This window comes from Streptomyces sp. WAC 04229 (genome assembly GCF_003947455.1).
GTDB lineage: Bacteria > Actinomycetota > Actinomycetes > Streptomycetales > Streptomycetaceae > Streptomyces.
In genome coordinates, this window is record NZ_QHJH01000048.1 from 1 (window position 1) to 44,451 (window position 44,451).

The following is a 44,451-nucleotide window of genomic DNA, read 5'->3' on the forward strand; positions in this document are numbered from 1 at the left end:
GTGCGATCCTGCGGGCGCCGCGGGTGCCCCCCCCGGTCCCTCCGGCCCGGGAGCCCGCGGCGACGCGTGAAGCGGCGTCCCTCGGCATCCCCGCGCCCGCCCCGGCAGGCGAGCCCGTGGGAGCGGCCGGCCACGCTCCCGAGCCGACGGCGGTGCAGGGGGCCGAGCCCCCGCTAGATCCCTGGGGCCGCTACGACCCCTGGGCCGCGTCGCCCGCCCCGGAGCCCCTCCAGCACAGCGGCAGGCCCCCGGGGGCGCCGGACGAGCGGCGCAGGGGGATCAGGAAGGCGCTGATCGGCGGAGCGCTGCTCATCGCGCTGATCTCCGGCACCGTGGGCGGCGCCATCGGCGTCTACCTGGAGCGCAACGGCGGCGTGGGCACCGTAGAGCTGCCGCAGGCCGGTGCGGAGTCCGCCGAGCGGGCGCCCGGCAGCGTCGCGGCGCTGGCCGGCCGCGCCCTGCCCAGCGTGGTGACCCTGCACGTCAGCGGCAGCGACGCCGCGGGCACCGGCACCGGCTTCGTGCTCGACGACCGCGGCCACATCCTGACCAACAACCACGTCGTGGACCCCGCCGGAGACGGCGGCGAGATAACGGTGACCTTCAACAGCGGCGACACCGCCGAGGCCACCGTCGTCGGCCGCGACAGCGGATACGACCTCGCCGTGGTGCGGGTGAAGGGCGTCAGCGGCCTCACCCCCATGCCCCTCGGCAACTCCGACAACGTCCGGGTCGGCGACCCCGTCGTGGCCATCGGCGCCCCCTTCGACCTCGCGGGCACGGTCACCTCCGGCATCATCAGCGCCAAGGAGCGCCCCATCACCGCCGGCGGCGAGGAGGGCGACGCCAGCGACGTGTCGTATGTCGACGCCCTCCAGACCGACGCACCCATCAACCCGGGCAACTCCGGCGGGCCCCTCCTGGACTCCCAGGGCCGGGCCATCGGCATCAACTCCGCCATCCGCTCCGCGGGCGGCGGCAGCGCCGAGTCGGACGGCGGCCAGTCCGGTTCCATAGGGCTCGGCTTCGCCATCCCCATCAACCAGGGCAAGCGCGTCGCCGAGGAACTGATCAACACCGGCAAGGCCAGCCACCCGGTCATCGGCATCACCCTCGACATGAACTACACGGGTGACGGCGCCCGGGTCGGCGCCGACGGATCGGCGGTCACCAAGGGCGGTGCGGGCGCCAAGGCCGGCCTCAAGCCGGGTGACGTGATCACCGCGGTGGACGGACAACGCGTCCACTCCGGCGAGGAACTGATCGTCAAGACCCGCGCCCACCGCCCCGGCGACCGCCTCGAACTCACCGTTGAACGCGGCGGCAAGGAAACAAAGGTCTCCCTGGTCCTCGGCTCCTCCGACGGCGACTGAGCGGAAGGCAAACAATTCGGAAAGCGCTCGCACACACGCACTCGGGACTCACGGGACGGTACCGGTCACGCGGGGTCGGCGGGTACCGTGGTGGCGGCCCGGACATCCCAAGGAGCTTCAGGTGTTCAATGACATAGGACCACTCGAGCTGGTCGCGCTCGTTGTTCTCGCCGTGCTCGTCTTCGGTCCGGACAAGCTCCCCAAGGTCATCCAGGACGTGACGCGCACCATCCGGAAGATCCGGGAGTTCTCGGACAGCGCCAAGCAGGACATCCGCCAGGAGCTGGGCCCCGAGTTCAAGGACTTCGAGTTCGAGGACCTCAACCCCAAGACGTTCATCCGCAAGCAGATGGAGAACGACGAGCTGGGGCTCAAGGAACTCCGCAACGGCTTCGACCTGAAGAAGGAGATGGCCGAGGTCACCGACGCGGTGCACAGCCGCGACACGGAGTCCTCGTCGTCCGGGTCCGCGTCCTCGTCCGGTCCGGGCGGCGGCCGCATCGACATGTCGAAGAAGCCCGAGAGGCCCGAGAAGCCCGCAGCCGAGGACCGCCCGCCCTTCGACGCCGACGCCACCTGAGCCCACCCGCCGCCGTACCGAGGGTGACGCGTCTCATACTCCGGACGGGGCGTACCGGGCCCGATGGCGGCCTCGGGGCGACCACGCGCCGGGCGCTTTCCCGGCTGCCGCCAGTGGTGTGGCTATGCTTCCCGAGTTGTTGTGCGGACCGGACGAGTGCGCCCGAAGGGGGGCGGGCCGTTCCGGCCCGACGAGCGCGAGGAGGCGTCCGGGCACATGGAGACGACGAGTCAGGCGGTCGCACAGGCGCCGGCCGCGGAGGGTGGACCACAGTCCCCGTCCGGCCGGCAGACGGTCGACGGCTACCTGAGTGCGCCCTTCCCGTGGTACGGCCTCGACGAGGCGTTCACGGGACCGCGCAGGCTGATGCAGCTCGGTACGGCGGCCGACGGCACCGTCGAGCACGGCTCGATCGGGCACGGCGACGAACCGTCGGTCCGCAACGAGCACGTCGCGGGCGACGAACAGGACGCCAAGGAGAAGTTCGCGGTCGTCGTGACCGTGGCGGCCAACCCGGACCGGCGCAGCGCCGACGGCACGGGCCTGCTGGAGGCGACCTCGGTCTCCTCGGCGGCCTGGCTCGCCGGCGTGGGCCTGCTGTCCTTCACCTGGCCCGGCCAGATGGACCACTCGCTGCGCGACGACTGGCTGGAGCAGCAGACGGAGACGGCCTGGGTCCTCGCGGACGACCTCGACGGCGAGGACTGGACGACCCTGTCGCTTCCCGTGGACGGCGTGCCGACGCCGTTCCACTACCGGGAGTCCGAGTTCGGCTGGGTCCTCGCGGGCTCCACCGAGCAGGGCGTGCACCTCGGCGCCTACGGCCGGGGCATGAGCGCGTACGGCCTGGCCTTCTCCGTGGTCAAGGACATCGCCGCCTACGTCTGACGCCCGGCGGCCGTCCGTACACGACGAGGGGCGCCGTCCCGCCGGACAGCGCCCCGGTCACCCCGCGGAGAGGGTCAGAACTTGTTCTTCGGCGTGATCCCCAGCGACAGGCCCGACAGGCCGCGCTGACGGCCGCCCAGCTTGCCCGCGATCGAGCGCAGGGCCGCGCCCGCCGGGGACTGCGGGTCGGACAGCACGACGGGCTTTCCCTCGTCGCCGCCCTCGCGGAGCCGGACGTCGATCGGGATGGCGCCGAGCACCGGCACGGAGGCTCCGGTGGTGCGGGTGAGGCCGTCGGCGACCGACTGGCCGCCGCCCGTGCCGAACACGTCGACCATCTCGCCGCAGTGCGGGCAGGGCAGGCCGGACATGTTCTCGACCACGCCGACGATCTTCTGGTGGGTCTGCACGGCGATGGCCCCGGCGCGCTCCGCCACCTCGGCTGCGGCCTGCTGAGGGGTCGTCACGACCAGGATCTCGGCGTTCGGCACCAGCTGGGCCACCGAGATCGCGATGTCACCGGTGCCGGGCGGCAGGTCGAGCAGCAGGACGTCCAGGTCGCCCCAGTACACGTCCGCCAGGAACTGCTGGAGCGCGCGGTGCAGCATCGGGCCGCGCCAGACGACCGGGGCGTTGCCCGGGGTGAACATGCCGATGGAGATGACCTTCACGCCGTTCGCCGACGGCGGCATGATCATGTTCTCGACCTGGGTGGGGCGTCCGTCGGCGCCCAGCATGCGCGGCACGGAGTGGCCGTAGATGTCGGCGTCGACGACCCCGACCTTGAGGCCGTCCGCAGCCATCGCCGCCGCCAGGTTCACCGTCACCGACGACTTGCCGACGCCGCCCTTGCCGGACGCGACCGCGTAGACCCGGGTCAGGCTGCCCGGCTTGGCGAAGGGGACCTCGCGCTCGGTCTGGCCGCCGCGCAGGGCGCTCGCCAGCTCCTTGCGCTGTTCGTCGCTCATCACGTCCAGCTCGACGTCGACGCGCGTGACGCCCTCGACCCGCGCGACCGCGTCGGTCACCCGCTGTGTGATGGTGTCCCGCATGGGGCAGCCGGAGACGGTCAGGTACACGGCGACCGCGACCGCTCCGTCCGCACCGATCTCCACCGACTTGACCATCCCGAGCTCGGTGATGGGCCGGTTGATCTCGGGGTCGTTCACCGTCGCCAGTGCTTCGCGCACCGCGTCTTCCGTAGCCATAGTGACGATGGTACGGCGCCGCACACCGGGCAGGGTAAGCCCCGTCAGCGGTCGTGTACGTCACGCCCCGGAGGGCGATCCGCCGGGAATACCCCGCGGTCGGGGTGGTGGCCGTTCTGCCGCTCCTCCAGGTCCCGGAGCACATCCTGCAGCTCGGAGCGGATCCAGTCCCTGGTGGCGACCTCGCCCAGGCCGATGCGGAGTGCCGCGATCTCCCGGGTCAGGTACTCGGTGTCCGCGATCGACCGCTCGTTCTGCTTGCGGTCCTGCTCGAGATTGACCCGGTCCCGGTCGTCCTGCCGGTTCTGCGCGAGCAGGATGAGAGGGGCCGCGTAGGAGGCCTGCAGCGAGAGCATCAGCGTCAGGAAGATGAACGGGTACTCGTCGAACCGCAGCCCGCTCGGCGCGGACACGTTCCACACCACCCACAGGATGATGACGACCGTCATCCAGACGATGAACCGCCCGGTGCCCAGGAACCGCGCGACCCGCTCCGAGAGCCGGCCGAAGGACTCCGGGTCCCACTCGGGCAGGATGCGGCGGCGCGGCGCGCGGGGCTGGTCCAGGCGGGCCCGGGAACGGGAGGCGGTGGCTCCCGACGCGGCCCGCTCCCGGGTCGCCGTCTCACGATCGGGCACCATCGGCGCTCCCCTCCTTCGCCGCCCCGGCCGGCTCGTCGAGGTGGTACTCCGTCTCCCGCCAGTCGTCGGGCAGCATGTGATCCAGTACGTCGTCCACGGTGACCGCGCCGAGCAGCGACCCGGAGTCGTCCACGACCGGTGCCGCGACCATGTCGTACGCGGCGAAGAACCCGGCGACGACGGGCAGCGCGGCGTCCGGGTCCAGGGGCCGCAGATCGTCGTCGAGGATCGACCCGACCAGGGTGTACGGGGGATCGCGCAGCAGGCGCTGGAAGTGGACGGTGCCCAGGTACTTGCCGGTCGGCGTCTCCTCCGGCGGCCGGCACACGTAGACCTGGGCGGCGTGCGCCGGGGACAGGTCGGGGTTGCGGATCCGGGCCAGCGCGTCGGCGACGGTCGCGTCGGGCCGCAGCACGATCGGCTCGGTGGTCATCAGACCGCCCGCCGTGTGCTCCTCGTAGGCCATCAGGCGCCGCATGTCGGCCGCGTCGTCCGGCTGCATCAGGCTCAGCAGCCGCTCCTTGTCCGCCTCGGGCAGCTCGCCGAGCAGGTCGGCCGCGTCGTCGGGGTCCATCGCCTCCAGCACGTCCGCGGCACGCTCCTCCTTCAGCTTGCCGAGGATCTCGATCTGGTCGTCCTCCGGCAGCTCCTCCAGTACGTCGGCCAGGCGGTCGTCGTCGAGGGCGGCGGCGACCTCCGCGCGGCGCTTGGCGGACAGGTGGTGCAGGACGTTGGCGAGGTCGGCGGGGCGCAGCTGCTCGAAGGTGGCGAGGAGGTTCTCGGCGCCCTGCCCGTGCTCCTCCACGGAGAAGCCGGTGACGCCGGACCACTCGACGGTGAGGGTCTCGCCCTTGGCCCGCCGGAAGGCGCCGCCCTTCCTGCCCTTGCGCACGAAGACCTTGTCGATCTCCCAGTCCCGGCGGGCCGGCAGCTGCTGCACCGACAGGTCGAGGACGGTCACCTCCTCGCCCGTCTCGGTGAGCGAGACCCGCCGGTCGAGCAGCTCGCCGAAGACGAGGCGCTCGGTGGGCCGCTGCTCGAAGCGCCGGACGTTGACCACTCCGGTGGTGATGACCTGGCCGGACTCGATGCCGGTGACGCGGGTCATGGGCAGGAAGATGCGGCGGCGGGTGGTGAGTTCGACGACCAGCCCGAGCACCCGCGGGGGTTTGCGGCCGACCCGGAGCATGACGACCAGGTCGCGCACCCGGCCCACCTGGTCGCCGGCCGGGTCGAACACGGCGATGCCGGAGAGATGGGAGACGAAGATCCGGGGGGCGCCCGCTGCCATGGCCGTGGCTCCTTTTCGTAAGCGTGCCTCAGAGTGCGTGGCTCAGAGTGCGTGACGGCTGATGCGTGACGGCTGATTCGTACGGTGTCTCTTTTCCGAATTGCCCGCTCGGACGGGCTTCAGGCTAGCCCGTCCCGATCGGCCGTGCCCTGGCGGCCGGTCCGGACGGACTGGCTCCGTTCGCCTTCCGGGGCCCCGGTACGCTGCGGTACGCCGCCCGGGCGGTCAGCCCGCCACCGGCGTCGTTCCACGTCGTGTCAGCCCCTGTCAGAAAGGCAGTTCCACCTGTGTCTGTGACTCCCCGGCGCCGTGTCCGCAGGGCCGCTCTCAAGGGCGTGGTGTGTGCCCTGGCCGCGGTGACGGGCGCGGGGCTGACGGGATGCGGGGGCGAGGACCCGGACGCGGGGACCAACGGCCTCGGGAAGCTCCCCGCCGACACGATCCAGACCAAGTCCCGCGCGGTGGCCCAGTCCGCCGAGGCGGTACGCCTGCACGGCACCGTGGCCGCCGGCGGGGGCACGTACCGCCTCGACATGCGGCTGAAGGCCGACGGAGGCACCGGCTCGGTCGCCGCCGAGGGGACGACGTTCGGACTGCTGCGCGTCGGGGAGCAGCTTTTCCTCAAGGCCGACGCCGGGTTCTGGAGCCACGACGGCGGCGACGCCAAGGCCGCCGAGAAGCTGGCCGGCAAGTACGTGAAGGTGCCGCAGGACGACCCCGTGTACAAGAAGTTCAGCGGCTTCACGGACAAGGACGTCCTCCTCGGAGGTCTGCTGACGCTGCACGGCGAGGTCAAGACCGACGGCCGGCACGAGCAGGCGGGCGTCCGCACCATCCGGATCACCGGCGACGACGGCGCCGGCGGCTCGCTCGACGTCTCCCTGGAGGGCGCGCCGTACCCGCTGCGGCTGGTGCGGGCGGGCAGCGCGGGCACGCTGAGCTTCTCGGACTGGAACAAGGACTTCGCACTCAAGGAGCCCCCGAAGGACGACACCCTGGACTACGGCAAGCAGCTCCCGTCGTCCTAGGGCCGGACAGGTCACGGGGCTGTGCGGCCCTACCGGCGGCGCCGCTTCAGCAGCAGGCGGGGGAGTCCGGCCGGTGCCGGGTTCCGGGTCGTCGCCGACGTGGGCAGGGGCGGCTCGGACAGCGCGTCGTCGGGCAGTGGTGCCGTGGTCCCGGTCGGTTCCAGCCGGAGCACCCGGCACTCGCGGGCCCAGCGGTCGGTCATCGCCTCGCCGTCGGGGGCGTTGAGGCGCTTGCCCTTGAGGTCGGCGACCGCGGCCTGCCACGCCTCGGAGCCGGAGGGCAGCTCCACGACCCGGGCGGTCCAGGTGACCAGCCGGCCGCCCTTGTCCTTGCTGCGCACCGTCACCTCGGCCGCGGCCCCGTCCGTCAGGCCCGGCAGCGGCTGCTCGCCGGGCCCGTCGCCGACGACGCAGGCCGCGCCCTCGTGCCAGACGTGCCAGAGCGCCCGGGCGGGCACCCCGGGGCCCTTGGCCCAGATGAGGCCGGACTTCTTCGTGGCCTCCTCGACGAGGGCCTGGTCGAGCAGCTCGCGTGTCATGCGGTCAGCCTATCCAGCGCCCGCCCGCCCCGGTCAGAGCCAGCCGTTGCGCTTGAGTGTGCGGTGGATGCCCAGGCAGAGGACGACGGTGACGGACAGGACCAGCGGATACCCGAACTTCCAGTGGGTCTCCGGCATGTAGTCGAAGTTCATCCCGTACACCCCGCACACCATCGTCGGTACGGCGATGATCGCCGCCCACGAGGTGATCTTGCGCATGTCCTCGTTCTGCGCGACGGACGCCTGGGCGAGGTTGGCCTGGAGGATGGAGTTCAGCAGCTCGTCGAAGCCCACGACCTGTTCCTGCACCCGGGCCACGTGGTCGGCGACGTCCCGGAAGTACTTCTGGATCTCGGGGTCGATCAGCCGCATCGGCCGCTCGCTCAGCAGCAGCATGGGGCGCAGCAGCGGCGCCACCGCCCGCTTGAACTCCAGCACCTCGCGCTTGAGTTGGTAGATCCGGCCGGCGTCCGTTCCGCGCGGGCTGCCCTTGCGGCCCGGCGAGAACACCTCCGTCTCGACCTCGTCGATGTCGTCCTGCACCGCGTCGGCGACCGCGATGTAGCCGTCCACGACGTGGTCGGCGATGGCGTGCAGCACCGCCGAGGGGCCCTTGAGCAGCAGCTCGGGGTCCTCCTGGAGCCGGTGCCGCAGCGCCCGCAGCGAGCCCTTGCCGCCGTGCCGGACGGTGATGAAGAAGTCCCGCCCGGTGAAGCACATGACCTCGCCGGTCTCGACGACCTCGCTGCTGGCGGTCAGCTCGTCGTGGTCGACGTAGTGGATGGTCTTGAAGACCGTGAACAGGGAGTCGTCGTACCGCTCCAGCTTGGGCCGCTGGTGGGCCTGGACGGCGTCCTCCACGGCCAGCGGGTGCAGCCCGAACTCCCGGGCGATACCGGCGAACTCGTCCTCCGTGGGCTCGTGCAGACCGATCCACACGAAGCCGCCGTCGCGGCGCACCTGGCGCATCGCCGTGTGCGGGGTCAGCGGCGTCTCCGTCTCGACGCGGGCACCGTCGCGGTAGACGGCGCAGTCGACGACGGCGGACGGGTTGCCCGGGTCGCGGGTGGTGTCGTAGGCGCCGTTGTCCTTGCGCAGAGAGACGCGGGACGGGCGGACCGCGGCGCGCAGGTCACGGATCATCGACATGGCAGGCTCCTTCGCGACGGGCAGCGAACGGGGCCGGAGACGGGTGGAACCGCCCGGAATGGGGACGTCCTGGCTACGCGTGCTCGGCGCGTCCACAAAGCGGGGGGCACCGCACCGTCGCGGTGGCCGGCTTCGCTGCTGATTCAGCTGCTGACACGGATCGACGCGAGGGGCGTCGAGGGATCGGATCAGGCACTACGAGACGAAGTGCTCTTCCGCGGGAAGGGCGCGCGGACGGAAAGCGGCAGCGGCGGGAACCGGAACAGCTGCGTCAGTGGCCGGAAGAGCGGGTGGTACTGCACGGTCGACTTCGGTCCATGCCGCCCACCTCCTCCGGCCGGTCCCTCGTGAGGGACGATCCATACCCCTTGTTTGGAGGGGTTCCCCGTAGGGGAGTCTTCATAGCGTCGGGTGCTTGATCGCGATGCGCTGAGCGCTGCCCCGAACCGCTGGCCCAGAGTACCAGTCACCCAAGGTGTCAAGGCGCCGCTTTGCCGGTTCACGACGAGTTCTATGCTCGCCGCATGGCTGATGTTCTTCCTCTGGTGGAAGCCCGGTTGCGCAGCGCGCTGGGCGAACCGGACGCACGCGCGGCGGTCACCTTCCTCGGCACCGACCGCATCGAGGTGCTGCGCTTTCCCGCCGCGGGCCAGGAGGGCGACATCGTCCGCTATGCCACCCTCGGCATGGCGGCGCAGCCCATGGCGGACCCCACGGCCCCGCTCGCCGACCCCGTCAAGGGGCCCCGCGCCGAGCTGGTGCTCTCCGTCCGGGCCGGCCTCGCCGACACCGGCAAGGTGCTGCGGCCGCTCGCGGTGCTGGCGGCCTCCCCGCAGGTCGAGGGCGTGATCGTGGCGCCGGGCGCCTCGCTGGACGTGGGGGAGGCGCTGTGGCCCGGGGCGCCGTTCACCTCGGTCCTGGTCGCCGAGCCGGGCGGCCTGGTCGAGGACCTGGAGCTGGACGCCCCGCTGGACCCCGTACGGTTCTTGCCGCTGCTGCCGATGACGCCGAACGAGGCGGCCTGGAAGCGCGTGCACGGCGCGCAGGCCCTCCAGGAGCGCTGGCTGACGCACGGGACGGACCTGCGCGATCCGTCCCGCAGGTCCGTCCCACTGGAGTGACGGAACTCACCAAGTGAGCCTCCCCGCTCCTCAGTTGGCGAAGACGGTGACGCTGTCCTCGGTGGCGTGCCCGGTCTCCAGCTCCGTCGCCTCGTGGGTGAGCGCCCGGCGCCGTACGAGGACCACGACCGCGCCCAGCACGGCGGTGACGGCCGCCACCACGAACGGCATGTGGATGTCGGTCCACTCCTCGATCTTCGGCGCGAAGTAGGGCGCGGCCGCCGCCGCGAACCAGCGCACGAAGTTGTACCCGGCGCTCGCCACCGGCCGCGGCGCGTCCGACACCCCGAGGGCCAGCTCGGTGTAGACGGTGTTGTTCACGCCGATGAACGCGCCGGACAGGATCGTGCAGACGATCGCGGTGGTGTGGTCGCCGTAGCCGAGGACCAGTACGTCGGCCGCGAGCAGCACCAGTGAGCCGCCGAGCACCTTCAGCGAGCCGAACCGCTTCTGCATGCGCGGTGCCACGAGGACCGAGAAGACGGCGAGCAGCACACCCCAGGCGAAGAAGACCGCGCCGGACTTGTACGGGGTCATGTTCAGCACGAACGGGGTGAAGGCCAGCACCGTGAAGAACGTGTAGTTGTAGAAGAAGGCCGAGACCGCGGCGGAGGCGAGGCCGCCGTGGCCGAGCGCCCTGATCGGGTCGAGCAGGGACGTCTTGCGGGCCGGCTTCGGCTGTTCCTTGAGGAACACGGTGATGCACAGGAAGCCGATCGCCATCAGGAAGGCCGTGCCGAAGAACGGGTAGCGCCAGCTGGCGTCGCCGAGCAGTGCGCCGAGCAGCGGGCCGCACGCCATGCCGAGGCCGAGCGCGGACTCGTAGAGCAGGATCGCCGCCGCGCTGCCCCCGGCCGCGGCGCCGACGATGACGGCGAGGGCGGTCGAGACGAACAGCGCGTTGCCCAGGCCCCAGCCGGCCCGGTAGCCGACGAGCTGGCCGACCGTGTCGGAGGTGCCCGCGAGGCCCGCGAAGACCACGACGAAGGCCAGCCCGAGCAGCAGGGTCTTGCGTCCGCCGATGCGGCTGGAGACGAAGCCGGTGACCAGCATCGCGAGCGCGGTGATGAGGAAGTACGAGGTGAACAGCAGGGAGACCTGGCCGGCGCTCGCGTCCAGGCCCTTCGCGATGGACGGCAGGATCGGGTCGACGAGCCCGATGCCCATGAAGGCCACGACGGACGCGCCGGCCGTCGCCCACACCGCCTTGGGCTGTCGCAGGATGCCGCCCGCACCCGCGTCGAAGGGGTCCATGCCAGTGCTCCAATGCCGACGAGATGGTTGGTGTTTACACATACTAAGTTAGGTCTGCTAAATAATGCAACGTACACTTAATTTTGCGAGTCCAGGCCCGGGGCGCGGGCTTCCCTCCGGATGGGTGATCGTCCTTGACGTGGGGGAGTGAGGGTAGGACCGTGGGGCCGTATGAGGGGCGAACCCAGTTGCCCGAAGTGTGGTGGCCGGGTCAGGGCTCCCGGTCTCTTCGCCGATTCCTGGCAGTGCGACCTGCACGGCACCGTGCATCCGCTCCAGCCCGTGCTCCCGCCCAGCGTCGAGGCGCTCGGTGTCGTGGTGCACCGCACCCAGGTGCCGGTCTGGATGCCCTGGCCGCTGCCGGTCGGCTGGCTGTTCACCGGGGTGGCCTGCGCGGGCGACGACCGCACCGGTGGCCGCGCGACCGCGGTGGCCTGTTCCGGACCGGGGCCGCTCGGCGGCATCGGTGAGCTGATCCTGATCGCCGAGGAACTCGGTGTCGGTCTGGGCGCGCGCTACGCCGGCCTCGACGCCCCCGACCCGGGGCCGTACATGAACGTGGAGAAGCCGCCCCAGGCCAAGGTCCTGGCCGCCGGCCGCCCGACCCCCCTCTGGCACGTCTCGGGCGGACCCGTCGACCGCGCGGTCTTCGCCGGGGAGGCCCTGGGCATGTGGCTGTGGGCCGTCGTGTGGCCCGAGCGGTCGGGGCTGCTGATGTACGAGGAACTGGTGCTGACCGACCTGCGGGACGCCGGCGCCGAGATCGACCTGGTGCCGTGCGGGGCCCTGTCGCCCCGCCTGATCCAGCCCTAGGTCCTGCCCTGGGCGCCTCGGCGCGGGCCCGGTGTAGGGGGTGCTGGGCCGCCGCGGCTGTGACAGGGCGGGGTGCGGCACCGGTTATCCTGGAGCGTCCCCTCCTTGTCCTCGAGCGTCCTTTTCCGTCCCGCCACCGTTTGGAGTCAGCGTCGTGCGCATCGATCTGCACACCCACTCCACCGCGTCCGACGGCACGGACACCCCGGCCCAGCTGGTGCGCAAGGCCGCCACGGCCGGTCTGGACGTCGTCGCGCTGACCGACCATGACACCACCCGCGGCCACGCCGAGGCCCTCGCCGCGCTGCCCGAGGGGCTGACCCTGGTCACCGGGGCCGAGCTCTCCTGCCGGCTCGACGGCGTCAGCATGCACATGCTGGCCTACCTCTTCGACCCCGAGGAGCCCGCCCTGCTCGCCGAGCGCGAGCTGGTCCGCGACGACCGCGTTCCGCGGGCCCGTGGCATGGTCGAGAAGCTCAACGGCCTGGGTGTGCCCGTCACCTGGGAGCAGGTCGCCCGCATCGCCGGCGACGGTTCGGTCGGGCGGCCGCACGTGGCCACCGCGCTGGTGGAACTCGGCGTGGTGCCGACGGTGGGCGACGCCTTCACGGCGGACTGGCTGGCCGACGGCGGCCGGGCCTTCGTCGAGAAGCACGAGACCGACCCCTTCGAGGCGCTCCGGCTGATCAAGGGGGCCGGCGGGGTCGCCGTCTTCGCGCATCCGGCCGCCGTCAAGCGGGGCCGCACCGTGCCGGAGGCCGCGATCGCCGACCTGGCCGCCGCCGGGCTCGACGGCATCGAGGTCGACCACATGGACCACGACGCGGACACCCGGGCACGGCTGCGCGGGGTCGCGAAGGAGCTGGGGCTCCTGACGACCGGCTCCAGCGACTACCACGGCAGCCGGAAGACCTGCGTGCTCGGCCAGTACACGACCGACCCCGAGGTGTACGGGGAGATCACACGACGGGCGTTCGGGGCGTTCCCCGTGCCGGGGGCCGGCGGGGCCTGAGCCTCACCTCTCGCGACCCGACCCCTCTCCCGTCCTCTCTCGCAAGGCCAGTAGCTCACCCATGTTCGACCTCGCCGTCTTCGGCTCCCTCTTCCTGACCCTCTTCGTCATCATGGACCCCCCGGGGATCACCCCGATCTTCCTCGCGCTGACCTCCGGGCGCCCCGCCAAGGTGCAACGGCGGATGGCCCTCCAGGCGGTCTGCGTCGCCGGTGGCGTGATCACCGTGTTCGGTCTGCTCGGGCACCAGATCCTGGACTACCTGCACGTGTCCGTCCCCGCCCTGATGATCGCGGGCGGGCTGCTGCTCCTGCTGATCGCCCTCGACCTGCTCACCGGCAAGACGGACGAGCCGAAGCAGACCAAGGACGTCAACGTGGCGCTGGTGCCGCTGGGCATGCCCCTGCTCGCCGGGCCCGGGGCGATCGTGTCGGTCATCCTCGCCGTGCAGAAGGCGGACGGGGTGACCGGCCAGGTCTCGGTGTGGGCGGCGATCCTCGCCATCCACGTGGTGCTGTGGCTGGTGATGCGGTACTCGCTGCTGATCATCCGCGTCATCAAGGACGGCGGCGTGGTCCTCGTGACCCGGCTCGCGGGCATGATGCTCTCCGCGATCGCGGTCCAGCAGATCATCAACGGTGTCACGCAGGTGATCCAGAACGCCTGAGCACCCGACGCGCACGGGGCCCCCGTACGGCGTTCCGTACGGGGGCCCCGGGTGTGTGTGAAGGGTCCGCGCTACAAGGCCGAGGGTTCGGCGGGGCGGATCCACAGGCGCTGTCCGATGGCGGCGGCCTGCTGGACGATCCGGTTTACGGAGGCGGCGTCCACGACTGTCGTGTCGACGGGAGTCCCGTCGACGTCGTCGAGTCGCATGACTTCAAAGCGCATGGCCTCTCCCTTGATCTGGTCATCCTCCTGAGGAGAACTACTGGTGTGGCTCCTGGGTCGTCGGTGCCCGGGCTTCCGTAGGAGTCAACGGGATGCCCGATGCAAACATTCCCTACGCTAAGGAAATTTTTCGAACGACTAATTACTGACAGGTAAGCGGCTTGTTGCCGTGCTACAAGTGTCCGTTACAAGACTGACCGGGACCAGTTGTGTTCGTAGCGTGACCGCCGGGACAATGGAGGCGATGAACGCCGACCTCGCGTCCTTGAACGCTCGTATCGACCGCACCAACGAGCTGCTGCTGCGCATGCTCGCCGAGGTGGCGAAGACGCCCTCGACCCACGCGATCTTCGTCGACGCCGGATACCTGTACGCGGCGGCGGGGCGGCTGGTGACCGGGACCGAGGACCGCCGGGCCTTCGATCTGGACGCCGAGGGCCTGATCGAGGCGCTCATCGACAAGGCGCGCACCATCTTCGCGGACAGCCGCCTGCTCCGCGTCTACTGGTACGACGGCGCCCGCCGCCGCATCCACACCGCCGAGCAGCAGTCCATCGCCGAACTGCCGGACGTCAAGGTGCGCCTGGGCAACCTCAACGCCAACAACCAGCAGAAGGGCGTCGACTCACTCATCCGCTCCGACCTGGAGTCCCTCGCCCGGTACCGCGCCATCAGCGACGCGGCACTGCTCGGCGGCGACGAGGACCTGGTCTCGGCGGTCGAGGCGGCGCAGGGATACGGCGCCCGCGTCCACCTGTGGGGCATCGAGGCGCCCGACGGCCGCAACCAGGCCGACCCGCTGCTCTGGGAGGTCGACAGCCAGCGCACCTTCGACCTGGAGTTCTTCAAGCCGTACGTCTCCCGGCGCGCGGCCCAGGCCTTCGACGCGGCGGGCACCCGGCCGGCCCGCGAGGACGTCCGCTTCGTGGGCGCGCAGATCGCGGCGAAGTGGCTCGCCGCCCGCGGCCGCGACACCCTGCTGGAACTCCTCCCCGGCCACCCCTACCTCCCCGGCTCGGTCGACCAGGACCTGCTGGTGGAGGCCGAGGGCCTGCTCCAGTACTCGCTGCGCGGCCAGGCCGACCTGAGACGGGCCCTGCGGGACGGCTTCTGGGAGCACCTGCGGGCGCAGTACTAGGGTCCGGCCTCCGCGGAGCGCCGGGGGAGGCCGTCCCAGAAGTCGGCGAGCGCGCGGGCGGTCGGCAGGGGCTGGTCGGTGTTGGGGGAGTGCTCGGCGCCGGCGATCACGGTCCGGCGCGCGTCCAGGCGTAGAGCCATCTCGTCCAGAAGAGGGACGGGCCAGGTGTCGTCGTAGGCACCGGACAGCACGTGGTACGGCAGCGCCAGCGCGGCCAGCTCCGCGACCCGGTCCGGCTCCGTGCACAACTGCCTCCCCGTCGCGCGCAGTTGGGCGGGGCTGGTGCCCAGCCAGCGCTCGCGCAGCCGCTCCGGGTCCTCCGGGCCGTGGGCGGGGGCCGGGGCACCGACCTCCTCGGGCGGCCCCATGGCCTGCATCACCTGCCAGACCTCGGCCATCGTCATGGTGTCGAGCGCGTCCCGCAGCAGCTTCACGCGCAGCCGCTGGGACTCGGAGATCCGCGCCGGGCCCGAGGAGACCAGCGTGAGGGAGACGAAGGGGGCGTGGTCGAGCAGGACGGCGGCCCGCGCGATCTGGCCGCCGAGGGAGTGCCCGACGAGATGGACGCGCGTCCCGAGGGCGGCGACCTGCGCGAGCACGTCCCGGGCCAGTTCGGGGCGCGCGTAGCCGGCCTCGTCGTCCTCGGGGCCGTCCGACTCGTACTGCCCCCGCCCGTCGACGGCGACCGTACGGTACCCGCGTGCCCCCAGCGGTGCGTGCAGCAGCGTGAAGTCCTCCTTGCTGCCGGTGAACCCGGGCAGCATCAGGACCGTTCCCCGCGCCGCCACCCCGTCGGCCACGGGGGAGTCGACGACGGCGAACTCACCGCGCGCGGTGGACATCCGGTACGCGCGGGCGCCCGGCGGTGGACTGAAGGCGGCGTTCCTGCTCACGGGCAGAGGTTATCGGTCGTCGGCGCGCGGGAACGCCGTCGGCCCGGCCCCGCCTGGGTGGCGGGACCGGGCCGACGTCCGGGTACGCGGTGCGGATCAGCTCTCGCCGGACTCCGCGGGCTGCGTGGCGGCCGCGGCCGTCTTCCGGGTGCGGCGCGCCTTCGGCTTCGCCTCGTCCGGCGCCTCGGCGGCCTGTGCCGGGATACCGGCGGCGGCCTCGGCCGGGTCCGCGGCCTGGGTGGCCTTGCGGGTGCGGCGGCGGGGCTTGGCCTCGGTGCCTTCGGCGCTGTCGGCGACGGCCTTGGCGGCGGCGGTCTTGCGGGTGCGCCGGGGCTTGGCCTCGACCGCTTCCTCGGCGGCCGCCACGGGCTCGGCGGTGGCGGCCTTGCGGGTGCGGCGGCGCGGCTTGGTCTCCGTGCCCTCGGCCGTGTCGGCGACGGCCTCCGCCTTGGCGGCGGCCGTCTTCCGGGTGCGCCGGGGCTTGGGCTCGACCGCTTCCGTCTCCGGTGCGGCCTGTGCCGGGATACCGGCGGCGGCCTCGGCCGGCTCCGCGGCCTGGGTGGCCTTGCGGGTGCGGCGGCGGGGCTTGGCCTCGGTGCCTTCGGCGCTGTCGGCGACGGCCTCGGCCTTGGCGGCGGCCGTCTTCCGGGTGCGGCGGGGCTTGGCCTCGGTGGTCTCCGGGGCCTGGGTGGCCCCGGCCGCCTCGACGGGCTCGGCGGTGGCGGCCTTGCGGGTGCGGCGGCGCGGCTTGGTCTCCGTGCCCTCGGCCGTGTCGGCGGCGGCCTCCGCCTCGGTGGCGACCGCTTCCGTCTTGGTGACGGCTTCCGCCTTGGTGACGGCCTCCGTCTTGGTGGCGGCCGTCTTGCGCGTGCGGCGCGGCTTGGTCTCCACGGGTGCCTCGACAAGCGGGGCCTCGACGACCGCCGTGGCGGTGGCCGCGGGCTCGGTCGCGGGCGTGGTCTCCAGCGGAGCGGCCGGCGCCTCGGCCGACTTGCGGGTGCGGCGGCGACGCGGCTTGGCCGGGGCCTCCACGACCTCCGCGGCCTGAGCCACGTCGGTGACCTCGGAGACCGCGACCGCGCTGTCCTCGGCGGCCTGCGCGACCGGGGCGTCGGCCGTGGCGGCCTGCGCCGGACGGCGCGACGGCTCCCCGCCACGCGTACGCCGGCGGCGGCGCGGCGTGCGGGGCGCACCGGCCTCGTCCGTGCCCGTGGCGCCGTCGGCACCGCCGGTCACGGCCTCGGTCGCGGCGCTCGCGGAGGTGTCCGCGTCCACCGGAGCCCCGCCACGCATCCGGCGGCGGCGACGCGGCGTCTCCCGGGAGGGACGCTCGCGCTCGGCGGAGCGGGACTCGTCCCGGCCGCCACGGCCACCGCGGGTACGGCCACCGCGGCCGCCCGGCTCGCCCAGGTCCTCCAGCACCTCGGCGTCGAGCCCGGCGCGGGTGCGCTCCGAGCGCGGCAGCACACCCTTGGTGCCCTCGGGGATACCGAGGTCGGTGTACAGGTGCGGGGAGGTGGAGTACGTCTCCGGCGGGTCGTTGAAGCCCAGGTCCAACGCCTTGTTGATCAGCTGCCAGCGGGGGATGTCGTCCCAGTCGACCAGCGTGATCGCCGTACCCTTGGCGCCCGCGCGGCCGGTGCGGCCGATGCGGTGCAGGTACGTCTTCTCCTCTTCCGGCGACTGGTAGTTGACGACGTGCGTCACGCCCTCGACGTCGATGCCGCGGGCGGCCACGTCGGTGCAGACGAGCACGTCCACCTTGCCGTTGCGGAAGGCGCGCAGGGCCTGCTCGCGGGCGCCCTGGCCGAGGTCGCCGTGGACCGCGCCGGAGGCGAAACCGCGCTGCTTGAGCTGGTCGGCCAGGTCGGCCGCCGTGCGCTTGGTGCGGCAGAAGACCATGGCCAGTCCCCGGCCGTCGGCCTGCAGTATGCGCGCCACCATCTCGGGCTTGTCCATGTTGTGCGCGCGGTAGATGAACTGCTTCGTGTTCGCGACCGTCGCGCCCGCGTCGTCCGGCGAGGTGGCGCGGATGTGCGTGGGCTGCGACATGTAGCGGCGGGCGAGTCCGATGACCGCGCCCGGCATGGTCGCCGAGAACAGCATGGTCTGGCGCCGCGTCGGCAGCATGTTGATGATCTTCTCGACGTCGGGCAGGAAGCCCAGGTCGAGCATCTCGTCGGCCTCGTCGAGGACCAGGCACTTGACGTGCTTCAGGCTGAGCTTCTTCTGGCCCGCGAGGTCCAGCAGGCGGCCCGGGGTGCCGACGATCACGTCGACGCCCTTCTTCAGGGCCTCGACCTGCGGCTCGTAGGCCCGGCCGCCGTAGATCGCGGTGACGCGCACGTTGCGGACCTTGCCGGCGGTCAGGAGGTCGTTGGTGACCTGCTGGCACAGCTCGCGCGTCGGGACGACCACGAGGGCCTGCGGGGCGTCGGTCAGGGCCTCGGGCGCGGCGCGGCCCGCCTCGATGTCCGCGGGGACGGTGACGCGCTCGAGGAGCGGAAGGCCGAAGCCCAGCGTCTTGCCGGTGCCGGTCTTGGCCTGGCCGATGACGTCCGTGCCCGAGAGGGCCACGGGGAGGGTCATCTCCTGGATGGGGAAGGGGTTGATGATGCCGACGGCTTCGAGGGCTTCGGCGGTCTCGGGGAGGATCCCGAGGGATCGGAACGTCGTAGTCAGGGTGCTGCCTCTTCTGTGTACGTGGTGCGAGGCGAGCGCGCGGGTCTTGACGGATCGTGTCGGGGACGTCGGCTGCCCGTACGGGTGAGCCGTAGGACACGGGACCTCTGTCGACGCTCCAGCGCTCGTACCACTGAGGGTCCCCCTCCGGAATCCGTACGCACTGTGGCGTACGGCAGGGAGGGCTGTCGGGTCGGAGCCGATCGGGCCACCGACCGGGCATCCTCATGCGTGCGGCCCGACGACGATGTCACGTACCCGTACGTCACATACTCGGCAGGCGCATTACCACCATACCCCGGATTCGCGCACATGCGATGGCCGAATTGGTCACGTAGTCGTCGTCACACTGACTGACCAGGGCCTTACCGTTGTCGAAGAGCGGGCTATTGTGCGCTGCATGACGAGCTCTGACAAGCCTGGCACCGCCGCAGACGCCCCCGCCGAAACCACCGGAGCAGCCGAAGCCACCGGCCCCACCGGAGTGGCCGCCCGGGACTGGGCGTCGGCCGCGGCCGACCCGCAGTACCGCGCCGCCGTCGTGGACCTGCTCGGCGCGCTCGCGTACGGCGAGCTGGCGGCGTTCGAGCGGCTGGCGGAGGACGCCAAGCTGGCGCCCACGCTGGCGGACAAGGCGGAGCTGGCGAAGATGGCGTCGGCGGAGTTCCACCACTTCGAGCGGCTGCGCGACCGGCTCGCGGAGATCGGCGAGGAGCCGACCGCGGCGATGGAGCCGTTCGTGGCCGCCTACGACGGCTTCCACAAGCAGACGGACCCCTCGGACTGGCTGGAGGGACTCGTCAAGGCCTACGTCGGCGACTCCATCGCCAGCGACTTCTACCGGGAGGTCGCGGCCCGCCTCGACGCGGACACCCGTGAGCTGGTGCTGGCCGTGCTCGACGACACCGGGCACGCCGGTTTCGCCGTGGAGAAGGTCCGTGCGGCGATCGACGCCGACCCGCGCGTGGGCGGGCGGCTCGCGCTGTGGGCGCGGCGGCTGATGGGCGAGGCCCTCTCGCAGTCCCAGCGGGTGGTGGCCGACCGGGACGCGCTGTCGACCATGCTCGTGGGCGGTGTCGCGGACGGCTTCGACCTGGCCGAGGTCGGCCGGATGTTCTCCCGGATCACCGAGGCGCACACCAAGCGGATGGCGGCGCTGGGCCTGGCGGCCTGACCGCTGCCGGCTCCCTGACCGCTGCCGGCTCGGGCCCGCCCGGACCTCGGCGGCCGGTCAGGCGGTCGCCGAGCTGCGGCGGAGTCTTCCCGCGGGGCGCAGCAGCAGTGACAGCGAGGCCGCGGAGAGCGCGGCCGAGCCGAGGAGCACCAGCAGCAGGCCGCCGGCGCCCAGCGCGGTGTGCGTGACGAACGCCCCGAAGAGCGCTCCGGCGATGCCCGTCGGCAGGACCAGGATCCGGTCGGGGAGGCGGTGCGGCAGGCGATGGACGGCCGCCCATGCCAGGGCGAGTCCGAGGATCGCGGCGCTGAGCGCTTCCAAGAGCATGTCGGGGTCCCTCCCACACGGCCGGCCTGCCCGAACGGTCACAGCCGTCTTACCCCTGACCTGCGGAATACAACCCTCCCCCTGTGGGTGAACTGTGCTCCACCCGTGAACGGGAGGACTGCGTCGACTCCGCGGAAACGGGAGGGGCCCGGCGGTGACACGCACCGCCGGGCCCCTCCCGCGACTTCGTCCGTCGTCCCGCTTTCGGGCTACAGCGCGCCGAAGCCCACCTTGCGCGGGGACGGCTCGCCGATCTCGACGTAGGCGAGCCGGTCGGCCGGCACCAGGACCTTGCGGCCGTGTTCGTCCACGAGGCTCAGCAGCTGCGACTTGCCGGCCAGTGCCTCGGCCACCACACTCTCGACTTCCTCGGCACTCTGACCGCTCTCCAGAACGATCTCGCGGGGCGCGTGCTGCACGCCGATCTTGACCTCCACGGCTATGTCCCTCCGACGGTCAGTGAAGTGCGCGATCTTCCGCGCCGTACCCAGCACACATTAGCCCGGTGAGGGGACGTACACGGTGCGTCCGAGAACGCCAGGAGCGAACAACGGGCGGGAACAGACCCGTCGCGCGCCCCTCACGTCGTGCCGGTCAGTGCTGGTCGGTGCCGTGCAGCGGGAAGCCGGCGATGCCCCGCCAGGCCAGCGAGGTCAGCAGCTGCACCGCCTGGTCGCGCGGCACGCTGCGGTCGCTGTGCAGCCAGGAGCGGGCCACCACCTGGGCGAGGCCGCCGAGACCGGAGGCAAGCAGCATCGACTCGGCGCGCGAGAGGCCGGTGTCCTCGGCGATCACGTCGCAGATCGCCTCGGCGCACTCGTTCGTGACCTTGTCGACGCGCTCGCGCACGGCGGGCTCGTTGGTCAGGTCCGACTCGAAGACCAGGCGGAAGGCGCCGCCGTCGTCCTCGACGTACGCGAAGTACGCGTCCATCGTCGCCCGGACGCGCTGCTTGTTGTCGGTCGTCGAGGCGAGCGCGCTCCGCACGGACTGGATCAGCGCCTCGCAGTGCTGGTCCAGCAGGGCGAGGTAGAGGTCGAGCTTGCCCGGGAAGTGCTGGTAGAGCACGGGCTTGCTGACGCCGGCCCGCTCGGCGATGTCGTCCATCGCGGCCGAGTGGTAGCCCTGCGCCACGAACACTTCCTGTGCGGCACCCAGCAGCTGGTTGCGTCGGGCTCGGCGGGGAAGGCGTGTGCCCCGCGGGCGTACCGCCTCTGTCTGCTCGATGGCTGTCACGCCGCCTCCCATAGTCGTCCTCGTGCGGTGTGCGCCGCGTCGTCATCGTACTTTTCGGTAACCGTGGTGTGTGTGCTGCGAGCGCAGAATTTCACGGACCGGACGGTGCCGAAAGCCGTACAACAGGTTTCAAAAGGGTCCAGGCCGGGCAGGAATGCGCCTTCCTTCCGTTCGACACTCAGCGGTAGTCGTCCTCGTCGCTGGAGACGACACGGGCCTGTTCGGCCAGGTCGGCCTCGTTTGCGCGGTCGGTGTCGGCGCCGGTGAGCGGTTCGTCGTGCTCCGGCGCGAGGTCCGCCTGCTGCTCGGCGGCATCGGCGTCGGGTGCCTCGACATCGATTTCCTCGGGGCTCGGTGTCTCGGCGTCGAAGGTCTCGGGATCGGTCGGGTCGACGGTCATGATGGGCTCCCTTCGTACGAACGGCCCCGCGGATGCGGGGGCCACATGCGGGTGCCCACTCCACGAGCCTAGGAGACACCCGATCCGGACGCCATGCGTCGTGCAATCCGTCCCGTCCGGTCCGTCCGTCCTCTCCGCCCGTCCCGGTACCCGGCTCTCCGCCGCCTGTGACTGCCGACACACGGGTTGCGGCGTGATCGTCTCGTAACATTGCCGCATGCCTTCGACCGAGCCGTACTCCGAGCCGCCCACCGCGCCGCCGGCGAACGTGCTGCCGAAGGTCGGATCCGTCAAGGTCGCCGACGGCGAGCGGCTCCGGTCGGTCCACCTGCCCGGTATGACCCTGACGGTGCGCTCCAGGCGACCGCTCCGCGACGGCCTGCCGCCCGCCCTGTACGTCCACGGCCTGGGCGGCTCCTCCCAGAACTGGTCGGCGCTGATGCCGCTGCTGGACGGCGTCGTCGAGAGCGAGGCGCTCGACCTGCCCGGCTTCGGCGACTCCCCGCCGCCGGACGACGGCGACTACTCGGTCACCGGCCACGCCCGCGCGGTCGTCCGGCACCTCGACGCGTCCGGGCGCGGTCCGGTACACCTCTTCGGCAACTCGCTCGGCGGCGCCGTCGCCACGCGGGTCGCCGCGGCCCGGCCCGACCTGGTGCGCACCCTGACCTTGATCTCGCCCGCGCTGCCCGAGATCCGCGTGCAGCGCAGCGCCGTGCCCACGGGGCTGCTGGCCCTGCCGGGGGTGGTGACGCTCTTCTCGCGCCTCACCCGGGAGTGGACCGCGGAGCAGCGGGTCCGCGGGGTGACGGCGCTCTGCTACGGGGATCCGGGACAGGTGTCGCCGGAGGGCTTCCGCAACGCCGTCGAGGAGATGGAGCGGCGGCTGCGGCTGCCGTACTTCTGGGACGCGATGGCGCGTTCCGCCCGCGGGATCGTGAACGCGTACACGGTGGGTGGCCAGTACGGTCTGTGGCGACAGGCCGAACGGGTTCTCGCACCGACCCTGCTGGTCTACGGTGGACGCGACCAACTCGTCGGCTACCGCATGGCCCGGCGGGCCGTCCGCGCCTTCCGTGACTCCCGGCTGCTGACCCTGCCGGACGCGGGTCACGTGGCGATGATGGAATACCCGGAGACCGTGGCCACGGCCTTCCGCGAGCTCCTCGCGGACACCGAGCGGCCGACGGTCGGCGAGCGGACCGACGGGATCGTCGACGACGAACCCGCCAACCAGAGCACAGGAGGCTGAGGCGCGACGTGGGACGCCACAGCCGCCGTGGACCCGCCCCGAAGGCCGGCGCCGCGGACACCGCCAAGGCGCGGGGTGGGCCCAGCGGTGCCCAGAGTGGGCCCCAGGGGCAACCGGGTCCGGGGCGAGGTACTGATCCACGGTTCCCGGACGGCACGCCCGCCCATGGCCACCCGACGCTTCCGGGCGGCGGCGGCCCGGCGCGCGGTTACCCGGGTGCGCAGGGCGCCCCGGGGGGTACGTCCGGGTACGGGGGCCCGCGTTTCGCCGAGGGCACTCCGGCGCAGGGGGCGCCCGGGTTCCCCGGCGGCACGCCCGCCCACGGGATGCCCAGGTTCCCCGACGGCACGCCCGCGCACGGCGTCCCGAGGTTCTCCGACGGCACTCCGGCCCATGGTGTGCCGCGCGTCCGGGGCGGTCATCCCGAGCAGCGTGAAGCAGGCGGCGGCTGGGGCGAGTTGAACGGCCGCGGGGCGGCTCCCGACCGGTTCACCCGGCCGGGTCCGTCCCTCCCGCGGCAGCGGCAGGCGCCTCAGGGCGGGCCGCGCCAGGACTACCTGGACGCCTTCACCGAGGACGACGACGTCTTCGCCGCCCGTCCTCCGCGCCGTACGCCCGCCCCCGCGCCGTCCGCCGACCCGTACGCCTCCGTCACCGACTGGAGCGCGGACGGCGGCGGCCGCCTCCGCGCGGACGCGGGACCGGGCGTGGACGGCGGCGGCGACGACGCCCCGCCCACCGGCAAGCCCGCGCCCGCCAAGGGCGGCAAGGGCAGGACCTTCACCGGCATCGCGGCGGCCGCCGTCACCACCGTGCTCGCGGTGGTCGTGGCCGGGCAGGTCGCCGACGGGGCGGACGGAGACGGCGGTACGCGGTCGCAGTCGGCCGCAGGCCAGGCCCGCGACGCCCGCGACCCCGCCTCCCGCGACGACGAACGGCCGACACCCTCCGCGCCCGAGGCCGCCGCACCCCTGACCTACGAGCAGAAGCTCGGCAAGAGGTACCCGCTCAGCCCCGAGCTCAAGGCGTCGGGGAAGTTCGACGCGATCCCCGGCATCGCCAAGGCGCCCGGCAAGGGGCAGAAGTACACCTACCGTGTCGACGTCGAACAGGGGCTCGGCCTCGACGGCGACCTCTTCGCGGAGGCCGTGCAGAAGACCCTCAACGACGAGCGGAGCTGGGCCCACGACGGCGCCCGCACCTTCGAGCGCATCCACTCGGGGCAGCCCGACTTCGTGATCACGCTGGCCAGCCCCGGCACCACCGCCGACTGGTGCGCCAAGTCCGGCCTGGACACGACCGAGGACAACGTCTCCTGCGACTCCGCCGCCACCGAACGCGTGATGATCAACGCCTACCGGTGGGCGCAGGGCGCGGAGCCCTACGGTGACGCGATGCTCGCCTACCGCCAGATGCTGATCAACCACGAGGTCGGCCACCGCCTCGGCTTCAACCACGTCACCTGCGACAAGGACGGCGAACTCGCCCCGGTCATGCAGCAGCAGACCAAGTTCGTCGACCACGACGGCATCGACTGCCGCCCCAACGCCTGGGCCTTCCCGAAGGGCTGACCGGGCTTGGCCGAAGTGTCACGCGTGGTGACCTCCTGATCTCTTAGCGCGACGGAACGCGCCCCGCACGAGAAAGTTACGACCGTTCACCCCTTTTGGTGGCGCGACGGACAACCGTCCATCGCGCCACCGCCTTGTCCGCATACGTTCGTCCCGCTGCGAGCCGCCGGGCCAACGGCGGCTCCCCAGACGGGAGATCGGGGGTGCGCGCGTGCGCATCGGACTGCTTACGGAGGGTGGCTATCCGTATGTGAGCGGTGAGGCCGGGCTCTGGTGCGACCGGCTCGTGCGCGGGCTGGATCGGCACGAGTTCGACGTCTACGCGCTCAGCCGCAGCGAGCACCAGGAGGCCGAGGGGTGGGTGCCGCTGCCGCCGCAGGTCAGCCGGGTGCGCACCGCCTCGCTGTGGGAGGCCGAGGACGACGGGATCGTGCTCGGACGGCGCGCGCGCCGGCGCTTCGCCGACTGCTACGGCGAGTTCGCCACGGCCTTGTGCACGACCGCACCCGGAGATCCGTCCGCGGTCTCCGAGGTGGCGTCGGCCCTAGAGGCGGACCGTTTCGCCAGCGCGCTGTACGGCCTCGCCGAACTCGCCCGCGACGAGGGCGGGCTGCCCGCCGCGCTCCGGTCGGACATCGCCGTGCGCGCCCTGGAACGCGCCTGTCGCGCGCCCGGCGCCCACCGCTCCGCACGCGAGGCGCGCGTCCCCGATCTGCTCGCCGTCGCCGCGCGCCTCGAGCGCGCCCTGCGCCCCCTGTCGCTCGACTGGTACGAGGACGACGGCCTCGGCGCCGTGGACCTGTGCCACGCGGCCTCCGGCGGCCCGGCCGCCCTGCCCGGTCTGCTCGCCCGCCACTTCCACGACGTGCCCCTGCTGGTGACCGAGTACGGGGTCCGGCTGCGCTCGCACTACCTCACGGAACCCGACGCCCCGCCGTCCACACGGACCCTGCTCGCCGCGTTCCACGGGCGGCTGGCCGCCGAGACCTACCGGCGCGCGGCCGTGATCACGCCCGGCAACACGCACGCCCGCCGCTGGCAGGAACGCTGCGGTGCCGACCGTGCCAAGCTCCGCACGGTCCACCCGGGCATGGACGCCGCGCCCTTCGCCGAGGTGGGGGAGTCGCCGGAGTGCGCCGATCCGCAGACCCTCGTCTGGGTCGGCCGCGTGGAGCCGGCGAAGGACCTGGTCTCGCTGCTGCACGCCTTCGCGGAGATCCGCAGGGCCGAGCCCGGGGCGCGCCTGAGGATCGTCGGCGCGCCGTCCGGCCCCGAGGGCGCGGCCTACCTCGCCCACTGCAAGGGCCTGGCCGCACAGCTCTTCCCCGACGAGGCCGACGGTCCGCACGCCGTCGGCCGCAACCCGGTCTCCTTCGAGGAGACCGGCGGACCGGAACTGCCGTCCCGCTCCGACGCGTACGCCTCCGCCGCCCTGGTGGTGCTCTCCAGCGTCGTCGAGGGGTTCCCGGCCGGGCTGGTCGAGGCCATGTTCTGCGGTCGCGCGACCGTGTCCACGGACGTCGGCGCGGTGGTGGAAGCCATCGGCGGCACCGGACTCGTCGTGCCCCCGCGCAATCCGCGGGCGCTCGCCGAGGCGTGCGTCGCCCTGCTGCGCGACCCCGAGCGCCGCGAGCGCCTCGGAGCCGCCGCGCGCGCCCGCGCACTGGAGCTGTTCACCGTCGAGCAGAACGTCGCGGCATTTCACGGCATTTACCTGGAGATCCTCTCGCGCACACCGGTACGACGCGTCCTCCTCGACGACACGGGCGCACCCCTGCCGTTCGGCGTACCGGCCGAGGCCCACGTCCCGGGCCGGTGGGCCGACCCCGCGGCCCGGATCGCCGTCCGCGGCGGCCCGGGCTGGGCGACGGACACACCCGTCGCGGCCGCGACCCCCGTCTCCGCCGCGCCCGAGGGAGCGTCCCGATGAGCGGCCTCGGCGAACTGGACCGGCCCGAGACGCCCCGCACTCCGGGGGCCTGGGACGAACCCTCACGCCGGTCCCTGACGGACGTCGGTGGCGACGAGGGCGGGACGGACGAGAGCGGGAGCCGTGACGCGGGCACGGCGGCGTCCTCGCGGGACCGGCAGTCGCCCACCCGCGCCCGCCGGTCCAACGCGGACCCCGTCAAGGCCCTGATGCACCACCACCGCGACCTGTGCGAACGCGCCGTGGACCCGCTGGAGATCGCGGCCGGCCTGGAGGCGCACGGCGTCACCGACCGGACCGCCGCCCGCTTCCGGCACCGGGACGTCTTCTCCCTCGCGGAGGAGATGTACGCCCGCGTCCCGCGCGACGACGACCCGGCGCCGCGCCCCACGGACCCGCCGGCCCCGAGGGTCCGCGCGGCCTGGCTCGTGCTCGCCCTGCTGCCCGGCGTCCTGTGCGCCGCCACCGTGGCCGGCCTGCGCCTCACCGACGGCCGGCCACGCCTGATCGCGGCCGCCGCCGGCGCCCTCGCCGTGACGCTGGCGCTGCGCGCGGCACTGCGCCGAGGGCCGCTGGGCGCCGCCACCCGCACCACCGGTACCTGGACCTGCTGGCTGGTCGGCTACGCCCTCCTCGGCGACGGACTCCTGCGCACCGCCCTCGCCGGCGGCCCCGACGCCCTGCCGGACGGCACGGCCGACGGGGCGTGGCCCCTCACCGCCGCCCCCGTCGTGGCGCTCACGCTGTCGTGCGCGCCCGCCGCGGTCTGCGCCCACCTCTTCGCCGTGCGCGCCCGGCGCAAACTGGCGTCCAGCCGCGGCCTCGCCGACTTCTCCGCCTCCGTACGTCCCCTCCTGCTCGGCACGTTCGCCCTGTACATGGGCGTTCTGACCGCTCTGCTCACGCTGACCGGCGCGGTCCTGGACGAGCCCGCGGCCCACCCTCAGGGCCTCGCCCTGGGCGCCCTGCTGCTGCTCGCCCGGCTGCTCACCGTGCACGGCCACGCCCACTCCGCCACGCTCGTCCTCACCGCCACGGCCGCCGCCGAGGGAGCCGCCCTGGCCACGCTCTTCGCCGGCCGCCTCCCCGGCTGTGACTTCCTGGCCGTGCCCGTGGATGCCTTGGTGGCCGTCTGCGGCCCGGCCGGCGTGCCCACGGCGGCCTGCGGCCTCGGCGCGCTGACCCTCCTGGTGCACGCGTCCCGTCGCCTGACCAGGGCGTCCGCCCACGCCCACGCCCATGCCGACGCAGCGACGGACCGGCCGGGATGAGCGCGCCCCGGGCAGCCCTCCACACGTCCGCAAACACCCCCTGAAGGAGCCCCCAGATGACCACCTCCCGACCCGACGCCTCGGCACCGGGAGCCGTCCGATGAGAGTCCTGCTGATCGGAGCCAACGGCTACATCGGACGCTTCGTCGCCGACCGCCTCCTCGCCGACCCGGCCGTCCAGCTCACCGCTCTCGGCCGCGGCGACGACGCCGACGTCCGCTTCGACCTCGCCACCGGCAGCCCCGGCGCCCTCACCCGCTTCCTGGACGCGGTCCACCCCGGTGTCGTCGTCAACTGCGCGGGCGCCACCCGGGGCGGCGCCCGCGAACTCACCCGGCACAACACCGTCGCAGTCGCCACCGTCTGCGAGGCCCTGCGCCGCAGCGGGTGCGGCGCCCGGCTGGTGCAGGTCGGCTGCAGCGCGGAGTACGGGCCCAGCCAGCCCGGCTCCTCCACCGCCGAGGACGCCGTGCCCCGCCCCGGCGGCCCCTACGGGGTGAGCAAACTCGCCGCGACCGAGCTGGTCCTCGGCTCCGGCCTGGACGCCGTCGTCCTCCGCGTCTTCTCACCCGCGGGACCCGGCACCCCCGCCGGCTCCCCGCTGGGCCGCCTCGCCGAGGCCATGCGCCGCGCTATGCAGTCCGGCGACGGTGAGCTGCGGCTCGGCGGCCTCGGTGCCCAGCGCGACTTCATCGACGTCCGCGACGTCGCCCGCGCCGTGCACGCCGCCTCGCTCTCCGCCGCCCAGGGCGTCATCAACATCGGCTCCGGCCGCGCCGTCCGCCTGCGCGACGCCGCGGCCACCCTCGCCCGGGTGGCCGGCTACGGCGGTGCCCTGCACGAACTCGACGGACCCCCCGGCGCGCTGCGGCCCACCATCGGCCATCCCCGCACAGAATCCGCCGGGCACCGCGTCGACGCCCTGGGCCACCACCGCGCCGACACCCTCGGCCACCACCGTTCGGAAGCGCTCGGGCACCGCGGCGACCGCGCCGACACCGAGCACGCCGCGCCGGTCGCCTACCCCTACCCGGACGGCTGCGGCAGCTGGCAGCAGGCCGATGTGCGCACCGCGCGCGACCGGCTCGGCTGGCGGCCCCGGATCGGTCTCGAAGAGTCCCTCGCGGACATCTGGATGGAGGCGGCATGTCGTATCTGACCCGTACGAGGACGGGCACCGCGAGCACCGGCATACGGACCGGCCTCGGCGTCCCCGGGCTGGCCCACCCCCTCGTCGCCCCCGACGAGTGGGCCGGCCTCACGTGCCCCGGCACACCCCTGCACTGGGTCGTCCTCAACATCGCCGACGGCCCCGGCGCCCACCCCGACCCGCGCTGCCTGGAGGCCGCCGGGCGCCTGCGCAACGCGGGCGTGCGCGTCCTCGGCCACGTCGACGCCGCGTACGGGGCGCGAAGCCTCGGCGATCAGATCTCCGAGGCCCACCGGTATCTCGACTGGTACCAGGTCGACGGCTTCCTGCTGGACCGCTGCCCGTCCGAACGGGCCGCCCTCCCCGAGATCCGCCGCACCGTCGGCACACTCCGCGTGATCCGTGACGACGCTCACATCGTCCTCGGCCACGGCACCCACCCCTACCCCGGCTACGCCGAGAACGCCGACCAACTCGTCACCTTCTCCGGCACCTGGGCCGACTACCGCTGGTCGCAGGCGGCAGAGTGGAGCGCCGACTATCCGCCCGAGCGCTTCTGCCACTTCGTCCACGGCGTGCCGCGCGGGCACCTGGAGGAGGCGCTGCGCATCGCCCGCTGGCAGGGTGCCGCGACGATCTACTTCACCGATCGCACGGACCTGGGCGGCCGGGTGGACCCCTGGGAGACGATGCCCGGCTACTGGGACGAAATCGTCTCGCGGGTCGGGACGGGTGTCTCGGAATGAAAAAGGCCATGGCAGTGTTACTGGCAGAGCAACCGTAATCACTGACCGACCAACGGAGTCCCCGTGTCGCTGCCACCCCTGGTCGAGCCGGCCGCCGAGCTCACCGTAGACGAGGTCCGCAGGTACTCCCGCCACCTGATCATCCCCGACGTGGGGATGGACGGGCAGAAGCGGCTGAAGAACGCCAAGGTGCTCGCCGTGGGCGCGGGCGGCCTCGGTTCGCCGACCCTGATGTACCTGGCGGCAGCCGGTGTCGGCACGCTCGGCATCGTCGAGTTCGACGAGGTCGACGAGTCCAACCTGCAGCGGCAGGTCATCCACAGCCAGGCCGACATCGGCCGCTCGAAGGCCGAGTCCGCCCGCGACACCATCAAGGGCATCAACCCGTACGTGGACGTGGTCCTTCACGAGGAGCGGCTCGAGGCCGACAACGTGATGGACATCTTCCGCGAGTACGACCTGATCGTCGACGGTACGGACAACTTCGCGACCCGCTACCTGGTCAACGACGCCTGTGTGCTGCTGAACAAGCCCTATGTCTGGGGCTCGATCTACCGCTTCGACGGCCAGGCGTCCGTCTTCTGGTCCGAGCACGGTCCGTGCTACCGCTGCCTCTACCCGGAGCCCCCGCCCCCCGGCATGGTCCCCTCCTGCGCCGAGGGCGGCGTCCTGGGCGTGCTGTGCGCGTCCATCGGCTCCATCCAGACCAACGAGGCCATCAAGCTCCTCGCGGGCATCGGCGAGCCGCTGGTCGGCCGCCTGATGATCTACGACGCCCTGGAGATGCAGTACCGCCAGGTCAAGGTCCGCAAGGACCCCGACTGCGCGGTCTGCGGTGAGAACCCGACCGTCACCGAACTCATCGACTACGAGGCCTTCTGCGGCGTCGTGTCCGAGGAGGCCCAGGCGGCGGCCGCCGACTCCACGATCACTCCCAAGCAGCTCAAGGAGTGGATGGACGACGGCGAGAACATCGAGCTGATCGACGTCCGCGAGCCGAACGAGTTCGAGATCGTCTCCATCCCGGGCGCCAGGCTGATCCCGAAGAACGAGTTCCTCATGGGCTCCGCCCTGGAGAGCCTGCCGCAGGACAAGAAGATCGTCTTGAATTGCAAGACGGGTGTCCGCAGTGCGGAAGTCCTGGCGGTCCTGAAGTCCGCCGGCTTCTCGGACGCCGTGCACGTCGGCGGCGGCGTGATCGGCTGGGTCAACCAGATCGAGCCGGCGAAGCCGGTCTACTGACCCAAGCCGGTCCACCGACCGAGGCTCGTCCCGCGGCCGGCGGGGGTTTCGCGCACCAAGGGTGCCCGAAGCCCCCGCCGTCCTCATGAGCAGACCTTGCCGTCCTCGGGCACCGTCCCCTTCAGCAGGTAGGCGTCCACCGCGGAGTCGACACAGTCGCTCCCGCTCCCGTACGCCCCGTGCCCCTCGCCCTTCCAGGTGAGCATCACGCCGACGCCCTCGCCCAGCTCGTCCGCCATCCTGCGGGCACCCTCGTAGGGCGTGGCCGGGTCGCCGGTGTTGCCGACCACCAGGATCGGGGCCGCGCCGGCCGCGCTCACCTCCGGGGTCTCGTGCTGTCCGGGAACGGGCCAGTCGTGACACCAGCCGGCCGTGTCCCAGCCCAGGAAGGCTCCGAAGACCGGCGAGACCTCCTCGAACCTCGGCAGCAGCGCCTTCGTCTCCTCCACGGTCGGCCGCTGCTTGTCGTCCAGGCACGATATGACCCGTTGGGAGTGGGTCGTCGTGCCGTAGCGGCCCGAGTCGTCCCGTTCGTTGTAGCCGTCGGCGAGGGCGAGCAGCTCCGATCCGTCGCCGTCCTCGGCCGCCGCAAGCGCGCTGGTCAGCGTCGGCCAACTGGTCTTGCTGTAGAGCGGCAGCACGATGCCGGTGAGCGCCAGCGTCTGCGTCAGCTTCCGTCCCGGCGACGACGTCGGCAGGGGCTCCGCGTCCAGCCGCTCCAGCAGGGCGGTGATCTTCCGCGACCCCTGCCGGGGTTCCTGCCCGGTCGACTTCAGGTAGTCGTCGAGCGCCCGCTGGAAGCCCCTGGCCTGGTTCTCGGCGTGGCCCATCGTGTCGGCGCCCGGGTCCACGACGGCGTCGAGGATCATGCGGCCCACCCGCTTCGGGAACAGGTGGGCGTACACCCCGCCCAGTTCGGTGCCGTACGAGATGCCGAAGTAGTGCATCTTCTCGTCGCCCAGGACATGGCGCATCAGGTCCATGTCGCGGGCCGTGTCCGTGGTCGAGACGTGCGCCATCAGCTTGCCGGCGGCCTTCTGGCAGCCCTTGCCGAAGTCGGCCGCGTCCTTCAGATACGCCTGTTCCTCGGTCGCGGTGTCCGGCGTGGAGTCCACCGTCTCGGCCGCATCGATCGCCTCGTCGCCGCGGCAGCGGACACCCTCGCTGGCGGCCACCCCGCGTGGGTCCCAGCTCACCAGGTCGTACCGCTCGTGCAGCGAGGAGACGCTCTCGCCGTAGGACGGCATCATGGAGACGCCGGATCCGCCCGGGCCGCCGAAGTTGAACAACAGGGAGCCGACGCGCTGTTCGCCCTTGGCCTCGGCCCGGATCAGCGCGAGGTCGATGGTCTCGCCGTCCGGGTCGGACCAGTCCAGCGGCGCCTTGAGTGTGGCGCACCGCCAGTCGCCGCCCGGTGCGGGGGAGTCGGCGGTGCCCTCGCAGCGGCCCCAGTCCAGCGACTGGGACGCCAGCGCCTCGGGCACCCCGGACGGCGCCGCCGCCGAGGGCCCCGCGCTGCTCCTGCCCCCCTCGTCCCCGTCCTCGTCGGACGAGCCGCCGCTGCAGCCCGCCGTCAGCAGTGCGGCGGCGGCCGTCAGAGCCGTCCACCGTACGAGACGCGCCATGTCCTCTCCCCCCACGCAAGCCGTCCGCGCCGTGCGGCGGATGGCGGTCATGCCATGGTAGGCGGCTCACGCAGCGTGTGCCGAAGCCTGTGGATAACGCTTTGACCTGGTGTTTTCCCGGTCCTGGGGGATGTAGCGGTCAGGGGCAGACGGTGCCGGCCGCGGGTACCTTCCCGTCCAGCAGATAGCCGTCCACCGCGTTCCGCACGCACTTGTCCTTGTTGTCGTAGGCGCCGTGCCCCTGGCCCTTGTAGGTCAGCTCCACACCGATGCCCCTGCCCAGCGCCTCGGCCATCCTCCCGGCTCCCTCGTACGGCGTCGCCGGGTCACCGGTGTTGCCGATCACCAGGATCGGCGGCGCACCCGGAGCGCTGACGTCCGGGTGGTCGGCGGCGCCGGCCACCGCCCAGTCGGTGCAGCTCAGCATGGACCAGGCCAGGAAGTCGCCGAACAGCGGTGACGCCTTCCGGAATTCGGGCAGCTTGCTCTCCACGTAGGCGGAGTCGTACCGGGGCTTGTCGTCGGCGCAGTTGATCGCGACGTTGGCGGCGGTGATGTTGCTGTACTGGCCGTTCTCGTTGCGCCCGTTCAACGAGTCCGACAGCACCATGAGGACCCGGCCGTCACCGTCGTAGGCCTGCTCCAGGCCCTCGGTGAGGTACTCCCAGAAGTCCTTCGAGTACAGCGCCTGCGCGATGCCGCCGGTCGCCGCGGTCTCGGTCAGTTCGCGGGGGAAGATGCCGGGGATCGGTTTGCGGTCCAGGTCCTTCAGCAGCCGTGCGATGCGGGACTTGACGTCGTCGGCGGTGTCCCCGATCGGGCAGTCCTCGACCTTGGACACGCAGTCCTCGGCGAAGTTGTCGAGCGCGAGCTGGAATCCCTCGGCCTGTCCGAGCGAGCCTTGTTCCGGGGTCTGCGTGGGGTCGACGACCGCGTCGAAGACGGCCCGGCCCACCCGCTTCGGGAACAGGTGGGCGTAGACGCCGCCGAGTTCGGTGCCGTAGGAGATGCCGAAGTAGTACAGCTTGTCGTCGCCGAGGACCTGGCGCATCAGGTCCATGTCGCGGGCCGCGTCGGTGGTGGGGACGTGCGGGAGGACCTTCTTCGAGTTCTTCTCGCAGGCCGCGTTGAACTTCTCCGTGTTGTCCACCAGCTCGGTGCGCTCGGCGGCGTCGTCGGGGGTGGCGTCCTGCTGGAAGTAGGTGTCGAGCTGCTTGTCGTCCAGGCATTCCACCGGGGCACTGCGGCCGACGCCGCGCGGGTCGAAGCTGACCAGGTCGTAGCGCGTGCGCAGCTTCGCGTAGTCCTGCCCGAAGGCGGGCAGTGTGGTCACGCCCGATCCGCCGGGGCCGCCGAAGTTGAAGATCAGCGAGCCGATCCGCCGGTCGGCCGCCCCGCTCGACTCGGCCCGGATCAGCGCGAGGTCGATCGTGTCGCCCTCGGGGTCGTCGTAGTCGAGGGGCGCCTTCATGGTGGCGCACTGCCACGCGTCGCCGTCCGGCAGCGGGGAGGGGGCGGCGCCACCGCCCTCGGCCTCGGACGGCGCCGGGCACTCCTTCCAGCTGAGCTTCTGCTGCGAGAGGCTCTCGTCGTCCTCTTGCGAACCGCCACCGCACCCTGCCATCAGGGCGGACAGCGTGACGGCGGTGGCGGTCAGGGCGGCGGCGCGCAGCCGGGCGGGATTCGGCATGCGTCCATCGTGCGGTCGCGCCGGGCGGTGCGCTCGGGGCAGGGGCCGTACGAGGGACGAGCGGGTTGCCGCGCGGTTTGCGGCGCGCTTCGACGCCTCGGTCAGAGCGCCTCTTTCCGCGTCAGGTGGTTGAACATCAGCCAGCCCGGCAGCACCGGCAGCCACAGGGTCAGCAGCCGGTAGAGCAGCACCGCGGGGGCGGCTACCTCCTTCGGGAGGCCGACGGCGATCAGGCCGACCGTCAGCGTCGCCTCGACCGCGCCCACACCGCCAGGCGTAGGCGCGGCGGACCCCAGGGCGTTGCCCGCGAGGAAGACGACCGCGACACTCGCCAGGCTGATCGACGTCGAATCGTCGCCGAAGGCCCGGATCGAGGCGTCCAGGCACATCACGAAGCAGGCGGTGAGCAGCAGCATGCCGCCGATGCCGGTGATCAGCTTCTGCGGCCGCTGCAGCACGTCCAGCATGCGCGGTACCACCCCGGCGAAGAGCGACCGCACGCGCGTGACGACGAATTTGCGCAGGAACGGCACCGAGGTCACCACGAGCACCAGCACCGCCACGGTCAGCAGACCCGCGATGACCGTCCGGGAAGGGGACAGCGACGGAGTCTTCTCCGTGCCGGTCAGATAGCCGAAGGCCATCAGCATCAGGATGTGGCAGCCGAGCCCGAACAACTGGGAGGCCCCGACACTCGCCACCGCGAGCCCCGGGCGCACGCCCGCGCGCTGGAGGAAGCGGGTGTTCAGTGCCACGCCGCCGACCGCCGCCGGGGCGACGATCTTCACGAAGGAGCCGGCGACCTGCGCGGCCACGGTCCGCAGGAACGGCACTCGCTCGGGCACGAAGCCCAGCAGGGCCATCGCCGCCGCGATGTAACTCGCCGCCGAGAACAGCACCGCCGCGGCCACCCAGCCCCACTGGGCGTTCGAGATCAGCGGGCCGAACTCGATGTGGGTGAGCTGCGTCAGCAGGAAGTAGGCGCCGATCGCCCCGGCGATGAAGCTGATCAGCGTGCGCGGACGCACCCGTTCCAGCCGGGCGGGCTCGACCGGAGCCTGCGGCCTGATGCGCAGCACGGCGTGCCGGATCAGGGTGAGCAGGTCCTCCTCGCGAGCCTCCTCCAGCGCCTCTTCCACGGCCCGCTTCTCGGCCCGCTGTTCCGCACGCGCGGCCTTCTTATCCGACTTGTCCGTCTTCTCGGTCTTGCCGGTCTCTTCCGTCTTGGTGAGCTGGACGCTCTTCTCGGGTGTGTCGCCCGTGTCTTCCCCGGCGGCCGCCTCGGCACGGGCCAGCTTGGCCTGCCGGGACGACTCCAGGACCGCCTCGCGCTCGCGCTCGGCGCGTTCCCGCGCGAGTCTGCGCAGCGTCGCGCGTGTGGAGCGGCTGAGCGCGATGGGCTGGAGCATCGGCAGGCAGTCCGCCACGGCGTCGGGACCGAGCACGCCCACCGCCGAGGCGACCGCGCGTTCGGCGCCCACCCGCAGGCCGAGCGTCACCAGGAGCTGCGAGATGTCCATGCGCAGCAGAAGGTCTCCGGCGGCGATCTCGCCGATCCGCAGGTCGGTGAGGATCACCGTGCCGGAACGATCCACCAGGATCGCGTCGCCCACCAGCCTGCGGTGCGCGATGCGCCGCGACTGCAACGCCTGGACCTGTTCCCAGGTGCCGCGCAGCAGCTCGTCGGTGATCTCCTCGTCCGGCAGGGAGTCGAGGGTGCGTCCTCCGGTGTGCTCGTAGACGAGCATGACCGCGTCGGGACCCAGCTCGGACGTCGCGATCAGCTTGGGGGCGTTGGCGCCGGCGCCGATCGCCGCGTAGGCGAGCAGCGCCTCCTGCTCCAGGGCCTGCCGCAGGGAGGGGAGACTGCTGCGGGTGGCGAAGCCGCGCAGCGTCAGATTGCGCCAGGCGCGGTAGAAGAAGCCCTGCGCCTGCTGCTCCCGGTCCACCACCGTCACGTCGAGTGGATGCCCGTCCTCCAGCGTGACGAAGTAGCGGCGGCCGCGGTCGCCGGTCTCCGCGCTGTCCGCCGGTGCCTCCTCGCGGGCGGCGGTCACCGGGCGGAAGCCGACGTGCCGCAGGCCCGCCATCAGCGTCCGGCCGGTGGGCCGGACGTTGGGGGAGCCGACCGCGTACAGCGTGCCGTAGGCCACGGTCCAGCCGATGAGGACGGTCAGGATGATCGAGAACGGCGTGGTGTAGCCGGTGACGAGCATCGAGAACGCGTCGAGGAGGAGCACGATCCACAGCACCGCGCGCCAGCGGGGTCTGCGGGACATGCCGACCGCGGTCATGTACGCGATGACCGGGGCCAGATAACCGTGCACGGGGTCGGTCAGCGCGTGGATGTCGCCCGGGGACGGCTGGGTGAGCGCCTCCTGGATGGACCCCGGGGCGGCCTTGGCGACCCACAGGTCCGTGGCCAGGGTCACGCCGTGTGCGAGGACCGCCGCCAGTACGCCGTCGGCGATCCGCAGCCCGTCCCGTTTGATCAGCCGTTCGATCGCGAAGGCGACCGGCACCAGGAGGATGGCGATGCTGGACGCCAACCCCGCGATCTTGATGAGCAGGTCGGGAGCCTGCCCGGTCCCCTTGTTGATGTCCTGTTCGAGGCCGGAGGTGGTGCCGTGCGCGAAGGCGGCGACGGCGAGGAGGACGGCGACGGCCAGTACGCCCACCAGCAGCCGCATGAGGTCGGAGGGGCGGTGCACGCGCGCGGGGAGGAGCGGTTCGTCGCCCTCCACTTCGTCGATGTGCGCCACGTCGTCGGGATCGGCGGCCGTGGCCGACCTGCCCGCCGTCGTACGCCGGGCGGACTTCCCGCCGCTGTCGTCCGCGGTGTCCGGGCGCGACGAAGCGTCAGAGGTGCCCTCGGCGTCCTCGGGGTGCACACCCTGCTGCTTCATCGCCTCTTCTTGCTCTCGTATCACTGGTCACCGCCCGCACGATGGTGGCATGCCGCGTCGGCCTCGGCAGGCATCAGGGTGCCCGTGCGGGCGGCACAGTCTGCCCGAAGCGCCGCGTCCGGGCGAGGGAATCGCACCCTCGGGAGCGCGTCGCGTTGTCGCAGGGGTGCGGCAGGATGGGGCGGATGAGCGAGCACAGCCTTCCGGACGGCGCCCGCGCGGAGCACGCGGACGCGCTGCCCGAGTACGCCGAGCGGGTCCTCGACGTGACCGAACTGATCCCGCCGGGCCGCGTCATGACGTACGGGGACGTCGCCGAGTACCTCGAGGAGGGGGGACCCCGTCAAGTCGGCCGCGTGATGTCCCTCTACGGGGGAGGTGTCCCCTGGTGGCGTGTCGTCCGCGCGGACGGGGCGCTGCTCGCCGGGCACGAACTGGAGGCCCTCGACCGCTACCGGGACGAGGGCACGCCCCTGAAGGAGGCGAGCAGGGCCGCGGAGGGCCATCTGCCGCGCCTCGACCTGAAGCGGGCGCGGTGGGACGGCGGCGGACGTGCGCAGGGTCACACCTGACAGCTTCCGCCATGAGACCGGTCGGCGTGTGACCTGTGATCCGGATGAGCGAAACGGGGCACACCGGGCATGTCTGTGGCATGACGTACGTTCGTGGGGCGGGGGACACGCGCGCCGCGAGTGACCCGAGGGAAGAGAGGGAAGAAGAGGAAGCTCTGCTTCCACCTCGTCCGTCGGCGTAGCGTCGGCCGCACGCGTCCCCCTCATCCCGCGGTCACCGCCGTGCGCGCGACGCGGACGGCCCACCAGCACACCCACCAGGACCGGCGAACCACGTGAGCTCCTCTTCCTCCACCGGACACCCGTCGCACCCCCAGGTGCGACGGGGGAGCCGCGGCGCTTACCGACTGGTGCGTACCCCTCCGGCGCGAAGCGACCCCCCTCGTCTGGACGCCGCACAGCGTGCCGTGGTTGACCACGCCGCCGGGCCGCTGCTCGTCCTCGCGGGTCCGGGCACCGGCAAGACCACCACGCTCGTCGAGTCCGTGGCGGACCGGATCGCCAAGGGCGGCGACCCCGAGCGCATGCTGGTGCTGACCTTCAGCCGCAAGGCCGCCGTCGAACTGCGCGACCGCATGGCCCTGCGCATGGGCGCCGCCCGCGCCCCACGGGCGACCACCTTTCACTCCTTCGGTTACGCCCTGGTCCGCGCCCACCAGGACAGCGACCTGTTCGTGGAGCCCCTGCGCCTGCTGTCCGGACCGGAGCAGGACGTCACGGTGCGCGAGCTGCTCGCCGGGCAGGTCGACCTGGAGCGGCTCGGACTGGCTCACGTGCGCTGGCCTGACGAACTGCGCGCCTGCCTGACCACCCGCGGCTTCGCAGACGAGGTCCGCGCGGTGCTCGCCCGCAGCCGCGAACTCGGTCTCGGCCCGGAGGCGCTGGGAGACTTCGCGCGGCGCATCGGCCGCCCCGACTGGCGGGCCGCCGCCGTCTTCCTCGCCGAGTACCTCGACGTGCTCGACCTCCACGGCGTGCTCGACTACGCGGAACTCGTCCACCGCGCGGTGCTCCTCGCCCGCCGCCCCGAGGTCGCCGCACACCTCGCGGGTCAGTACGACGCGGTCTACGTCGACGAGTACCAGGACACCGACCCGGCCCAGGTACGGCTGCTGCACGCCCTGGCCGGCGGCGGGCGCACCCTCGTCGCCTTCGGCGACCCCGACCAGTCGATCTACGCCTTCCGGGGCGCGGACGTGAACGGGATCCTGGACTTCCCGGGCACCTTCCCGCGCGCGGACGGCCGTCCGGCGCCGGTCGAGGTCCTGCGGACCTCGCGGCGCTCCGGGGCGGCCCTGCTGGCCGGTACCCGCCTGCTGACCCAGCGGATGCCGCTGACCCGCCTGCCCGCCGCCAAGGTCCGGGCCCACCGCGAACTGGCCCCGGTGCGGGACGGGGGGCGGGTCGAGGTGTACACGTACCCGACCTCCGGCACCGAACTGGACAACGTCGCCGACATCCTGCGCCGGGCCCACCTGGAGGACGGCGTCCCCTGGGGCGACATGGCCGTCCTGGTGCGCGCCGGCTCACGCACCATCCCCACGATGCGGCGGGCCCTCACCGCGGCCGGCGTTCCGCTGGATATCGACGGCGACGACCTTCCCCTGCGCCACGAGCCCGCGGTGGCACCCCTGCTGACGGCCCTGCGGGCGGTGGCGGAGGCGGAGGCGGGCATGGGTGCGGGGGAGCCCCGGCACGCGGCCGGTGCCGGTGCCCTGGCGGACGGCGCCCGTGACGCGCGTACGGGCGGGCCCGGGACCGGGACCGGCATCGCGGTGGACACGGAGACCGCGGTGGACACGGAGACCGCGGTGGACACGGAGGCCGCGGCGGCCCCGGCAGCAGAGCCGGACCCGGCGAGGGAGACAGGACCGGACACCGAAGCTGCGGCCCCCTGCTGGCTCCCCACCGAGACCGCCCTCACCCTTCTCACCTCCCCCCTCGCCGCCATGGACGCGGCCGACCTGCGCCGCCTGGGCCGCGCCCTGCGCGACGAGGAGCGGGCCGCCGGCAACGCGCTGCCCGCGCCCTCGGACGAACTGCTCGCGCGTGCGCTGGCCGAGCCCGAGCGGCTGGCGGTCCACGACCCCGCCTACGCGCGCGGGGCGCAGCGTCTCGGCGCGTTGCTCCGCCAGGCCCGCGCGCGCCTGGCGGACGGCGGCAGCGCCGAGGAGGCTCTGTGGGACCTCTGGGACGGCACCCCGTGGCCGACCCGTCTGGAACGCTCCGCCCGGCGTGGCGGCGCCGCCGGACGCAACGCCGACCGTGATCTCGACGCCGTGTGCGCGCTGTTCGCGACGGCCGCCCGCGCGGAGGAGCGCACCGGTGGCCGGGGCGCCCTGAACTTCCTGGAGGAGATCGACGCCGAGGACATCGCCGCCGACACCCTCACGCGGCGTGCCGTACGCCCCGACGCCGTCCGCCTGATGACCGCGCACCGCTCGAAGGGGCTGGAGTGGCGGCTGGTCGTCGTCGTAAGCGTCCAGGAGGGACTCTGGCCGGACCTGCGGCGCCGCGGCTCCCTGCTGGAGGCCGACCGGATCGGCCGCGACGGTCTCGCCGAACCGCTGTCACCCGGCGCGTTGCTCGCGGAGGAACGGCGCCTGTTCTACGTGGCCGCCACGCGCGCGCGCGAACGCCTCGTCGTGACCGCGGTGAAGGCACCGGCCGACGACGGCGACCAGCCCTCCCGGTTCCTGACCGAACTCGGCGTCGAACCCACCGACGTCACGGGCCGCCCGCGCCGCCCCCTCGCCGTCGCGGCGCTCGTCGCCGAGCTGAGGGCCACCACCGTCGACCCCCGCGTCTCCGAACCCCTCAGGGAGGCCGCCGCCCGCCGCCTGGCCCGGCTGGCCGCCCTCGCCGACGGGGACGGCCGCCCGCTGGTGCCGTCCGCCCACCCGTACCGCTGGTGGGGCATGTGGGACCCGACCGAGAGCAAGGTGCCGCTGCGCGACCGCGACCATCCCGTCACGCTCTCCGGCAGCGCCCTGGACCAGTTGGCGAACACGTGCGCCCTGCAGTGGTTCCTGGGCCGCGAGGTCAAGGCGGACGCGCCCGCCACCGCCGCCCAGGGCTTCGGCAACGTCGTGCACGTCCTGGCCGACGAGGTGGCCTCCGGGCGCACCCCGGCCGACCTCGCCGTCCTGATGGAACGCCTCGACTCCGTGTGGAACGCGCTCGCCTTCGACGCGCCGTGGAAATCCGCGCAGGAGAAGGCCAACGCGCGCGTGGCGCTCGAACGCTTCCTGAAGTGGCACGTCATGGACCGCGCCGGTCGCACGCCGGTGGCCAGCGAGCACGACTTCGACGTGACCCTGAAGGCGGGCGAGTACGAGGTGCGCATCCGCGGCCAGATGGACCGCGTCGAGAGGGACGGCGACGGCCGCGCCTACGTCGTCGACTTCAAGACCGGCAAGCAGGCGCCCACCGCGGCCGAGGTGGCCCACCACCCGCAGCTCGCCGTCTACCAGCTCGCGGTCCGCGAGGGCGCCGTCGACGAGGCCTTCGACGGCGTACGTCCTGAACCGGGCGGAGCCGAACTCGTCCAGCTCCGTCAGGGCGCGGCCGGGCGGGACGGCGGCGAGACCCTGCCCAAGGTGCAGGCGCAGGAGTCGCCGGAGGGAGCGGCGGGCGAGTGGGTCGGCGACCTGCTGGCCACGGCCGCCGGCAAGGTCCTCGACGAACGCTTCACCCCGACCGCCGGCCAGCACTGCACGCACTGCGCCTTCCGCGCGTCGTGCAGCGCGCGGCCCGAGGGACGGCACGTCGTGGAGTAGACGGGGCAGGTGCGACCGGCGGCGTGCTGGGCCGCGTCGCGACCGGTGTGACGAGCCGCACCACAGGTGCTGACCAGCGCTTCCGCCGGCTCGTGGGCCCGTCCGGCACCGGCTGTCAGTGGCCGCCGCTAGCCTCTCTGACGTGCCTGCCCATCTCACCGATCCCGATCAGCTCAAGGAGCTCCTCGGGATCCCCTTCACCCCGGAGCAGACGGCCTGCATCGTCGCGCCGCCCGCCCCGCAGGTGATCGTGGCCGGAGCCGGGTCGGGAAAGACCACGGTCATGGCGGCGCGCGTGGTGTGGCTGGTCGGCACCGGCCAGGTCGCCCCGGAGCAGGTCCTCGGCCTCACCTTCACCAACAAGGCGGCCGGTGAACTCGCCGAGCGGGTCCGCAAGGCCCTGATCCGCGCGGGCGTCACCGACCCGGACGTGATCGACCCGGACCACCCGCCGGGCGAACCCGTGATCTCGACGTACCACGCCTTCGCGGGCCGCCTCCTGACCGACCACGGCCTGCGGCTCGGACTGGAGCCGACCTCACGGCTGCTGGCCGACGCCACCCGCTACCAGCTCGCCGCGCGGGTGCTGCGTGAGGCCCCCGGCCCCTACCCGGCCCTCACCCGTTCCTTTCCCGACCTGGTCGGCGACCTCCTCGACCTCGACTCCGAACTCGCCGAGCACCTCGTAAGCCCCGAGGAACTGCTCACCTGGGACGCCGGACTCCTGGACTCCCTCGAAGGGGTCCGGCTCAGCAACGCCGAGCTGCGCAAGGTCCCCGAGGCCGCGGCCGCCCGGCGCGAACTGGCCGGCCTGGTGATCCGCTACCGCGCCGCCAAACGCGAACGGGACCTGTTGGACTTCGGCGACCAGATCGCCCTCTCCGCGCGGCTCGCCGGGCTCCCGGAGGTGGGCCGCGTCCTGCGCGACGAGTTCCGGGTCGTGCTGCTCGACGAGTACCAGGACACCTCGGTGGCCCAGCGCGTCCTCCTGGCGGGCCTGTTCGGCGGCGGCACGGGCCACCCGGTGACCGCCGTCGGCGACCCCTGCCAGGCGATCTACGGCTGGCGCGGTGCCTCCGTGGCCAACCTCGACGACTTCCCCGCCCACTTCGAGGACGCGGACGGCCGCCCCGCCACCCGGCAGGCGCTCAGCGAGAACCGCCGCAGCGGCGGCAGGCTGCTCGACCTGGCCAACGGCCTCGCCGAGCCCCTGCGCGCCATGCACGCGGGCGTGGAGGCCCTGCGCCCCGCACCCGGCGCCGAACGAGACGGCACCGTCCGCTGCGCCCTGCTGCGCACCCACGCCGAGGAGATCGACTGGATCGCCGACTCCGTCGCCCACCTCGTGCGCACCGGGCAGGCCCCCGGGGAGATCGCCGTCCTGTGCCGTACCGCGACCGATTTCGCCGAGATCCAGGGCGCGCTGGTGGCCCGGGACGTCCCCGTCGAGGTCGTGGGCCTCTCCGGGCTGCTGCACCTGCCCGAGGTGGCCGACCTGGTCGCCGTCTGCGAGGTGCTCCAGGACCCGGGCGCCAACGCCTCCCTGGTACGGCTGCTCACCGGCCCCCGCTGGCGCGTCGGCCCGCGCGACCTCGCCCTCCTCGGCCGCCGCGCACGGCGTCTGGTGAGCCACGCGCGCGTGGACGGAGACGACGACCCCGACCGGAGGCTCGCCGAGGCCGTCGAGGGAGTAGACCCCTCCGAGGTGATATCGCTCGCCGACGCGCTCGACACCTTCCTGGAGACGCCGCTGGACGGCACCGGGGACGACGACGGGCTGCCCTTCTCACCGGACGCGCGCGTGCGGTTCGCCCGGCTGGCCACCGAGCTGCGGGAGCTGCGCCGGGCCCTGTCCGACCCCCTCATGGACGTGCTGCACCGCGTCCTCGCCGTCACCGGCCTGGAGGTCGAGCTGTCGGCGTCCCCGCACGCCTTGGCCGCCCGCCGCCGCGAGACCCTGTCGAACTTCCTGGACGTCGCCGCCTCCTTCGCCGCGGGCGACGGCGAGGCCACCCTGCTCGCCTTCCTCGGTTTCCTGCGCACCGCCGCCCAGTACGAGAAGGGCCTGGACAACGCCCTGCCCGGCGGCGAGAACACCGTCAAGGTGCTCACCGCACACCGGTCCAAGGGCCTGGAGTGGGACGTGGTCGCCGTACCCGGACTGGTCACGGGCACCTTCCCCAGCGGCCGGGGCCGCGAGAAGTGGACCGCACAGGGCAAGGTGCTCCCGCACGGGCTGCGCGGCGACTCCGACACCCTGCCCGACGTCGAGTCCTGGGACTCCCGCGGCCTGAAGGCCTTCCACGAGGCCATGAAGGAGCATCAGCACACCGAGGAACTCCGCCTCGGCTACGTCACCTTCACCCGTCCCCGCTCCCTGCTGCTCGGCTCCGGCCACTGGTGGGGACCCAGCCAGAAGAAGCCCCGCGGGCCGTCCGACTTCCTCACGGCCCTGTACGAGCACTGCGCGGCCGGGCACGGCGAGATCGAGGCCTGGGCGGACGAACCCGCCGAGGACGAGGAGAACCCGGCTCTGCACCGGGCCGCCGCCGACCAGGTCTGGCCGCTGCCGCTGGACGACGAGGCCCTCGCCCGGCGCCGGGCCGCCGCCGAGACCGTCCTCGCCCACCTGGACCGCCTCGCCACGCAGGAGGACACCGCCCCGCACGACCCGGACAGCTACGAGGACCCCGACTGGCCGCCGCCCCCCGAGGACGAAGAGCCACCCCTGGAGGAAGCGGACCCCGCCGGGCCCGGGAACCCGGCGGACGACTGGGAATCCTGGACCACGGACCGCCCCACCGTCCCGCACCAGGCGACCGCTCCGGAACAGCCCGTCGGGGCCGACCTGCCCCGACCCGCATCCGGCGAGCACGGCCCGGCGCAGGACGCCCCCGCCCGCCTCACCCCCGAGGAGTCCCGCACCGTCGCCTCCTGGGACCGCGACCTCGACGCCCTCACCGGCGAACTGCTGCGCGCCCGCGAGAGCGTCACCGAGGTGCCCCTCCCCGCGTCGCTGACCGCCTCCCAGCTGCTGGACCTCGCGGCCGACCCGGACGGCTTCGCACAGGAGCTGGCC

General features: G+C 72.8%; 36 protein-coding genes. 20 read left to right on the forward strand and 16 right to left on the reverse strand.

From position 1 onward, the window contains the following. The 3 genes from DMH12_RS15745 to DMH12_RS15755 all read left to right on the forward strand — a co-directional run. Positions 1 to 1,373: S1C family serine protease (locus DMH12_RS15745; protein ID WP_260474221.1), on the forward strand; the 1,373-nt coding region annotated here is incomplete at its 5' end. 121 nt (positions 1,374 to 1,494) lie between these two features. Beyond that, positions 1,495 to 1,953, forward strand: coding sequence for a sec-independent translocase (locus DMH12_RS15750; RefSeq protein WP_125492206.1), 459 nt, complete (start codon positions 1,495 to 1,497; stop codon positions 1,951 to 1,953). Positions 1,954 to 2,169: 216 nt separating this feature from the next. Beyond that, positions 2,170 to 2,841: a hypothetical protein gene (locus DMH12_RS15755; RefSeq protein WP_161331888.1), complete on the forward strand. Its 672-nt coding sequence runs from the start codon at positions 2,170 to 2,172 to the stop codon at positions 2,839 to 2,841. Positions 2,842 to 2,915: 74 nt separating this feature from the next. Here DMH12_RS15755 and DMH12_RS15760 read toward each other — a convergent pair whose 3' ends face one another. From DMH12_RS15760 to DMH12_RS15770, 3 genes are read right to left on the reverse strand one after another with little or no spacing between them, the layout of a single operon-like run. Beyond that, positions 2,916 to 4,049 (reverse strand): Mrp/NBP35 family ATP-binding protein, encoded by a 1,134-nt coding sequence (locus DMH12_RS15760; RefSeq protein ID WP_125492208.1) that lies wholly within the window; start codon positions 4,047 to 4,049, stop codon positions 2,916 to 2,918. 44 nt (positions 4,050 to 4,093) lie between these two features. Next, positions 4,094 to 4,690 carry a DUF1003 domain-containing protein gene (locus DMH12_RS15765; protein WP_185832339.1) on the reverse strand — a complete coding sequence of 199 codons (597 nt, stop codon included), beginning with the start codon at positions 4,688 to 4,690 and terminating at the stop codon, positions 4,094 to 4,096. After that, entirely contained in the window at positions 4,674 to 5,981 is a 1,308-nt protein-coding gene (locus DMH12_RS15770) for a magnesium transporter MgtE N-terminal domain-containing protein (RefSeq protein WP_125492209.1), read from the reverse strand. The genes DMH12_RS15765 and DMH12_RS15770 overlap by 17 nt, the downstream gene beginning before the upstream one ends. A gap of 287 nt (positions 5,982 to 6,268) precedes the next feature. Between DMH12_RS15770 and DMH12_RS15775 the strand changes: the two genes are divergently transcribed. Further along, entirely contained in the window at positions 6,269 to 7,009 is a 741-nt protein-coding gene (locus tag DMH12_RS15775) for a hypothetical protein (RefSeq protein WP_185832340.1), read from the forward strand. Positions 7,010 to 7,038: 29 nt separating this feature from the next. On the opposite strand, the gene DMH12_RS15780 is transcribed toward DMH12_RS15775, so the two are convergent. Together DMH12_RS15780 and DMH12_RS15785 are read right to left on the reverse strand one after the other, a co-directional pair. Further along, the gene (locus DMH12_RS15780; RefSeq protein WP_125492210.1) at positions 7,039 to 7,548 is read right to left on the reverse strand and encodes a hypothetical protein; all 510 of its coding nucleotides are present in this window, start codon (positions 7,546 to 7,548) and stop codon (positions 7,039 to 7,041) included. A gap of 33 nt (positions 7,549 to 7,581) precedes the next feature. Next, positions 7,582 to 8,697 (reverse strand): magnesium and cobalt transport protein CorA, encoded by a 1,116-nt coding sequence (locus DMH12_RS15785; protein ID WP_125492211.1) that lies wholly within the window; start codon positions 8,695 to 8,697, stop codon positions 7,582 to 7,584. A 524-nt stretch (positions 8,698 to 9,221) separates the two neighbouring features. On the opposite strand from DMH12_RS15785, the gene DMH12_RS15790 reads away from it, so the two are divergent. Then, complete coding sequence (locus tag DMH12_RS15790) at positions 9,222 to 9,818, forward strand: suppressor of fused domain protein (RefSeq protein ID WP_125492212.1); 597 nt, start codon at positions 9,222 to 9,224, stop codon at positions 9,816 to 9,818. A gap of 30 nt (positions 9,819 to 9,848) precedes the next feature. On the opposite strand, the gene DMH12_RS15795 is transcribed toward DMH12_RS15790, so the two are convergent. Further along, positions 9,849 to 11,072 (reverse strand): MFS transporter, encoded by a 1,224-nt coding sequence (locus DMH12_RS15795; RefSeq protein ID WP_125492213.1) that lies wholly within the window; start codon positions 11,070 to 11,072, stop codon positions 9,849 to 9,851. Between the two features lie 171 nt (positions 11,073 to 11,243). Between DMH12_RS15795 and DMH12_RS15800 the strand changes: the two genes are divergently transcribed. From DMH12_RS15800 to DMH12_RS15810, 3 genes are all read left to right on the forward strand, one after another. Beyond that, positions 11,244 to 11,885: a DUF6758 family protein gene (locus tag DMH12_RS15800; RefSeq protein WP_125492214.1), complete on the forward strand. Its 642-nt coding sequence runs from the start codon at positions 11,244 to 11,246 to the stop codon at positions 11,883 to 11,885. 154 nt (positions 11,886 to 12,039) lie between these two features. After that, on the forward strand, positions 12,040 to 12,897 hold the full coding sequence (locus DMH12_RS15805; RefSeq protein WP_125492215.1) for a PHP domain-containing protein: 858 nt from the start codon (positions 12,040 to 12,042) through the stop codon (positions 12,895 to 12,897). Positions 12,898 to 12,958: 61 nt separating this feature from the next. Continuing rightward, the gene (locus tag DMH12_RS15810; RefSeq protein ID WP_064729696.1) at positions 12,959 to 13,564 is read left to right on the forward strand and encodes a MarC family protein; all 606 of its coding nucleotides are present in this window, start codon (positions 12,959 to 12,961) and stop codon (positions 13,562 to 13,564) included. 71 nt (positions 13,565 to 13,635) lie between these two features. On the opposite strand, the gene DMH12_RS15815 is transcribed toward DMH12_RS15810, so the two are convergent. Continuing rightward, positions 13,636 to 13,788, reverse strand: a complete 153-nt coding sequence (locus DMH12_RS15815; protein WP_087807363.1) for a hypothetical protein — start codon at positions 13,786 to 13,788, stop codon at positions 13,636 to 13,638. Positions 13,789 to 14,032: 244 nt separating this feature from the next. On the opposite strand from DMH12_RS15815, the gene DMH12_RS15820 reads away from it, so the two are divergent. After that, positions 14,033 to 14,926 carry an NYN domain-containing protein gene (locus tag DMH12_RS15820; RefSeq protein ID WP_185832342.1) on the forward strand — a complete coding sequence of 298 codons (894 nt, stop codon included), beginning with the start codon at positions 14,033 to 14,035 and terminating at the stop codon, positions 14,924 to 14,926. Here DMH12_RS15820 and DMH12_RS15825 read toward each other — a convergent pair. Further along, positions 14,923 to 15,819 (reverse strand): alpha/beta fold hydrolase, encoded by an 897-nt coding sequence (locus DMH12_RS15825; RefSeq protein WP_125492216.1) that lies wholly within the window; start codon positions 15,817 to 15,819, stop codon positions 14,923 to 14,925. The genes DMH12_RS15820 and DMH12_RS15825 overlap by 4 nt on opposite strands. A 96-nt stretch (positions 15,820 to 15,915) precedes the next feature. Continuing rightward, positions 15,916 to 18,408 (reverse strand): DEAD/DEAH box helicase, encoded by a 2,493-nt coding sequence (locus tag DMH12_RS15830; protein ID WP_125492217.1) that lies wholly within the window; start codon positions 18,406 to 18,408, stop codon positions 15,916 to 15,918. Positions 18,409 to 18,901: 493 nt separating this feature from the next. Between DMH12_RS15830 and DMH12_RS15840 the strand changes: the two genes are divergently transcribed. After that, positions 18,902 to 19,675 (forward strand): ferritin-like domain-containing protein, encoded by a 774-nt coding sequence (locus DMH12_RS15840; RefSeq protein ID WP_125492219.1) that lies wholly within the window; start codon positions 18,902 to 18,904, stop codon positions 19,673 to 19,675. 57 nt (positions 19,676 to 19,732) lie between these two features. On the opposite strand, the gene DMH12_RS15845 is transcribed toward DMH12_RS15840, so the two are convergent. The 4 genes from DMH12_RS15845 to DMH12_RS15860 all read right to left on the reverse strand — a co-directional run bounded on the left by DMH12_RS15845 (position 19,733) and on the right by DMH12_RS15860 (position 21,638). Beyond that, complete coding sequence (locus DMH12_RS15845) at positions 19,733 to 20,002, reverse strand: hypothetical protein (protein ID WP_125492220.1); 270 nt, start codon at positions 20,000 to 20,002, stop codon at positions 19,733 to 19,735. A 209-nt stretch (positions 20,003 to 20,211) separates the two neighbouring features. Beyond that, a complete protein-coding gene (locus DMH12_RS15850; protein WP_125492221.1) occupies positions 20,212 to 20,439 on the reverse strand; it encodes a DUF3107 domain-containing protein in 228 nt (75 codons plus the stop codon). Positions 20,440 to 20,596: 157 nt separating this feature from the next. Continuing rightward, positions 20,597 to 21,238 carry a TetR/AcrR family transcriptional regulator gene (locus DMH12_RS15855; RefSeq protein WP_031033259.1) on the reverse strand — a complete coding sequence of 214 codons (642 nt, stop codon included), beginning with the start codon at positions 21,236 to 21,238 and terminating at the stop codon, positions 20,597 to 20,599. A 178-nt stretch (positions 21,239 to 21,416) separates the two neighbouring features. Next, a complete protein-coding gene (locus DMH12_RS15860; protein ID WP_125492222.1) occupies positions 21,417 to 21,638 on the reverse strand; it encodes a hypothetical protein in 222 nt (73 codons plus the stop codon). Positions 21,639 to 21,855: 217 nt separating this feature from the next. On the opposite strand from DMH12_RS15860, the gene DMH12_RS15865 reads away from it, so the two are divergent. From DMH12_RS15865 to moeZ, 7 genes are all read left to right on the forward strand, one after another. After that, positions 21,856 to 22,890 carry an alpha/beta fold hydrolase gene (locus DMH12_RS15865; RefSeq protein ID WP_125492223.1) on the forward strand — a complete coding sequence of 345 codons (1,035 nt, stop codon included), beginning with the start codon at positions 21,856 to 21,858 and terminating at the stop codon, positions 22,888 to 22,890. 8 nt (positions 22,891 to 22,898) lie between these two features. Continuing rightward, positions 22,899 to 24,461, forward strand: coding sequence for a DUF3152 domain-containing protein (locus DMH12_RS15870; protein ID WP_125492224.1), 1,563 nt, complete (start codon positions 22,899 to 22,901; stop codon positions 24,459 to 24,461). A gap of 211 nt (positions 24,462 to 24,672) precedes the next feature. Beyond that, positions 24,673 to 26,391, forward strand: a complete 1,719-nt coding sequence (locus DMH12_RS15875; protein ID WP_125492225.1) for a DUF3492 domain-containing protein — start codon at positions 24,673 to 24,675, stop codon at positions 26,389 to 26,391. Continuing rightward, positions 26,388 to 27,662: a hypothetical protein gene (locus DMH12_RS15880; protein ID WP_185832341.1), complete on the forward strand. Its 1,275-nt coding sequence runs from the start codon at positions 26,388 to 26,390 to the stop codon at positions 27,660 to 27,662. The genes DMH12_RS15875 and DMH12_RS15880 overlap by 4 nt, the downstream gene beginning before the upstream one ends. Positions 27,663 to 27,762: 100 nt before the next feature. After that, the gene (locus DMH12_RS15885) at positions 27,763 to 28,821 is read left to right on the forward strand and encodes an NAD-dependent epimerase/dehydratase family protein (RefSeq protein ID WP_125492226.1); all 1,059 of its coding nucleotides are present in this window, start codon (positions 27,763 to 27,765) and stop codon (positions 28,819 to 28,821) included. Continuing rightward, on the forward strand, positions 28,809 to 29,558 hold the full coding sequence (locus DMH12_RS15890) for a spherulation-specific family 4 protein (RefSeq protein WP_125492227.1): 750 nt from the start codon (positions 28,809 to 28,811) through the stop codon (positions 29,556 to 29,558). The genes DMH12_RS15885 and DMH12_RS15890 overlap by 13 nt, the downstream gene beginning before the upstream one ends. 63 nt (positions 29,559 to 29,621) lie before the next feature. Beyond that, complete coding sequence (gene moeZ / locus DMH12_RS15895; RefSeq protein WP_064729712.1) at positions 29,622 to 30,800, forward strand: adenylyltransferase/sulfurtransferase MoeZ; 1,179 nt, start codon at positions 29,622 to 29,624, stop codon at positions 30,798 to 30,800. Positions 30,801 to 30,883: 83 nt separating this feature from the next. On the opposite strand, the gene DMH12_RS15900 is transcribed toward moeZ, so the two are convergent. The 3 genes from DMH12_RS15900 to DMH12_RS15910 form a co-directional block, all read right to left on the reverse strand. Further along, positions 30,884 to 32,425 carry an alpha/beta hydrolase gene (locus tag DMH12_RS15900; protein WP_125492228.1) on the reverse strand — a complete coding sequence of 514 codons (1,542 nt, stop codon included), beginning with the start codon at positions 32,423 to 32,425 and terminating at the stop codon, positions 30,884 to 30,886. Between the two features lie 139 nt (positions 32,426 to 32,564). Continuing rightward, positions 32,565 to 34,115 carry an alpha/beta hydrolase gene (locus tag DMH12_RS15905; RefSeq protein ID WP_125492229.1) on the reverse strand — a complete coding sequence of 517 codons (1,551 nt, stop codon included), beginning with the start codon at positions 34,113 to 34,115 and terminating at the stop codon, positions 32,565 to 32,567. Positions 34,116 to 34,216: 101 nt separating this feature from the next. Further along, positions 34,217 to 37,021, reverse strand: coding sequence for a lysylphosphatidylglycerol synthase transmembrane domain-containing protein (locus DMH12_RS15910; RefSeq protein ID WP_125492230.1), 2,805 nt, complete (start codon positions 37,019 to 37,021; stop codon positions 34,217 to 34,219). A 185-nt stretch (positions 37,022 to 37,206) separates the two neighbouring features. Between DMH12_RS15910 and DMH12_RS15915 the strand changes: the two genes are divergently transcribed. The 3 genes from DMH12_RS15915 to DMH12_RS15925 all read left to right on the forward strand — a co-directional run. Beyond that, the gene (locus DMH12_RS15915) at positions 37,207 to 37,593 is read left to right on the forward strand and encodes an MGMT family protein (RefSeq protein ID WP_312023936.1); all 387 of its coding nucleotides are present in this window, start codon (positions 37,207 to 37,209) and stop codon (positions 37,591 to 37,593) included. 275 nt (positions 37,594 to 37,868) lie between these two features. After that, positions 37,869 to 41,372: an ATP-dependent DNA helicase gene (locus DMH12_RS15920; protein WP_125492232.1), complete on the forward strand. Its 3,504-nt coding sequence runs from the start codon at positions 37,869 to 37,871 to the stop codon at positions 41,370 to 41,372. A 142-nt stretch (positions 41,373 to 41,514) separates the two neighbouring features. Continuing rightward, positions 41,515 to 44,451: ATP-dependent helicase (locus DMH12_RS15925; protein WP_148107529.1), on the forward strand; the 2,937-nt coding region annotated here is incomplete at its 3' end.

Coding starts and splice junctions, on each gene's coding strand:
- DMH12_RS15770 (WP_125492209.1), bottom strand. CDS start 5,981: ATGGCAGCGGGCGCCCCCCGGATCTTCGTCTCCCATCTCTCCGGCATC.
- DMH12_RS15800 (WP_125492214.1), top strand. CDS start 11,244: ATGAGGGGCGAACCCAGTTGCCCGAAGTGTGGTGGCCGGGTCAGGGCT.
- DMH12_RS15890 (WP_125492227.1), top strand. CDS start 28,809: ATGTCGTATCTGACCCGTACGAGGACGGGCACCGCGAGCACCGGCATA.
- DMH12_RS15880 (WP_185832341.1), top strand. CDS start 26,388: ATGAGCGGCCTCGGCGAACTGGACCGGCCCGAGACGCCCCGCACTCCG.
- DMH12_RS15900 (WP_125492228.1), bottom strand. CDS start 32,425: ATGGCGCGTCTCGTACGGTGGACGGCTCTGACGGCCGCCGCCGCACTG.
- DMH12_RS15885 (WP_125492226.1), top strand. CDS start 27,763: ATGAGAGTCCTGCTGATCGGAGCCAACGGCTACATCGGACGCTTCGTC.
- DMH12_RS15910 (WP_125492230.1), bottom strand. CDS start 37,021: ATGAAGCAGCAGGGTGTGCACCCCGAGGACGCCGAGGGCACCTCTGAC.
- DMH12_RS15810 (WP_064729696.1), top strand. CDS start 12,959: ATGTTCGACCTCGCCGTCTTCGGCTCCCTCTTCCTGACCCTCTTCGTC.
- DMH12_RS15790 (WP_125492212.1), top strand. CDS start 9,222: ATGGCTGATGTTCTTCCTCTGGTGGAAGCCCGGTTGCGCAGCGCGCTG.
- DMH12_RS15840 (WP_125492219.1), top strand. CDS start 18,902: ATGACGAGCTCTGACAAGCCTGGCACCGCCGCAGACGCCCCCGCCGAA.
- DMH12_RS15865 (WP_125492223.1), top strand. CDS start 21,856: ATGCCTTCGACCGAGCCGTACTCCGAGCCGCCCACCGCGCCGCCGGCG.
- DMH12_RS15860 (WP_125492222.1), bottom strand. CDS start 21,638: ATGACCGTCGACCCGACCGATCCCGAGACCTTCGACGCCGAGACACCG.
- DMH12_RS15780 (WP_125492210.1), bottom strand. CDS start 7,548: ATGACACGCGAGCTGCTCGACCAGGCCCTCGTCGAGGAGGCCACGAAG.
- DMH12_RS15760 (WP_125492208.1), bottom strand. CDS start 4,049: ATGGCTACGGAAGACGCGGTGCGCGAAGCACTGGCGACGGTGAACGAC.
- DMH12_RS15905 (WP_125492229.1), bottom strand. CDS start 34,115: ATGCCGAATCCCGCCCGGCTGCGCGCCGCCGCCCTGACCGCCACCGCC.
- DMH12_RS15845 (WP_125492220.1), bottom strand. CDS start 20,002: ATGCTCTTGGAAGCGCTCAGCGCCGCGATCCTCGGACTCGCCCTGGCA.
- DMH12_RS15785 (WP_125492211.1), bottom strand. CDS start 8,697: ATGTCGATGATCCGTGACCTGCGCGCCGCGGTCCGCCCGTCCCGCGTC.
- DMH12_RS15765 (WP_185832339.1), bottom strand. CDS start 4,690: ATGGTGCCCGATCGTGAGACGGCGACCCGGGAGCGGGCCGCGTCGGGA.
- DMH12_RS15755 (WP_161331888.1), top strand. CDS start 2,170: ATGGAGACGACGAGTCAGGCGGTCGCACAGGCGCCGGCCGCGGAGGGT.
- DMH12_RS15795 (WP_125492213.1), bottom strand. CDS start 11,072: ATGGACCCCTTCGACGCGGGTGCGGGCGGCATCCTGCGACAGCCCAAG.
- DMH12_RS15915 (WP_312023936.1), top strand. CDS start 37,207: ATGAGCGAGCACAGCCTTCCGGACGGCGCCCGCGCGGAGCACGCGGAC.
- DMH12_RS15815 (WP_087807363.1), bottom strand. CDS start 13,788: ATGCGCTTTGAAGTCATGCGACTCGACGACGTCGACGGGACTCCCGTC.
- DMH12_RS15830 (WP_125492217.1), bottom strand. CDS start 18,408: ATGACCCTCCCCGTGGCCCTCTCGGGCACGGACGTCATCGGCCAGGCC.
- DMH12_RS15820 (WP_185832342.1), top strand. CDS start 14,033: ATGAACGCCGACCTCGCGTCCTTGAACGCTCGTATCGACCGCACCAAC.